Source organism: Streptococcus oralis subsp. dentisani (genome assembly GCF_002096335.1).
Classification (GTDB): domain Bacteria; phylum Bacillota; class Bacilli; order Lactobacillales; family Streptococcaceae; genus Streptococcus; species Streptococcus oralis_Z.
The window spans coordinates 1-57,671 of the sequence record NZ_NCUW01000026.1; the positions used below are offsets into that span (position 1 = coordinate 1).

General features: G+C 42.4%; 56 protein-coding genes and 2 pseudogenes (1 of these 58 running past the window's edge). 5 read left to right on the plus strand and 53 right to left on the minus strand.

Translation table 11 applies throughout. The features are described 5' to 3' along the window. Positions 1-172 precede the first annotated feature (172 nt). From yaaA to B7709_RS01570, 4 genes are all read right to left on the minus strand, one after another. Positions 173-901 carry a peroxide stress protein YaaA gene (yaaA, locus tag B7709_RS01555; RefSeq protein WP_084971123.1) on the minus strand — a complete coding sequence of 243 codons (729 nt, stop codon included), beginning with the start codon at positions 899-901 and terminating at the stop codon, positions 173-175. A 74-nt stretch (positions 902-975) separates the two neighbouring features. Then, positions 976-2,571 (minus strand): hypothetical protein, encoded by a 1,596-nt coding sequence (locus tag B7709_RS01560; protein WP_084971125.1) that lies wholly within the window; start codon positions 2,569-2,571, stop codon positions 976-978. A gap of 11 nt (positions 2,572-2,582) precedes the next feature. Beyond that, positions 2,583-2,993: a peptide deformylase gene (locus tag B7709_RS01565; RefSeq protein WP_084971127.1), complete on the minus strand. Its 411-nt coding sequence runs from the start codon at positions 2,991-2,993 to the stop codon at positions 2,583-2,585. Positions 2,994-3,097: 104 nt separating this feature from the next. Then, positions 3,098-5,794 (minus strand): cation-translocating P-type ATPase, encoded by a 2,697-nt coding sequence (locus B7709_RS01570; protein WP_084971129.1) that lies wholly within the window; start codon positions 5,792-5,794, stop codon positions 3,098-3,100. Between the two features lie 295 nt (positions 5,795-6,089). On the opposite strand from B7709_RS01570, the gene B7709_RS01575 reads away from it, so the two are divergent. Further along, positions 6,090-7,283: a cation diffusion facilitator family transporter gene (locus B7709_RS01575; RefSeq protein ID WP_084971131.1), complete on the plus strand. Its 1,194-nt coding sequence runs from the start codon at positions 6,090-6,092 to the stop codon at positions 7,281-7,283. A 59-nt stretch (positions 7,284-7,342) separates the two neighbouring features. Here the strand turns inward: B7709_RS01575 and B7709_RS01580 are convergent. The 9 genes and pseudogenes from B7709_RS01580 to cdaA all read right to left on the minus strand — a co-directional run bounded on the left by B7709_RS01580 (position 7,343) and on the right by cdaA (position 16,360). After that, positions 7,343-7,947: pseudogene (locus B7709_RS01580) on the minus strand (hypothetical protein). After that, positions 7,944-9,812 carry an ABC-F family ATP-binding cassette domain-containing protein gene (locus B7709_RS01585; RefSeq protein ID WP_084971133.1) on the minus strand — a complete coding sequence of 623 codons (1,869 nt, stop codon included), beginning with the start codon at positions 9,810-9,812 and terminating at the stop codon, positions 7,944-7,946. Before B7709_RS01585 ends, B7709_RS01580 begins: the two are co-directional and overlap by 4 nt. Continuing rightward, entirely contained in the window at positions 9,809-11,008 is a 1,200-nt protein-coding gene (locus tag B7709_RS01590) for a CCA tRNA nucleotidyltransferase (RefSeq protein WP_084971135.1), read from the minus strand. Before B7709_RS01590 ends, B7709_RS01585 begins: the two co-directional genes overlap by 4 nt. Continuing rightward, on the minus strand, positions 11,005-11,772 hold the full coding sequence (gene dapB, locus B7709_RS01595; protein WP_084971137.1) for a 4-hydroxy-tetrahydrodipicolinate reductase: 768 nt from the start codon (positions 11,770-11,772) through the stop codon (positions 11,005-11,007). The genes B7709_RS01590 and dapB overlap by 4 nt, the downstream gene beginning before the upstream one ends. Positions 11,773-12,036: 264 nt before the next feature. After that, complete coding sequence (locus B7709_RS01600) at positions 12,037-12,885, minus strand: DegV family protein (RefSeq protein WP_084971139.1); 849 nt, start codon at positions 12,883-12,885, stop codon at positions 12,037-12,039. A 2-nt stretch (positions 12,886-12,887) separates the two neighbouring features. After that, positions 12,888-13,262, minus strand: a complete 375-nt coding sequence (locus B7709_RS01605) for a DUF1149 family protein (RefSeq protein WP_001050092.1) — start codon at positions 13,260-13,262, stop codon at positions 12,888-12,890. Positions 13,263-13,335: 73 nt separating this feature from the next. Next, positions 13,336-14,688 carry a phosphoglucosamine mutase gene (glmM, locus tag B7709_RS01610; protein ID WP_084971406.1) on the minus strand — a complete coding sequence of 451 codons (1,353 nt, stop codon included), beginning with the start codon at positions 14,686-14,688 and terminating at the stop codon, positions 13,336-13,338. A 30-nt stretch (positions 14,689-14,718) separates the two neighbouring features. Continuing rightward, positions 14,719-15,516, minus strand: coding sequence for a CdaR family protein (locus B7709_RS01615; RefSeq protein ID WP_001230932.1), 798 nt, complete (start codon positions 15,514-15,516; stop codon positions 14,719-14,721). Further along, positions 15,503-16,360 (minus strand): diadenylate cyclase CdaA, encoded by an 858-nt coding sequence (cdaA, locus tag B7709_RS01620; protein WP_084971141.1) that lies wholly within the window; start codon positions 16,358-16,360, stop codon positions 15,503-15,505. The genes B7709_RS01615 and cdaA overlap by 14 nt, the downstream gene beginning before the upstream one ends. 136 nt (positions 16,361-16,496) lie before the next feature. Between cdaA and B7709_RS01630 the strand changes: the two genes are divergently transcribed. Beyond that, positions 16,497-17,465, plus strand: coding sequence for an NAD(P)/FAD-dependent oxidoreductase (locus B7709_RS01630; RefSeq protein WP_084971143.1), 969 nt, complete (start codon positions 16,497-16,499; stop codon positions 17,463-17,465). A gap of 32 nt (positions 17,466-17,497) precedes the next feature. Here B7709_RS01630 and whiA read toward each other — a convergent pair whose 3' ends face one another. The 9 genes from whiA to B7709_RS01680 all read right to left on the minus strand — a co-directional run bounded on the left by whiA (position 17,498) and on the right by B7709_RS01680 (position 24,557). Continuing rightward, the gene (gene whiA / locus B7709_RS01635; protein ID WP_042902710.1) at positions 17,498-18,409 is read right to left on the minus strand and encodes a DNA-binding protein WhiA; all 912 of its coding nucleotides are present in this window, start codon (positions 18,407-18,409) and stop codon (positions 17,498-17,500) included. Then, positions 18,406-19,383 carry a YvcK family protein gene (locus B7709_RS01640; protein ID WP_084971145.1) on the minus strand — a complete coding sequence of 326 codons (978 nt, stop codon included), beginning with the start codon at positions 19,381-19,383 and terminating at the stop codon, positions 18,406-18,408. The genes whiA and B7709_RS01640 overlap by 4 nt, the downstream gene beginning before the upstream one ends. Further along, the gene (gene rapZ / locus B7709_RS01645) at positions 19,380-20,270 is read right to left on the minus strand and encodes an RNase adapter RapZ (RefSeq protein WP_000163039.1); all 891 of its coding nucleotides are present in this window, start codon (positions 20,268-20,270) and stop codon (positions 19,380-19,382) included. The genes B7709_RS01640 and rapZ overlap by 4 nt, the downstream gene beginning before the upstream one ends. A 51-nt stretch (positions 20,271-20,321) precedes the next feature. After that, positions 20,322-20,702, minus strand: a complete 381-nt coding sequence (locus B7709_RS01650; protein ID WP_001140420.1) for a RidA family protein — start codon at positions 20,700-20,702, stop codon at positions 20,322-20,324. Positions 20,703-20,711: 9 nt separating this feature from the next. Continuing rightward, entirely contained in the window at positions 20,712-21,299 is a 588-nt protein-coding gene (yihA, locus tag B7709_RS01655) for a ribosome biogenesis GTP-binding protein YihA/YsxC (RefSeq protein ID WP_000405203.1), read from the minus strand. Positions 21,300-21,307: 8 nt separating this feature from the next. After that, positions 21,308-22,540, minus strand: a complete 1,233-nt coding sequence (gene clpX / locus B7709_RS01660) for an ATP-dependent Clp protease ATP-binding subunit ClpX (RefSeq protein ID WP_002874765.1) — start codon at positions 22,538-22,540, stop codon at positions 21,308-21,310. 201 nt (positions 22,541-22,741) lie between these two features. Beyond that, positions 22,742-23,248, minus strand: coding sequence for a dihydrofolate reductase (locus B7709_RS01670; RefSeq protein WP_084971147.1), 507 nt, complete (start codon positions 23,246-23,248; stop codon positions 22,742-22,744). A 118-nt stretch (positions 23,249-23,366) separates the two neighbouring features. Continuing rightward, a complete protein-coding gene (cmk, locus tag B7709_RS01675; protein ID WP_084971149.1) occupies positions 23,367-24,041 on the minus strand; it encodes a (d)CMP kinase in 675 nt (224 codons plus the stop codon). Positions 24,042-24,050: 9 nt separating this feature from the next. Continuing rightward, positions 24,051-24,557, minus strand: coding sequence for an SAG1386/EF1546 family surface-associated protein (locus tag B7709_RS01680; RefSeq protein ID WP_084971151.1), 507 nt, complete (start codon positions 24,555-24,557; stop codon positions 24,051-24,053). A gap of 45 nt (positions 24,558-24,602) precedes the next feature. On the opposite strand from B7709_RS01680, the gene B7709_RS01685 reads away from it, so the two are divergent. Continuing rightward, positions 24,603-24,806 carry a ferredoxin gene (locus B7709_RS01685; RefSeq protein ID WP_002874767.1) on the plus strand — a complete coding sequence of 68 codons (204 nt, stop codon included), beginning with the start codon at positions 24,603-24,605 and terminating at the stop codon, positions 24,804-24,806. A gap of 91 nt (positions 24,807-24,897) precedes the next feature. Here B7709_RS01685 and B7709_RS01690 read toward each other — a convergent pair whose 3' ends face one another. From B7709_RS01690 to B7709_RS01715, 6 genes are all read right to left on the minus strand, one after another. Beyond that, positions 24,898-25,848, minus strand: coding sequence for a glycosyltransferase family 2 protein (locus B7709_RS01690; protein ID WP_084971153.1), 951 nt, complete (start codon positions 25,846-25,848; stop codon positions 24,898-24,900). A gap of 1 nt (position 25,849) precedes the next feature. Continuing rightward, positions 25,850-26,869 carry a UDP-glucose 4-epimerase GalE gene (gene galE, locus B7709_RS01695; protein WP_084971155.1) on the minus strand — a complete coding sequence of 340 codons (1,020 nt, stop codon included), beginning with the start codon at positions 26,867-26,869 and terminating at the stop codon, positions 25,850-25,852. A 102-nt stretch (positions 26,870-26,971) separates the two neighbouring features. Then, positions 26,972-28,075 carry an NAD(P)/FAD-dependent oxidoreductase gene (locus tag B7709_RS01700; protein WP_084971157.1) on the minus strand — a complete coding sequence of 368 codons (1,104 nt, stop codon included), beginning with the start codon at positions 28,073-28,075 and terminating at the stop codon, positions 26,972-26,974. 16 nt (positions 28,076-28,091) lie between these two features. Next, positions 28,092-28,889 (minus strand): Nif3-like dinuclear metal center hexameric protein, encoded by a 798-nt coding sequence (locus B7709_RS01705; protein ID WP_084971159.1) that lies wholly within the window; start codon positions 28,887-28,889, stop codon positions 28,092-28,094. Beyond that, complete coding sequence (locus B7709_RS01710) at positions 28,876-29,553, minus strand: tRNA (adenine(22)-N(1))-methyltransferase (RefSeq protein WP_084971161.1); 678 nt, start codon at positions 29,551-29,553, stop codon at positions 28,876-28,878. Before B7709_RS01710 ends, B7709_RS01705 begins: the two co-directional genes overlap by 14 nt. A gap of 101 nt (positions 29,554-29,654) precedes the next feature. Then, positions 29,655-31,991 carry a cation-translocating P-type ATPase gene (locus B7709_RS01715; RefSeq protein ID WP_084971408.1) on the minus strand — a complete coding sequence of 779 codons (2,337 nt, stop codon included), beginning with the start codon at positions 31,989-31,991 and terminating at the stop codon, positions 29,655-29,657. 132 nt (positions 31,992-32,123) lie between these two features. On the opposite strand from B7709_RS01715, the gene B7709_RS01720 reads away from it, so the two are divergent. Further along, complete coding sequence (locus tag B7709_RS01720) at positions 32,124-32,873, plus strand: lysophospholipid acyltransferase family protein (protein ID WP_084971163.1); 750 nt, start codon at positions 32,124-32,126, stop codon at positions 32,871-32,873. 42 nt (positions 32,874-32,915) lie between these two features. Here the strand turns inward: B7709_RS01720 and B7709_RS01725 are convergent, their stop codons facing one another. The 10 genes and pseudogenes from B7709_RS01725 to B7709_RS01770 all read right to left on the minus strand — a co-directional run bounded on the left by B7709_RS01725 (position 32,916) and on the right by B7709_RS01770 (position 42,556). Then, on the minus strand, positions 32,916-33,608 hold the full coding sequence (locus B7709_RS01725; protein ID WP_000175776.1) for an alpha/beta hydrolase-fold protein: 693 nt from the start codon (positions 33,606-33,608) through the stop codon (positions 32,916-32,918). Then, on the minus strand, positions 33,589-34,599 hold the full coding sequence (locus B7709_RS01730) for an ABC transporter substrate-binding protein (protein WP_084971165.1): 1,011 nt from the start codon (positions 34,597-34,599) through the stop codon (positions 33,589-33,591). The genes B7709_RS01725 and B7709_RS01730 overlap by 20 nt, the downstream gene beginning before the upstream one ends. Before the next feature lie 19 nt (positions 34,600-34,618). Beyond that, positions 34,619-35,374, minus strand: coding sequence for an ABC transporter ATP-binding protein (locus B7709_RS01735; protein ID WP_000364120.1), 756 nt, complete (start codon positions 35,372-35,374; stop codon positions 34,619-34,621). A 1-nt stretch (position 35,375) separates the two neighbouring features. Beyond that, entirely contained in the window at positions 35,376-36,422 is a 1,047-nt protein-coding gene (locus B7709_RS01740) for a FecCD family ABC transporter permease (protein ID WP_084971167.1), read from the minus strand. A gap of 231 nt (positions 36,423-36,653) precedes the next feature. Continuing rightward, positions 36,654-37,265, minus strand: coding sequence for a CadD family cadmium resistance transporter (locus B7709_RS01745; protein ID WP_000531720.1), 612 nt, complete (start codon positions 37,263-37,265; stop codon positions 36,654-36,656). A gap of 605 nt (positions 37,266-37,870) precedes the next feature. Then, on the minus strand, positions 37,871-38,140 hold the full coding sequence (rpsO, locus tag B7709_RS01750) for a 30S ribosomal protein S15 (RefSeq protein WP_001018251.1): 270 nt from the start codon (positions 38,138-38,140) through the stop codon (positions 37,871-37,873). 144 nt (positions 38,141-38,284) lie between these two features. Continuing rightward, positions 38,285-40,990, minus strand: coding sequence for an ABC transporter permease (locus tag B7709_RS01755; RefSeq protein ID WP_164497052.1), 2,706 nt, complete (start codon positions 40,988-40,990; stop codon positions 38,285-38,287). Continuing rightward, positions 40,986-41,687: an ABC transporter ATP-binding protein gene (locus tag B7709_RS01760; RefSeq protein ID WP_084971171.1), complete on the minus strand. Its 702-nt coding sequence runs from the start codon at positions 41,685-41,687 to the stop codon at positions 40,986-40,988. The genes B7709_RS01755 and B7709_RS01760 overlap by 5 nt, the downstream gene beginning before the upstream one ends. Before the next feature lie 121 nt (positions 41,688-41,808). Then, positions 41,809-42,132, minus strand: a pseudogene (locus B7709_RS01765) (2,3-bisphosphoglycerate-dependent phosphoglycerate mutase); the annotation flags it as partial. 34 nt (positions 42,133-42,166) lie between these two features. Next, positions 42,167-42,556 (minus strand): nuclear transport factor 2 family protein, encoded by a 390-nt coding sequence (locus B7709_RS01770; protein WP_084971173.1) that lies wholly within the window; start codon positions 42,554-42,556, stop codon positions 42,167-42,169. A 145-nt stretch (positions 42,557-42,701) separates the two neighbouring features. On the opposite strand from B7709_RS01770, the gene B7709_RS01775 reads away from it, so the two are divergent. Continuing rightward, positions 42,702-43,031 (plus strand): winged helix-turn-helix transcriptional regulator, encoded by a 330-nt coding sequence (locus B7709_RS01775; RefSeq protein WP_061417179.1) that lies wholly within the window; start codon positions 42,702-42,704, stop codon positions 43,029-43,031. 96 nt (positions 43,032-43,127) lie between these two features. Here B7709_RS01775 and B7709_RS01780 read toward each other — a convergent pair whose 3' ends face one another. From B7709_RS01780 to recR, 15 genes are all read right to left on the minus strand, one after another. Continuing rightward, entirely contained in the window at positions 43,128-43,820 is a 693-nt protein-coding gene (locus tag B7709_RS01780; RefSeq protein ID WP_084971175.1) for a phosphoglycerate mutase, read from the minus strand. Between the two features lie 134 nt (positions 43,821-43,954). Further along, a complete protein-coding gene (locus tag B7709_RS01785) occupies positions 43,955-44,323 on the minus strand; it encodes a hypothetical protein (protein ID WP_061417181.1) in 369 nt (122 codons plus the stop codon). Between the two features lie 102 nt (positions 44,324-44,425). After that, positions 44,426-47,218 carry an isoleucine--tRNA ligase gene (ileS, locus tag B7709_RS01790; RefSeq protein WP_084971178.1) on the minus strand — a complete coding sequence of 931 codons (2,793 nt, stop codon included), beginning with the start codon at positions 47,216-47,218 and terminating at the stop codon, positions 44,426-44,428. Between the two features lie 256 nt (positions 47,219-47,474). Next, the gene (locus B7709_RS01795) at positions 47,475-48,281 is read right to left on the minus strand and encodes a DivIVA domain-containing protein (RefSeq protein WP_084971180.1); all 807 of its coding nucleotides are present in this window, start codon (positions 48,279-48,281) and stop codon (positions 47,475-47,477) included. Between the two features lie 8 nt (positions 48,282-48,289). After that, positions 48,290-49,081, minus strand: coding sequence for a YlmH family RNA-binding protein (locus B7709_RS01800; RefSeq protein WP_084971182.1), 792 nt, complete (start codon positions 49,079-49,081; stop codon positions 48,290-48,292). Beyond that, a complete protein-coding gene (locus tag B7709_RS01805; RefSeq protein WP_061454380.1) occupies positions 49,078-49,338 on the minus strand; it encodes a YggT family protein in 261 nt (86 codons plus the stop codon). The genes B7709_RS01800 and B7709_RS01805 overlap by 4 nt, the downstream gene beginning before the upstream one ends. Then, on the minus strand, positions 49,338-49,871 hold the full coding sequence (locus B7709_RS01810; RefSeq protein ID WP_084971184.1) for a cell division protein SepF: 534 nt from the start codon (positions 49,869-49,871) through the stop codon (positions 49,338-49,340). Before B7709_RS01810 ends, B7709_RS01805 begins: the two co-directional genes overlap by 1 nt. 9 nt (positions 49,872-49,880) lie before the next feature. Next, positions 49,881-50,552: a YggS family pyridoxal phosphate-dependent enzyme gene (locus tag B7709_RS01815; RefSeq protein WP_084971186.1), complete on the minus strand. Its 672-nt coding sequence runs from the start codon at positions 50,550-50,552 to the stop codon at positions 49,881-49,883. Positions 50,553-50,555: 3 nt separating this feature from the next. Further along, positions 50,556-51,812, minus strand: a complete 1,257-nt coding sequence (ftsZ, locus tag B7709_RS01820) for a cell division protein FtsZ (RefSeq protein ID WP_084971188.1) — start codon at positions 51,810-51,812, stop codon at positions 50,556-50,558. Positions 51,813-51,828: 16 nt separating this feature from the next. Then, positions 51,829-53,205, minus strand: a complete 1,377-nt coding sequence (ftsA, locus tag B7709_RS01825) for a cell division protein FtsA (RefSeq protein ID WP_084971190.1) — start codon at positions 53,203-53,205, stop codon at positions 51,829-51,831. Positions 53,206-53,441: 236 nt separating this feature from the next. Further along, positions 53,442-54,146: a YwaF family protein gene (locus B7709_RS01830; RefSeq protein ID WP_084971192.1), complete on the minus strand. Its 705-nt coding sequence runs from the start codon at positions 54,144-54,146 to the stop codon at positions 53,442-53,444. A 196-nt stretch (positions 54,147-54,342) separates the two neighbouring features. Beyond that, positions 54,343-54,954 carry an NUDIX hydrolase N-terminal domain-containing protein gene (locus B7709_RS01835; protein WP_084971194.1) on the minus strand — a complete coding sequence of 204 codons (612 nt, stop codon included), beginning with the start codon at positions 54,952-54,954 and terminating at the stop codon, positions 54,343-54,345. Further along, on the minus strand, positions 54,941-56,314 hold the full coding sequence (locus B7709_RS01840; RefSeq protein ID WP_084971196.1) for a UDP-N-acetylmuramoyl-tripeptide--D-alanyl-D-alanine ligase: 1,374 nt from the start codon (positions 56,312-56,314) through the stop codon (positions 54,941-54,943). Before B7709_RS01840 ends, B7709_RS01835 begins: the two co-directional genes overlap by 14 nt. Before the next feature lie 84 nt (positions 56,315-56,398). Then, complete coding sequence (locus B7709_RS01845) at positions 56,399-57,442, minus strand: D-alanine--D-alanine ligase (RefSeq protein ID WP_038805555.1); 1,044 nt, start codon at positions 57,440-57,442, stop codon at positions 56,399-56,401. A 174-nt stretch (positions 57,443-57,616) separates the two neighbouring features. Beyond that, positions 57,617-57,671, minus strand: partial view of a recombination mediator RecR gene (gene recR, locus B7709_RS01850; RefSeq protein ID WP_000966754.1) — the 3' portion only. The gene runs 542 nt beyond the window's last position; only the last 55 of its 597 coding nucleotides appear in the window; its start codon lies off the right edge, out of view; its stop codon occupies positions 57,617-57,619.

Below are 57,671 nucleotides of genomic sequence, written 5' to 3' on the forward strand. Positions count from 1 at the left end.
TGGACATGTTCATCTTCCTTTATACTGTTTTTCGCAACTCTAGTATATCAGATGAACATGTCTTTTGTGTTGCACTTCATTTTACAACAGAGCGAAAAAATTGCCCCCAAAAGGTCAAACTAAGAGGTTGACTTCTTGGGGACAGCTTATATTATTTTGAATTAAAGATACTTTACACTTGTTTTAAAAAGACGAGTTCTAAGTTACTTGATAAATCAGGTCGGTATTCAAAGTCGGCGAAGCGGAGCTTGCGAGCTTGCTCAACTGTTTGGACTTGGCCTTCTATTAGAGCTGTCAGAAAGGCGCCACGCGCTTTTTTTGAAATGGTTGAGTGGATTTTCAACTGGTCTGCCTTGTTCTCCATAAACTTGAAGGTCACCATTTTTTCTCTGACTTCCTTAGAAAAAACGGTTTCAAACTCTGATGACAAGAGAGAAAATATCAAGTCCTCATCCTGTAGTGCCTCATCATAGGCTGACTTCCAATGACTCTTTAGGGTTTTTCCAGCGACTTTTAACTTCATCAAGAAGTCCAAACGGTGAGGAGCCATGGGAGATAGGGCTGGAACGACGCCATACAAAGCTGATGTAATTAAAACATGATCTTCCAGATAGGCTTGTTCAGCCTCGGTCAATTTATCTCTCTTAATGTGGCGATACATGAGACCGTCAAAGAGTTTCAAGGCTGGATAATGTTTAGCGCTTTGATCTTTTAGAGCTTGAATATGAGCGTACTCTTCTTCTGCTTTCTCGGCAGATACCTTATAAAAAGTCTCTAATTCACTAGCTGAGTAGTGCGCCAGTGAGTCAAGGACTGCCTGACTTTCTTCACTCAAGGGGAGCGCTTCGATACAAGGAAGGTTTGTGTTCATTTCTTTGGCTGTTGGGATTAAAATTTTCATATTGTTAGTGTAGCATATTTTTCAATCGTGACCAAGAATTTCATCTGAAACCTCGGTTTATACCGAGGTTTCTTTTACTTGACTTTAAATGTTTTGAGGTAATTATCTTTTCCAACCTGACCTTCGAAGAATTGACCATTTTCAAGGTAAGGAAGGTCGTCTGACACTAAAGCCTTGACTTTATAAATCTTGCCATCAACTTTAAAGAAGTAGACGGTATCCCCCTTGATGACAGCTGATTTAAGGTCTGAAATCACTCCCTTGATACTTTCTACCGTTTCATTATCCAGATCGAGGTCGTTTTTATTGGCATACTTGCTGAGGAGTTCATCTACCGTAGTTGCTACGATAACGTTTTGGTACTCCACGGCATCGACCAATGCATACTCCTTGACCAAGCCTGCATTGTCCTTTAAGCCCATGATATAAAGAGGCTTGTCATTGAGATTAACAAGGATAGGGAAGGTAGCCTTGTAGGCTTTCTCTTGAACTGCTCCTTCTGCGGAAGCACGGGCAGATTCTTCGGTTGCTGAAGCTAGATTGTACTTGGTGATTTCACCAGTGCGCATGTTTTCAAGGATAAAGCCCAGGTTACTTTCGTCAGCATTTGCTGAAGTCACTCCCGTGTAGAGATAAATGTCATTTCCGATAGAAAGATAGTTATAGCCCTCTGTCGTTTGGGTAACATTTTTCTTAGAAATCAAGGCATTCCAAAAACCGTCTTTATACTTACCGTTGTAGTTGATTTGCTGGATGGTTTCTTCGGCCGGATAAACACGGTCCACCCATTCTGGCACTTCATCCAAGCTATATTCCTTGGTTTCTCCATTAGTAGCATCCAAGATAATAACAGACGAAGGGCGAGGGACTCCTAGACCAAACCGTTTTTGATAAACGGTTGCTACATAGAAAGGATTGCCTTCATCATCCACCTCAAAGGATGGCTTTTTAAAAATCTTGGTTGGGTACTTAATCCGAAGATGACGTTTGACGTCACGGTTAAAATATTCGGAGTCCGAATACTTCATCGGTGTTTTTAAATCCACCAATTCCGCATTTCCTGTCACCATATCAACCTTGATATACTCGCCAATTCCCTTGGCTTGATTGTTGAACCATTTGATCGGGTCGGCATATTCCAAAGGTGTCACCCGATAGGGCTTGCCATCGACCGTCAGCTGGGTATAGGTATCTGCTGCTACGTACTGGGATACCTTATCCGTCAGAGAGCCCAAGTAACGGTCACCAATCTTTTCAGCAGTGCTCCGATCTAGGATTGGAACCTTACTGGTATCACTCTTAGGAAAATCTTTAAAGTCTTTTTCGGTGATAGAGACCACATTAGCATAGTTTTTTGCTTGGAAAAAGCTTGAGGTCACTAAGCTAACCAGACCAGCAAGGGCAAAGATAAGGCCTGCAGCCAGCAACAATCCTCCACCTAATTTATTAAAATGAAGCCCTTCTAGATTGAGTTCGTTGGCAACCTTGCCATGACGTACATGAACTGTCTTGAGGAGATTGGTATCCTTTCGGAAACTAAACAAAATACCCATCACCACCAGATGCCCACAGAGAAAGAAGATGAATTCCCAACTGGTAAGATTGAAGGGTGGTAAAAAGATATACCAAGTCGTTGCGATAAAAACAAGTTCAAAGAGTATGCGTTTCATCTGAGTTCCTCCTAAATAATCCGTCCTTCCAAATGATCCAGTTCATGCTGGCATATCTGAGCTGGAAAACCTGTAAGTGTAATAGTCTGTTCCTGCCACTTATTATCGCGATAGGAAACCGTAATCGTTTCATAGCGAGTTGTTGGTCGCACCCCAGTCAAAGACAAACAACCTTCCTCTGTCTCGTAAGGTTCTTTATAGGAAAGAAGAATCGGGTTAAACATAACCATGGGAACTAGGCCAAGATTAAAGATAATCACGCGCTTCTGCACCCCAATCATATTGGCCGCCAGACCGACACAGGTCTCGCGATTGGCCAGCAGGGTATCCTGTAAATCTCTAGCCAGATAAAGGTCTTCCTGACTTGCAGGTTTCGCGACTTGCGACAAGAATAAGATATCTCGGACAATTTTCTTTTCCATTCTCTTACGCTCCTTGCTACTTTACTTTATTATAGCATAAAAGGGGGCAACTTCTAGTCCTTTCCCTCAAATGCAAAAAAAGTCATCCGAAGATGACTTTCTTTTTAAATCGCGTTCTTATCAAGACCAAGTTTACGTTGAACAAACTTAACGATTTCTACGATGATAATCATTGAGAAGCTTCCAGCTAGAACAATACCCCATTGTGACAAGTCTAGTTTGGTTACGTGGAAGATACCTTCAAGTGGTTCTACGACGATTGTTGCCATGAGAAGGATGAAGGATACCAAGATAGACCAGTTGAAGGTCTTAGACTTGAATGGTCCGACTGTCAAGATGGATTGGTAAACAGACTTAACGTTGTAGGCATGGAAGAGCTGGATCAAACCGAGTGTTGCAAAGGCCATTGTAAGTGCATCTGCGTGAATGGCTTGGTTGTCTCCTACATGGACTGGGTAGGCAAGAGCAAGACCATAGACGGTCAAGACGATTGCCCCTTGGAGTACACCTTGATAGATGATCGAACTCATGACCCCACCTGAGAAGAAGCTTGACTTACGTCCACGTGGTTTGTGGGTCATGACACCTGGCTCAGCAGGTTCAACACCAAGAGCGATAGCTGGGAAGGTATCGGTCACCAAGTTGATCCACAAGAGATGAACTGGCTGTAGAACATCCCAACCAAACAAGGTTGATAGGAAGATGGTCAAAACTTCAGCCGTATTGGCAGAAAGAAGATATTGAATAGTCTTTTGAATGTTTGAGAAGACCTTACGTCCTTCTTCAACTGCGACGATAATAGTCGCAAAGTTATCATCCGCAAGAATCATATCAGAAGCTCCCTTAGAAACCTCTGTACCAGTGATTCCCATACCGATACCGATATCAGCTGTTTTCAGAGCTGGTGCATCATTCACACCGTCACCTGTCATGGCAACGACCTTACCTTGGTTTTGCCAAGCTTTGACGATACGAACCTTGTGTTCTGGAGATACACGCGCGTAAACAGAGTATTGACCAACGACTTTTTCAAATTCTTCATCAGAAAGTTCGTTGAGTTCAGCACCAGTCAAGACATGATCTTCCGAGTCATTTTCATCAATGATTCCCAAACGTTTAGCAATGGCTTCCGCTGTGTCTTGGTGGTCACCAGTGATCATGATTGGACGAATTCCTGCTTCCTTAGCGACACGAACGGCTTCTGCCGCTTCTGCACGCTCAGGGTCAATCATCCCTATCAAACCAGTAAAGATCAAGTTGTTTTCAAGCTCTTCAGAAGTAAGATTTTCTGGAACACTATCGATAATCTTATAAGCACCTGCAAGGACACGCAAGGCTTGGTGAGCCATTTCAGAGTTATTTGTGTGAATTAAGTCATTGACTTGATTATCAATCGGAGCGATATCTCCAGCTTTATCACGAGCAACACAACGTTTCAAGAGTTGATCTGGAGCCCCTTTGACCGCCACTAGAAATTTCCCATCTGGCAATGGATGAACCGTTGACATGAGTTTACGATCTGAGTCAAACGGCAATTCAGCGACTCGAGGATATTTCTCTAAAAATCCTTTGACATCGTAGCCCTTGTCCAAGGCATACTGGATGAAGGCTGTTTCCGTTGGATCCCCGATTAGGTTTCCTTCTGCATCAATCTTAGTATCGTTGGCCAAGACAACAGAACGAAGAAGAGGCATTTCAAGACCTAGTTCAATGTCATCAGCAGAATCATGTAGGACTGCATCATAGAAGACTTTCTCGACTGTCATCTTGTTCATGGTAAGCGTACCAGTCTTATCAGAAGCGATAATCTCAGTTGAACCAAGTGTTTCTACTGCTGGCAACTTACGAACGATAGAGTTTCGTTTAGCCAAAACTTGAGTACCGAGGGCAAGAACGATCGTCACGATAGCTGGGAGTCCTTCTGGGATGGCTGCAACAGCAAGCGCAACAGAGGTCATCAACTCACCAAGTGGATTTTTACCTTGAATGAAGACTCCAACTACAAAAGTAACAAGGGCAATGACCAAAATTGCATAGGTCAAGACCTTAGAAAGGTTATTCAAGTTTTGTTTGAGTGGCGTGTCTGTCTCATCCGCATCTTGGAGCATGCCAGCGATATGACCCACTTCCGTGTACATACCTGTATTGACAACAACACCAAGACCACGACCATAAGTCACATTTGAGTTTTGGAAGGCCATATTGACACGGTCACCAATACCAGCATCTGCAGAGAGCTCGACAGTCAAGTCTTTTTCGACTGGAACAGACTCACCTGTTAGGGCTGCTTCTTCGATTTTAAGGGAATTGGCTTCTAGCAAACGTAGGTCCGCTGGTACCACATCACCTGCTTCAAGGGCAACGATATCACCTGGTACTAATTCTTTTGAATCAATCTCAGCCATGTGCCCATCACGGATAACGCGAGCAGCTGGGCTAGACATAGACTTGAGGGCTTCGATGGCTTCTTCTGCCTTACCTTCTTGGTAAACACCAAAGGCAGCGTTAATGATAACTACGGCTAGGATAATGATGGCATCTGCAATATCTTCCCCACCAGAAGTTATGACAGACAAGATGGCTGCAGCCACCAAAATAATAATCATCAAATCCTTAAACTGTTCGATGAATTTAACCAAGAGAGATTTTTTCTCACCCTCTTCGAGTTCATTACGTCCATATTCAGCTAGGCGTTTCTGTGCTTCGCTTGACGAAAGGCCTTGCTCAGTTGCTTCAACCGATTTCAAGACCTCTTCAGGACTTTGAGTATAAAACGCTTGGCGTTTTTGTTCTTTTGACATGTGTCTCCTCCTTGACTTTGTGTGCAAAACAAGCTCTCTTTTGGTTTTATGACAAACAAAAAGAGACCTGTTAATCATAACAAGTCTCGCTGTTTAAGATAGCGCCGGAAAGCATACTTTGCAGTATACAATTCGGAATGACGACACTATCACAGGTTTCTGCCAGCTACTCCCTTGAGTAGTACTATTATATCAAAATTTGAATAATTTTCAAAGAGTAAAAACTGCCTTATTTGAATTTTCCTTTGAAAACCAGTATAATGGTAGAATATTATACGACTAGAAAGGAAGCCCAATGAACCAATCCATGTCAAATCTTAAGTTAGCTGAGCGTGGGGCCATTATCAGTATTTCGACCTATCTGATTTTGTCTGCGGCAAAATTAGCGACTGGCCACCTCCTTCATTCTTCCAGTTTGGTAGCCGATGGTTTCAACAACGTGTCGGATATCATTGCAAATGTGGCTCTCTTGATTGGGATTCGGATGGCGCGCCAGCCCGCTGACCGTGATCACCGTTTTGGCCACTGGAAGATTGAAGACTTGGCTAGTTTGATCACTTCCATCATCATGTTCTACGTTGGCTTTGATGTTCTGCGGGACACCATTCAAAAGATTCTCAGTCGAGAACAAACACCCATCGATCCTCTGGGAGCGATTCTAGGTGTCTTCTCTGCAGCAATCATGTTTTTCGTTTATCTCTATAATACTCGCCTCAGTAAGAAATCCAAATCCAAGGCTCTGAAGGCTGCCGCCAAGGACAATCTTTCCGATGCTGTTACCTCACTTGGGACTTCCATTGCCATCCTAGCCAGCAGTTTTAATTATCCGATTGTTGATAAACTGGTTGCTATCATCATCACTTTCTTTATCTTAAAGACAGCCTATGATATCTTTATCGAATCTTCCTTCAGTCTTTCAGATGGTTTTGATGACCGTCTGCTGGAGGACTACCAAAAGGCCATTATGGAGATTCCAAAGATTAGTAAGATCAAGTCCCAAAGAGGTCGCACCTACGGTAGCAATATCTACCTTGACATCACGCTGGAGATGAATCCCGATTTATCAGTCTATGAAAGTCATGAAATTGCAGACCAGGTCGAATCTATGCTGGAAGAGCGTTTTGGAGTCTTTGATACCGATGTCCATATCGAACCTGCTCCTATACCTGAAGACGAAATTTTGGATAATGTCTATAAAAAACTACTCATGCGTGAGCAATTGATTGACCAAGGCAATCAACTGGAAGAACTCCTATCTGAAGACTTTATCTATATCCGCCAAGATGGAGAGCAGATGGATAAGGTTTCCTATCAAGCTGAGAAAGAACTTAAAGCTGCGATTACGGACATTCAGATTACCTCCATTAGTCAAAAAACCAAGCTCATTTGCTATGAGTTAGATGGTATCGTCCACACCAGTATCTGGCGTCGCCATGAGACTTGGCAAAATGTCTTCCACCAGGAAACAAAAAAAGAAGACAAACAGTAACCCTATCCAGTGGATAGGGCTTTTTTGATTGATTTTCTTTAAGCTAAACTGGCTTATAGCTATTTGAAAGATTTGCTTTTAGAAGCTTGTTTTGTCTCTTTTCTTGCTTGAAGATTTTGTTCGATACGCCATTCTCTCTCATAGTACTTCATGGTCTCGTATACCCTTTCAGGAAGACCTACATCTAGTAGAATGATAGGGATGATCAAATCTGCTGACTGATGAAAAGGAAAACACCTTCTCTTCAGTAGGGCTAGAAGTGATTGGGATCTCACATTGTCCTTGTTTTTAAAATAAACTTCAATCCGATAGGAATTCCTATACCTCCCTCCAAACCGAGAGAAGGAAAATTCCTCTACATCAGCCCAAGCATAGAAACGACTGACTTTCTTTGGATTCGGTTTGTAGTAAAATCCCTCAACAGTAAATCTCAAATATTTCTTATCCGAACTTAAAAGTCTGTAAGTCAGATAAACTACTACTCCAGCAAAAAAAGTAAAACCAGCATAAACAAAAGACTTACCGTATGAAGTCTGGTCCCCTTTTGCGAATACGAATGGAGATAAAAAAGAGTTAACAAGAAGAAAAGCACCGAAGCTAGGACAAACAAGGCATTCCAAATAATTTTCTTTGGACTACGTTTAATGACTTTTCCTTCCATCATGCTAACTCACTTAAATATTCATAGCGTTCATATTTTTCAAGGAGTTCTTCGTTTTTTTCATCGAGCTCTTTCTGAAGTGTCGCAAGTTTACCAAAATCAGAACCATTGGCCTGCATCTCCTCTTCAATAGCAGCGATACGTTTTTCTAAGGCCTCAATATCTGCTTCAATGCTTGCCCACTCCTGCTTTTCTTGGTAGGTCATGCGTTTCTTATCTTCTCTGACCTTGACCACTTTTTCCTTTTCGGCCTTTTGAACTTGATTGACCATATCTGTTTCAAAAGCTTTTTCGTCAAGGTAGTCTGTGTAATGACCAAAGAAAGTACGGATGCTTCCATTCTCAAAGGCCAGAATCTTAGTCGCTACCTTATCCAAGAAATAGCGATCGTGGCTAACTGTCAAGACAGGCCCAGCAAAACCTTGCAAGAAATTCTCTAAAACTGTCAAGGTCGCAATGTCTAGGTCATTTGTCGGCTCGTCCAAGAGAAGTACATTGGGTTTTTCAAGGAGAAGTTTAAGGAGATAGAGGCGTTTTTTCTCACCACCAGACAACTTCTCAATCAAGGTTCCATGGGTCGAACGTGGGAAAAGGAATTGCTCTAGCAACTCAGCGATGGAAGTTGTAGAACCACCGCTAGTCTTGACTTCTTCCGCTACTTCCTGCAGGTAATTGATGACTCGTTTGCTTTCATCCAATCCTTCGATTTGTTGAGAGAAATAGGCGATACGGACTGTTTCACCGATGATGACTTGACCTGCTGTCGGCTCAAGACTTCCTGCAATCAGATTAAGCAGGGTGGATTTTCCCACACCGTTGTCCCCAACGATACCGATACGGTCTTTGGCCTGCACCAAGAGGTTAAAATCTTGTAAAATCGGCTTGTTCTCATAAGCGAAGGAAACATCTTTAAACTCGATGACCTTCTTACCAATCCGACTGGTCTCAAAGTTCATGGTTAAGTCTGTCTCAGTAGGATTATCTGAAACTTCCTTTTTCAAGTCATGGAAACGATTGATACGAGCCTGCTGCTTGGTCGCACGCGCTTGCGGTTGTCTGCGCATCCAGGCTAATTCTTGCTTATAGAGTTGTTCTTTTTTGTGGAGCATAGCTGCGTCACGCTCATCCTGCTCTGCTTTGAGGCGAACATAGTCCTGATAATTTCCCTGATATTCCGTCAAACTAGCTTGGTCTAACTCGAAAATTCGTGTTGATAGTGCGTCTAGGAAATAGCGATCATGGGTGATAAAGAGAACCGTCTTCTTGGAATTTTTCAAAAAGAGGGTCAGCCACTCGATGGTCGCAATGTCCAAATGGTTGGTCGGCTCATCCAGTAACAAGAGATCGTGGTTTCCTAGGAGAACTTGTGCCAACTGGACTCGTCTTCTCAGACCACCTGACAATTCACCAACTAGGGTCGACAAATCCTGAATACCCAACTTGCTGAGAACGGTCTTGACCTGACTTTCGATTTCCCAGGCTTGAAGGGAATCCATCTCAGCCATGACCCGTTCCAAACGCGCCTGCTTGTCCTCACTATAGTTGAGCATGAGGAGTTCATATTCACGAATGAGCTGGATTTCCTTGAGGTCGCTGGATAGAACCGTATCCAAGACCGTCTTGCTATCATCAAACTCTGGATCCTGAGTCAGGTAGCCAATCTTGTAATCACTCTTAGCTGAAAAGGGACTGACATCCCCATCAAAGCCAGAAACACCAGAAAGGACATCTAAAAGGGTGGTCTTACCCGTTCCATTGACACCAATCAGACCGATTCTATCCAAATCATGGATAATAAAGGAAATATCCTTAAAAACAGTCTTGTCACCGACGGATTTACTTAGTTTTTCAACAATAAAATCACTCATTTTTTCTCCCTCAGGTAAGCATGGATAGCTTGACGATCATTTTCCAACTCTCCATCGACAATGGCAAACTCAATCTCTGTTAAAATATCTCCCAAATCTGGACCTGGCTGGTAACCATATTCCTTGATTAAAACACCACCATTAATCTGAATTTCTTTCTTGTCATGAATGGTCAAACTATGGTAAGTTTCTTTGATGGTTTGTGGGTTGACTGCTTTTCCTTGGGCCTGACGAAGACTTTCAGCTTGTAGAAGGGAATCCAAGTCAAAACGGTAACAATCACGCTTGCTCAACTCTCCTTCTTCTCGTAGAGCCAAAATAGTCAGCAAATCCTGAACCTGCTTGGCAAATTGACGTGAGGTTTTCCAATGCTTCAAAAATGGCTGAGCATCCTCAATTTCCAGTACCCACAAGAGAGCCGCCCAGGCTTGTTCGGAAGACTCAAAAGTGAAATCAGTCTCCAAATCAAACAGTTTGTTGAGCTTGTCCTGGCTCCCTGCCATATCTGGAAGATAGTCATAAACTCGACTCTCAATCATGGAAGACAGACCAACTCGCCAAAAAGGTGCCAGCAATAGTTTATCAAACTCAACGAAGGTGCGCTCCACAGAGATTTTCTCCAAGAGCGGAGTCAAGGATTTCATGGCTTCAAATGTTTCTCGCTCAAGTTCAAAACCAAGACTGGCCTGAAAACGAAAACCACGCATAATGCGCAAAGCATCTTCATTGAAACGCTCACTAGCCACTCCAACTGCTCGCAAGACTTGATTTTCCAGATCTTTGAGACCATGGAACAAATCAATAATTTCGCCTGTCTCATCCAAGGCAAAGGCATTAACTGTGAAATCACGACGTTTGAGGTCCTCTTTTAGCGAACGCACAAAGGAAACCGCACTGGGTCTGCGATAGTCTACATAGACATCCTCTGTCCGAAAGGTGGTTACCTCATACTCCTCGTCACCATCTAAAACCAAGACAGTTCCGTGCTCGATTCCGATATCAGCTGTTCGCGGAAAAATCTGCTTGGTCTCTTCTGGATAGGATGAAGTCGCAATATCCACATCGTGGATAGGACGATTGAGGAGGGCATCTCTGACGGAGCCCCCAACAAAATAGGCTTCAAATCCTGCTTCTTTAATTTTTTCTAATACTGGTAAAGCCTTCTGAAATTCAGAAGGCATTTGCGTTAATCTCATAATAAGTGTTCTAATCCATAGACAAGCTCATGACGCTTGACAACTTCTTTGATTCCCAAATTGACCCCTGTCATGAAGGAGCTGCGATCATAGGAGTCATGACGAAGGGTCAATCCTTCTCCCTGATTGCCAAAGATAACTTCTTGATGAGCTACTAAGCCTGGCAAACGAACTGAGTGGATCCGCATGCCATCAAAGTCAGCACCACGGGCACCTGCAATCAATTCTTCCTCATCAGGCGCACCTTGTTGGATAGACTCTCGAACTTCTGCCATCAACTCAGCTGTTTTAATGGCTGTTCCACTCGGAGCATCTTTTTTCTTGTCATGATGGAGCTCGATAATCTCCACATTTGGGAAATATTTGGCAGCCTGGGACGCAAATTGCATAAGCAAGACAGCGCCCAAGGCAAAGTTAGGGGCGATCAAGCCACCCAAATCTTGTTCACGGGAAAATGCTTTTAGTTCTGTAATTTCTTCACTAGTGAATCCTGTTGTTCCAACTACTGGAGCAAAGCCATTTTCAAGAGCAAAGCGTGTATTTTCGTAGGCAACGGCTGGTGTAGTAAAATCCACCCAGACATCCGCTTCAACACCAGCCAAGTCAGCCTTATCATTGAAGACAGGAATTCCCTGCCATTCTGACTCAGACTCAAAAGGATCCAAAACTGCGACCAAGTCCAAGTCTGGATCAGCCAAGACCATCTGACAAGCAGCTTGACCCATCTTCCCCTTAAAACCGGCAATAATTACTCGAATACTCATCTCTACTCCTGTCTAAGATACAAAGCCTGTAAGAACACAAAGTGAAAATAGGAGTTCTAATCAAGGAGTGTCTACTCCTTGGAAGAACTATCTTTTTCACACAGGGTTCCAGGCGTGTTCAATTATCAAGATACAAAGGACGTTAGCTGCCCATGAAAAATAGGGAATGGCACTGACTTTCCATGAAAGGTAAGACAGGCATCTTTTTTCAAGAGGCAGGTAGGCCGTGTTCAATTGCTAAGATACAAAGCCTGTAAGAACAATTTAGACGATTGGTGTATAGCTCAAGGCGATACTACCTTCTCCAAGGTGGGTCCCAATGACACTACCAAAGGTTTCAATTGGAATTTCAGCAGTCACACCACTCTCCATCAAAAGCTGACGTAAATCCGCTGCCTTTTGAGGAGCGTTCCCATGAATGACTGTTATACGATAGTCCCCATCTTTTGTCAACTCTTTGATGATTTCCACCAAACGTTTGGTTGCCTTCTTTTCCGTACGGACTTTTTCATAAACCTCAATCACCCCTTGGTCATTAAAGAAGAGGATAGGCTTGATACTGAGAAGATTTCCTAGGATGGCCGCCCCATTTGACAAACGTCCTCCTTTAACCAAGTGATCGAGGTCATCTACTATGATAAAGGCTGAATTATCAGCAATTTGAAGAGCTAATTTCTCCTGAATCTGAGCAAAATCATCGCCTTGTTCGGCCCATTCAAAGGCACTCTCTACCATAAATCCTAGAGGGGAACTTGTGATATGGGTATCTGGAAAGGCAATGGTCAAACCTTCATACTCGTCTAACATATATTGGATATTCTGATAAAAGCCTGAAATTCCTGACGAAAGAAAGAGGCCCAAGACATGAGTATAGCCTTCATCTTTCAAGGAACTTAGAATCTCATCCAATTTGGCAATACTTGGTTGACTAGTTTTAGGCAATTCTGCAGACTGAGCCATTTTTTGATAAAATTCCTCAGCAGTCAGATTGACACCTTCCACATACTCCTCCCCATCGATATTGACAGGAATATCCAAGATAAAAAGATTCTCTCTTTGCAGCGTCTTCTCCTCTAAATAGGCTGAAGAATCTGTAATGACAGCTAATTTCATGGCTAAAACTCCAAATTGATTCCTGGAAGATCCAAGGCGATTTCTGTTACTTCATACGTCAAACGGTTGAGCATGTTCAAGCATGGACGTGCCAAGGTTTCGACTTCTTCTTGGTTAAATTCGCTTGGTTCGTTAACAATACGACCTTCCACATGGTTCACTTGAGAAATCGTTCCACTGATGACAAATTTGTCAAAGACAATCATGAAGCTCAAGATAACGACTAAAGAAGTTACTTGATTTTCTTGGTCATGCTGGAGTAACTGAAAGTTCACGTCTACCTTGGTTTCAGGAGCCCCATTTTCATTTTCCCATTCAAAGTTACGAGCATCAAAGTGATACTGGCTAACAAATTCTTGTTCTCGTTTAAGATTCATTTTTCTCTCCCATTGCTACAATTTACTATGCAATTGTACCACATTTTTATCATTTCATCTAGTTTTCTAGGCTTTAGTCAATTCCGATTTCATCTTTAACCACAGCAGCAATCGTATCTACGTAGTAGTTAACTTCTTCTGTTGTAGGAGCTTCTGCCATGACACGCAAGAGGGGTTCTGTTCCACTTGGGCGGACAAGGATACGACCGTTCCCTGCCATCTCTTCTTCCATCTTTTCGATGATTGTCTTGATGGCTGGTACTTCCATGGCATTTTCTTTCATGGCATTTTCCACTCGGATATTGACCAGTTTTTGTGGGTAAATCGTCACTTCTGATGCTAGTTGAGACAAGCTTTTGCCTGTTTCTTTCATGATTTTAGTCAATTGGACAGCTGATAATTGACCATCACCAGTTGTATTGTAGTCCATCAAGATAACGTGACCTGATTGTTCACCACCAAGGTTGTAGCCTGATTTTCTCATTTCTTCAACGACATAGCGGTCACCAACAGCAGTCACTGCCTTGTTAATGCCAGCACTCTCCAAGGCCTTATGGAAGCCAAGGTTAGACATAACCGTTGTCACGATGGTGTTTTGAGCCAACTGTCCTTTTTCAGAAAGATATTTCCCGATGATGTACATGATCTTATCACCATCGACAATGTCGCCATTTTCATCAACAGCAATCAAACGGTCACTGTCTCCGTCAAAGGCCAAACCAATGGCTGACTGGCTTTCTTTGACCACTTCTTGAAGAGCTTCTGGATGTGTAGAACCCACATTCAAGTTGATATTAAGACCATCTGGTGTCTCACCGATAACAGTTATTTGAGCTCCAAGGTCTGCAAAGATTTGACGAGCACTCGTAGACGCTGCACCGTTAGCTGTATCCAAGGCCACTTTCATTCCCTCAAGAGGAGTTCCAGTTGAAACAAGGTAGCCTTCATACTTACGTAAACCTTCTGGATAGTCCACTAAGGTTCCCAAGCCTTCGGCACTTGGACGAGGAAGGGTGTCTTCTGTAGCATCTAGCAAGGCTTCGATTTCTGCTTCTTTTTCATCATCTAGTTTGAAGCCATCCCCACCAAAGAATTTAATTCCATTATCAAGGGCTGGGTTGTGACTAGCGGAAATCATGACACCTGCACTGGCTCCCTCAGTTTTAACCAAGTAAGCTACTGCTGGTGTTGCAAGGACACCGAGTTTGTAGACGTGAATCCCTACAGAGAGAAGACCTGCCACTAAGGCTGATTCTAACATTTCTCCTGAGATACGTGTATCACGTCCTACAAAGACTTTAGGGGCTTCCGTTTCATGTTGACTAAGAACATAACCACCAAAACGTCCCAATTTAAAGGCCAATTCTGGCGTCAGTTCTACGTTTGCTTCTCCACGGACTCCATCGGTCCCAAAATATTTACCCATTTTATTTATCATCCTTTTCTACTATTTTATTTAGTCCTGTTTAGACGAGTCTGGTTTCGTTTCTGAACTCGTTGAAGACGAGCTGCTGGTTGAAGAGCCCGTTGACGAGGTCGTTGACGAAGAACTCGAGCTAGACGATACTGTTTTGGTTGTAATTTTCATTGTAGTGTCAAATGGCATAATGACGCTTGGTAGGACATTCCCATTTTTATCAACTGCTTGTAGTGGAACAGAGGCTGAATAGTTACCTGTTATCCGTTCACTCGTTGGCAAGATGGCAATGACACGATCTACTCTAGAGAGAGTTTCCTCGTCACTAATAACTGTTACTTTTTCATCTGACACAGTGACTGTATCAATTTTCACACGAGAATCAATCTGACTAGGATCAATCTCCGGCACAACGATTACATTGTCTCGTTTTGCTTTTTTTCCGACTTTGACTGTTATCTTTTGCGGTGTCGCAACAGCCGTCAAACCGCTCGGTAAATTTTCAATAGTAAGAGGAACTTCAATGGTTCCTACACTGGCATTGGTTAAGTCAGCTTTGACCTTGAATTTCCGAGTGCTTTCCTGCATCTCACTCGCCAAAGCAACTCTGTTTGACCCTGTCAAAAAGACGGTCACTTCAGATGTAAAACCACTGATAAAATACTGATCGCTGTCATACTGAATATCGATTGGGACATTAAGGACTGTATTGGTATAGGTTTCTGTCCTCACCTGTCTAGCACTATTGCTATTCTGATAGTTTGTTGAAGTCGCATAGATAAAGAGGATGCAGGCGAAAAAGAAGGAAGAAATAATATAAAGACTATTTTTTCTCATGTTTCAATCCTCCTAGCAAACGCTCTTTCAGACCCTGTTTTTTCTCGGATATTGGAAGCAAGATTCTTCTTAACTCCGATTCAAACTCTTCCAAGGTCAAATCATGCTTAAAGACTCCATTATAGGTGATTGAGATTCCGCCTGTTTCCTCTGAAACCACAAAGGTAAGAGCATCTGATACTTCCGACAAACCAATTGCCGCCCTGTGACGTGTTCCAAACTCCTTGGAAATTCCTGTATTTTCAGTCAGAGGTAGGTAGGCTGAAGTTACGGCAATCCGGTCTTCTCTGACAATGACCGCACCATCGTGTAAGGGTGTATTGGGGATAAAGATATTAATCAATAACTCAGAGGAAATCTTAGCATCTAGAGGAATCCCAGTTGAGATGTACTCCTGCAAGGTTCTCACTCGCTGAACTGCTACCAGAGCACCAATCTTACGAGGACTCATGTACTCGACTGATTTAACAAAGGCACGAACCATTTGCTCTTCCGCACTAATAGGGGCATTGTAGAAGAAATCAGTAGCTCGACCCAATCGTTCCAAACCAGTCCGAATCTCTGGTGAAAAGATAACTACTGCTGCGATAACCCCGTAGGTGATAATCTGATTGATCAACCAGGAAATGGTCGTTAAGCCAATCATATTGGACAGAATCTGGGCTAGAATAAAGACCAAAACTCCCCGAACCAAGATCATGATTTTAGTCCCTGCAATCGCTTTGGTAAAATGGTACAAAATATAAGTCACAATCAAAATATCAATCAGATTGATGACTATAGTCCAAGGACTTGAAAACAAACTTGTCCAGTATTGCCAATTGGATAATTGTTGAAAATTCATCCCTGGCCTCCTCCCTGTCAAAACACTTTCTGTACCATTATACCATTTTCTGCTCATTTTTTCCCTATCCTACCTCATTTTAAATTAAGCAAAAATATGATAAAATAAACTGATTAGAAAAAACGAAGGAGAAATCATGTCTCAACTCTATGATATTACTATTGTAGGTGGCGGTCCTGTTGGGCTCTTTGCTGCCTTTTACGCCCACCTACGCCAAGCCAAAGTCCAAATCATCGACTCTCTTCCCCAGCTCGGTGGTCAGCCTGCCATCCTATACCCTGAAAAGCAAATCCTTGATGTGCCAGGTTTCCCAAACTTAACTGGAGAAGAGTTAACCAAGCGTTTGCTTGAGCAGCTAGATGGCTTTGAAACACCTGTTCACCTCAACGAAACTGTTCTTGAAATTGAAAAACAAGATCAAGGTTTTACCATCACAACCAACAAGGGAAGCCACCTGACCAAAACAGTCATCATTGCCATGGGTGGTGGTGCCTTTAAACCGCGTCCGCTCGAATTAGATGACGTCGAAAACTATGAAAATATCCACTACCACGTTGCCAATATCCAGCAATACGCTGGTAAGAAAGTGACCATCCTTGGTGGAGGGGACTCAGCAGTTGACTGGGCATTGGCTTTTGAAAAAATCGCCCCAACTACTCTCGTTCACCGTCGAGATAACTTCCGCGCCTTGGAACACAGTGTGCAAGCTCTACAAGAATCATCTGTAACCATCAAAACACCATTCGTTCCTAGCCAACTTCTCGGAGATGGAAAAACCCTAGACAAACTAGAAATCACCAAAGTCAAATCGGATGAAACCGAAACTATCGAAGTAGACCATCTCTTTGTCAACTATGGTTTCAAATCATCTGTCGGCAACCTTAAAAATTGGGGTCTGGACCTCAACCGCCATAAGATTATCGTCAATAGCAAGCAAGAATCCAGCCAAGCGGGTATTTACGCTATCGGAGACTGCTGCTACTATGAAGGAAAGATTGACTTGATTGCGACAGGACTGGGAGAAGCACCTACTGCCGTCAACAATGCTATCAACTACATCGACCCTGACCAAAAAGTACAACCCAAACACTCAACAAGTTTATAAGAAAAGACCCACGGATTAACTAATCCGTGGTTTTATAATTCATCGGCAATCTTGTTTATTTTTCTGAGTCTGTGGTTGACACCACTCTTGGTCAGGGGATTGCTCAGGCTATCTGCCAACTGCTGGATAGAGTAGTCTGGATGCTGGATTCGCAACTGAGCCACCTCTTGCAAATCCACGGGTAGATTTTCCAAGCCCATTCTATCTTTAATTTTACTGATATTATTGATGGTCTTCATACTGGCAGAAACTGTCCGAGCGATATTGGCTGTTTCAGCGTTATTGGCTCGATTGAGATCGTTACGAGTTTCACGCAAAATCTTGACGCGCTCAAAATTATCACGCGCCTGCATGGCCCCAATCACGATCAAGAAATCCATGATGTCTTCTGCACGCTGGAGATAGGTAACTGCACCTTTCTTGCGCTCAATGACCTTAGCGTCCAGCAAAAACTGCTGAAGAAGAGAGGCCAGTCCTTGGGCATGGTCCAGATAAACGGAACTGATTTCCAACTGGTATTTGCCAGACTCAGGATCTCGAATGCTACCATTTGCCAGAAAGGCCCCACATAAGTAAGCACGACCAGCCTCCTCATCTGCTAAAATATCGGGATCAATACCCGTCTCCAAACCAAAGAAGGAATCCGCAAGCCGCAAATCAGCTAAAAGCTCCTGCACCCTCTCATCAGTATAGACCGTGTAGACACGATTCTTGCGAAGATTGCTTCTCTGATGGTGACGAATTTCTGACTTGATTTCATAAAAATGGAGAAAGGACTCATAGAGATGCCGAGCTAACTTAGCATTTTCAGTCACGACGGACAAGGTCAAGCCCGAAGTCGAGAGACCAATACTACCAGACATCTTGATGATGGCTGATAATTCATGACGACTGAGATGGTGTTGACCAAGAATTTCTTCTTTTACTGCAACTGTAAAACTCATTTTCTCACCTGTATGATGCGCATCAATTCGTCTACAATCAAATCGCCATCATGGAAGGCTCCTCCATTTTCCAAACGAAGGAAGTTGGATGAAATCACACGAGGAACCTGCTTGCAAAGACCAGCAAAGTCATGCTCTACCTGAACCAAATATTCATCAAAACGGTTGGTATCCATGTATTCTCTAGGAACCTTTTCAATATTGACCAAGACTGTATCAATAAAAGGCCGACCTAGATGGCGATGGAGGACTTCCACATGGTCACTGTCTGAAAAGTGCTCTGTTTCCCCACGCTGGGTCATGATATTGCAGACATAGGCTATCTCTGCCTTAGTCTCCAAGAGTGCTTGTCCAATCTCTTCGATCACGATATTGGGTAAAATCGATGTAAAGAGGGAACCAGGCCCCAAGACGATCATATCACTCTCGAGAATAGTATTGACTACTCGACGGCTGGCTTGGGGTATTTCATCATCCAAGGTATTAGTCACATAAACATGGTCGATCATACCTGGATGATCTGCAATGTGGCTCTCACCTGCAACCTCAGTACCGTCTCTAAAGACTGCATGCAGTGTCAAAGGCTGATCGCTTGAGGGGTAGATTTTTCCTGTTGTGTGGAAAAAGAGACTTAGCAGCTGCATGGCATTATAAGTGGACCCTTGCATTTCAGAGAGGCCTGCTATGATAATATTCCCCAGTGGATGACCCGCAAAAGCTCCAGCCTCTTCTGAGAAACGGTACTGAAAAACCTTCTCATAAAACTTAGGCATATCCGACATGGCTACCAGGACATTGCGAAGATCACCTGGTGGTGTCAGCTGTTGGATATTCTTTCTTAGCTCACCAGAAGATCCACCATCATCAGCTACCGTTACGATAGCAGCGATCTCAACATCCTTTTCCCGCAAACTTTTCAAAATGACAGGGATACCAGTTCCTCCACCAATCACCGTTATTTTAGGTTTTCTCATGAACGGTTTACCGTTTCCTTTCTTCGATCTTTGTCACGATGGCTTTCATTTACAGGCCAGTTTTTAGCAAGGTCCTCAGCAATTCGTTTGGCAAAGGCAACACTACGGTGCTGCCCACCTGTACATCCTACTGCAATGGTTAAAACAGACTTGCCTTCTTTTTTGTAACTTGGCAAAATGGGTTCAATCAAGGCGAGTAAGTGCTGATAGAAACTTTCAGACTCTTCATGATTCATCACATAGTCATAAACTGCTTGATCCTCACCTGTCTGATTACGGAGTTCAGGGAGGTAGTATGGGTTTGGTAAGAAACGGACATCAAAGACCAAGTCTGCATCTATTGGGATACCATACTTGAATCCAAAAGACATGACTTCGATACGAAAAGACTGGGCTTGTTCTTGGTCTGAAAATTGCTCTGCAATGGTTTTACGAAGTTCACGAGGAGTGAGTTCTGTCGTATCCACCACATTTTGACTCATGTTTTTCAAAGGTGCTAGGAGTTCACGTTCCAGCTTGATGCCATCTAAAATCCGACCATCAGCAGCTAGAGGGTGACTTCTTCTAGTTTCCTTATAGCGTGCCACCAATTCCTTATCTGCTGCGTCTAAAAAGAGAATTTTGAAGTCCAAATCGTCTTGGTTTTCCAATTCATCCAAAACAGCCTGAATCTCTGAAAAGAAGGAACGGCTCCGCATATCGACTACTAGGGCTAACTTATGGTCATCATCCTTGGTCTCTACCAACTGCAAAAACTTTGGCAAGAGGGCTGGTGGCATATTGTCAATAGTGAAATATCCCAAATCCTCGAAGGACTGAATGGCTACCGTTTTCCCTGCACCACTCATCCCTGTCACAATTACCAGGTGAAGTTGTTTCTTTGTCATCTATCTCTCCTTATATCAAAAAAAGTTTGGCAGAGCCAAACTTCAACTAGCTTATCCAATCTCTGCGATCACTTCAATTTCGACTTTTACATCACGAGGAAGACGTGCAACCTCTACAGCTGAACGAGCTGGAAATTCCTCTTTAAAGGCAGTCTGGTAAACCTCGTTAAAAGGAACAAAGTCATTCATATCGCTCAAGAAGCAAGTTGTTTTGACAACATGGTCAAAGTCTGTTCCTGCTTCAGCCAAAATAGCACCGATATTTTTCAAAACTTGTTCTGTCTGTTCTTGGATCGTTTCTCCTACAATTTCTCCAGTTTCAGGAGATAGGGGAACTTGACCGCTAGCAAACAAAAGATTACCAACGATTTTTCCTTGAACATAAGGTCCGATTGCTTTTGGAGCCTTGTCTGTATGAATTGTTTTTGCCATTTCTTTCCCTCACAATTTTTCTAATATTGCGTCCCAAGCCTGATCCATCCCTGCCTTGCTGACAGATGAAAAGAGGATGAAGTCGTCACTTGGGTCAAAGTTTAATTTCTTTTTGATTGCTGATTCGTGCTTGTTCCACTTACCACGAGGAATCTTGTCCGCCTTGGTCGCAACGATGATAACCGGAATCTCATAATACTTGAGAAATTCGTACATCTGCACATCATCTGCTGACGGGTCGTGGCGGAGATCCACCAAACTAACAACTGCACGGAGATTTTCCCGAGTCGTTAGGTACTCCTCAATCATGCGCCCCCACTTTTCACGTTCCTTTTTGGAAACGCGGGCATAGCCATAACCTGGTACATCCACAAAACGCATCTTGTCATCAATGTTGAAGAAGTTGAGTAACTGGGTCTTCCCAGGTTTTCCTGATGTACGAGCAAGATTTTTGCGGTTCAACATGGTGTTGATAAAGCTAGACTTACCGACATTTGAACGGCCTGCAAGGGCGATCTCTGGCAGTTCATCCTGCGGATAGTGGGACTTGTTTGCCGCACTGAGCAGGATTTCAGCATTGTGTGTATTGATTTCCATAGTCACCTCTAGGCTGTTTCTAGGATTGGTTTTTCCGTTCCATCGACAGCTTCTTTGGTGATGCGGACCAATTTCACATTTTCTTGACTTGGCACTTCAAACATAACGTCTAGCATGGTTTCTTCGATGATTGAGCGAAGACCACGCGCACCAGTTTTGCGTTCAATAGCCTTATTGGCGATTTCCTGAAGAGCTTCGTCGTCAAATTCCAACTCAACATCATCATAAGAAAGCAAGGTTTGGTATTGTTTCACCAAGGCATTTCTTGGCTCTTTCAAGATGCGAACCAAGTCATCGACCGTCAATTGCTCAAGAGCAGCAAAGACAGGCAAGCGCCCAATCAACTCAGGGATAATCCCAAATTTTTGAATGTCTTCTGCGATGATTTCTTGCATGTAGGAGCTGTTTTCGTCAATTGCCTTGTTATTTTGGCCGAAACCGATAACTTTTTCACCTAAACGTTGTTTAACGATTTCTTCGATGCCATCAAAAGCACCACCTACGATAAAGAGGATATTTTTAGTATCCACCTGAATCATCTCTTGTTGTGGATGTTTGCGTCCACCTTGAGGCGGCACGCTAGCAACGGTTCCCTCGATAATCTTGAGAAGGGCTTGTTGCACACCTTCACCAGAAACGTCACGTGTGATAGACACATTCTCGCTCTTCTTGGCAATCTTGTCAATTTCATCCACGTAGATAATCCCACGCTCTGCACGTTCGATGTTAAAGTCAGCAGCCTGCAAGAGTTTGAGGAGGATATTTTCCACGTCCTCACCCACATACCCAGCCTCAGTCAGAGCTGTCGCATCTGCAATAGCAAAAGGCACGTTCAAGCTCTTAGCCAAAGTCTGAGCCAAGAAAGTTTTCCCTGAACCAGTTGGACCAATCATCAGGATATTTGACTTCTGCAAATCCACATCTTCTGACTCTTCACGCGTATCGTGGAAATTGATGCGTTTATAGTGATTGTATACAGCCACTGCCAAGGCACGTTTGGCACGATCTTGACCAATCACATAGTGATTTAGGATATTGAGGAGTTCGATTGGTTTTGGTACTTCAGACAAGTCTGCCAAAACTTCCTCAGCCAACTCCTCCCGAATGATTTCCTGGGCCAACTCCACACATTCATTACAGATAAAGGCGTTGTTCCCAGCGATTATTTTCTTTACTTCTTCTTGGCTTTTGCCACAAAATGAGCAATAAACCATCATATCATTTTTCCTATTTGTAGGCATGATTTCCTTCCATTCTAATTTATCATTCTATCTAAAATAAGGTCATATAAAAAGCGTGGACACTGTTTACCAGATTGGTAAAAGCATTCAACCAGAGTAAGGCAGACAGTCCATAGCGCTTCTTACGAAAAGCCTGTGCTCCAGTCAAAATACAGATCACACACAAAAAAGCTGTAAAAAATCCAAATATACTGCGCTCCATTAGACTTCCTTTCTATCTCGGTATTCGATGGTAAAATCATAGTCGTTTTTCTCATCTCGGGTGTAAGATCTGCTTGCTACTGTCTCAAAACGAGACAAGTCAAACTCCTCAGGGAAATAGGTATCTCCCTCCACCTGAGCATGAATCTGTGTCACGATGATTTCATCTAAATAAGGCTCAAAAGCCTGAAAAATCTGCTTTCCGCCAATGATATAGAGATTTTTTTCCTGACTCTTATACCACGCTAAAACAGACTCCACATCTTGAAATACGAGCGCCCCATCTATGATTTCTTCGCTATTGCGCGTTAAAATCAGGGTTTGCCGTTTTGGAAGCAGACGACGTCCCATACCATCAAAGGTCACTCGTCCCATCAGTATAGCATGATTTAAAGTTGTTTCCTTAAAATGTTGCAACTCTGCTGGCAAATGCCAAGGGAGACGATTTTCTTTCCCAATCACACCTTTTTCATCTTGGGCCCAAATGGCTATGATTTTCTTTGTCATGCTTCCGTCCTTTTTATTGATACTACTATTTTATCAAAATTCTCCCAAAAAGGCTGTTTTGAAACGCGCGCAAAAGAGAGAAAAGGAGCAGGCTTCATTTAGCCTGCTCCTCTCGTCCCTAGGACAAATATTTTTTTGCTTCTGATTCGATTTTTTCGACCACTTCTTGGATACTTAGTCCAGTTGTGTCAAGGTAAACTGCATCCTCAGCCTGTTTGAGAGGTGAGGTTTCTCGATGACTATCCTTGTAGTCACGCGCAGCAATCTCTTCCTTCAGCGTTTCAAGGTCTGTTTCAATCCCTTTGGCAATATTTTCCTTGTAACGACGCTCTGCTCTTTCTTCAACAGAAGCCACTAAGAAAATCTTTAGTTCAGCTTGTGGTAAAACAACTGTCCCGATATCACGCCCATCCATGACGATACCACCTTGCTGAGCAATCTCTTGCTGGAGCGAAACAAGTTTCTCACGCACCTCAGGAATGGCAGCAATACTTGAAACCTTGTTGGTCACTTCATTTTCACGAATCGGATGCGTAATATCAACATCTCCTACAAAAACAAGTTGCTCACCAGTTTCTGAACGTCCAAAACTAATGGGATGTTGGTTAAGAAGCTCGAGAAGTTGATCTACATTTCCTGCATTCAACTGGTGTTTGAGCGCTATATAAGTCGCAGCACGGTACATAGCACCTGTATCGAGATAAGTATAACCAAAATCCTTAGCGACAATCTTTGCGACCGTACTCTTACCACTCGAAGCTGGACCATCGATAGCAATTTGAATTGTCTTCATGACCGACTCCTATCTTGTCTTAATCACATCACCTGGGTTGGCAAACCAAGATCCAGATGACATGTGAGAAGGATTTAGGGCTTCTAGCTGGGCAATGGAAATCCCTGCACGTTGAGCAAGAGCTGCTTCTCCCTCTCCAGGTTGTACTGTAAGTGTTCCTTCACCCTCTGCATGTTCTTCCGAACTGCTCTCTGAAGGTGTTGATTCAGAAGAAGCTGTTTCCTCTACCTTGCTACTTGAAGATGATGATTCTTCAACTTTAGAACTTGAACTTGTAGAAGGAGACGATGCATCATAGAAGTCCTTCAAAGATGAAGTACGATTGCTTCCACCGGTTGATAGGTAAATCAATACAACTACCATCGCTACAACAATTACAAAGAAGAGGCTAGCTAGAACTGTCAAGACACGATTGGCAACTACGCCTTTCCCTTTTTGTTTCCGGTGTCGACGCTCTGATCTTGTTTCTTCCTCATTGTTTTCGTAAATATCTTCTTGCCACGGTTCTTTTTCCATACCTTACTCCTTGTTTTTTTTACATTTTCTTATTACAATATAAATATGAAAGTCACACTTATACCTGAACGGTGCATCGCCTGCGGGCTTTGCCAAACCTATTCTGAACTCTTTGATTACCATGATAATGGAATCGTTCGATTTTACGATGATCCAGTCGAATTGCAAAGAGAAATCGCTGAGACCAGCGATGTTCTGGAGGCCATCAAAAATTGTCCTACACGTGCACTTCTAAAAGATCCATCGTAGGAAGCAGGGAATGAATGTTATTGATTTTTTCTCATTTTTCCCACACTTACTAGTTTAGCATATTTCTAGGTAAAATTATAGTCTTTTTTGGTTATTTTTTTCCTTCAACAATAGAAAGGTCACTTTTTTCTTTGACCAGATAGAGTGGTCTTTTTTTGGTCTCTAGATAGATCTTACTGATATACTTACCTAGAATCCCAATAGTCAGGAGTTGAATCCCTCCAAGAAAGAGAATCACAGCCATCAGAGAGGTCCAGCCAGATGTCGGATTCCCCAAGATAAGGGTCCGAAACACCACAAAAACAGTCATCATAAAAGAAATAAAACAAGATAGGAGTCCCGCTACAAAGGCTATACTCAAGGGAAAATCTGAAAAGTTGAGAATCCCTTCAATCGAGTAGAAAAAGAGCTGCCTAAAACTCCAACTGGTCTTGCCAGCCTGTCTTTCGACATTTGGATAGTCCAGATAGTGCGTTCGAAAACCAACCCAGGCAAAGAGTCCCTTAGAAAAACGATTGGACTCGGTCAAGGCTAAAATAGCATCCACCACAGATCTTCTCATCATCCGAAAATCACGGACACCCGAGGGCAAAGCTACTGGGCTAATTTTTTGCATGAGGCGGTAAAAGAGGTCGGCACAGAAACTGCGGAAAAATGGTTCTCCCTCCCGACTAATTCTCCGTATCCCAACACAGTCCAAGTCTGCATTTTGATCTAGTAAGACTTTCATCTCAAGTAGCATACTAGGAGGATCCTGGAGGTCTGCATCCATCACGACCACCAAATCTCCAGTTGCATGCTGCAAGCCTGCATACAGGGCTGCTTCTTTCCCAAAATTTCGCGAGAAAGAAATATAACGCACCGCAGGATTTTGCACCCGATAGGCTTTCAAAAGCTCCAAGGTTCCATCGCTTGAGCCATCATCCACAAAAACATACTCAATCTCTGCTCCCAATTCTGGAAGCAGTGCTTCAACAGACTGATAAAAAAGAGGAAGTACTTCCTCTTCGTTTAAACAAGGGACAATGATCGAAATCATCATCTTAGTCTTCAAATCCATTTGGATGCTTGCTTTGCCAACGCCATGCGTCTTCACACATTTGAGTGATGTCGAGTTCAGCTTCCCAGCCCAGTTCTGCCTTGGCTTTTGCAGGGTCTGAGTAGCAGGCAGCGATATCACCTGGGCGACGATCTACGATACGGTAAGGAATGGGACGGCCTACCGCTTTTTCCATGTTTTGGATAATTTCAAGAACTGAATATCCTTTACCTGTTCCAAGGTTGTAAATGTTGAGTCCTGAACCTTTTTGGATTTTTTGTAGAGCCGCTACGTGTCCTTTGGCTAGGTCCACAACGTGGATATAGTCACGAACACCAGTTCCATCTTCCGTATCGTAATCATCTCCAAACACTTGCACTTGCTCTAGTTTGCCCACTGCTACTTGTGAAACATAAGGCAAGAGATTGTTTGGAATGCCGTTTGGATTTTCTCCCAAATCTCCACTTTCATGCGCTCCGATTGGGTTAAAGTAACGAAGCAAGACTACATTCCATTCTGAGTCTGCCTTGTAGATATCGGTCAAAATTTCCTCTAGCATGAGCTTGGTACGACCGTATGGATTGGTCACTGAAAGCGGGAAATCTTCTAAGATTGGAACTGTATGAGGATCTCCGTAAACTGTCGCAGAAGAACTGAAGATGATGTTCTTACAATTATTTTCTTCCATAGCTTTCAAAAGGCTGACAGTTCCTGCGATATTGTTATCATAGTAGGCAAGAGGGATACGGGTTGATTCGCCAACAGCCTTCAAACCAGCAAAGTGAATCACACCAGTCGGTTCTTCCTGCTTGAAAATATCTCTGAGAGTATCAGTATCACGGATATCTGCCTCATAAAAAGGAATCTCAACTCCTGTGATTCTTTCAACAACTTCTAAACTTTTACGATTGCTATTGACAAGATTATCCACCACAACCACTTGATGACCTGCTTGGATCAACTCAATAACAGTGTGGGTTCCGATAAATCCAGCACCACCAGTTACCAAAATCTTTTCTTGCATCTTTTTTCCTCGATTCTCGGATTATTTTTTCTTATTTTATCATTTTTGATAGGGAATGTCATTTGACATCCTAAACTACCTGCTAAAATTTCAGTAAAATACTTATTCGCTTTTTACTCGTTTGACATAGTTTGCAATTGGATAGTTTACTGGGTCCAAGGTCAACTCCTTGTCTTGGACCAGCTGGGCTAGATGGTAACCGATAATCGGACCAGTTGTGAGGCCTGATGAACCTAGTCCACTAGCCGCATAGACACCTGCCAATCCTGGTACCTGCCCAAAGAAAGGGGAGAAATCACTGGTATAGGCACGAATTCCCACACGCTCACCCGATGATTTCGCTTCTGCCAAGGCTGGATAGTGAGGCAAGGCCGCCTCCTCCATTTGTTGGAGCAAGGTTTCATCTACCGTCAAATCAAATCCCATATCATTTTCATGAGTAGCGCCTAAGGACAATTTCCCACCTGCTAAAGGGATCAAATCCCACTCCCCCTCTGGCATGACAACAGGGTAAGATTCCATGTCTTGGATAAGTTGATAATCTCGGAGTTGCCCTTTCTGAGGACGAACATCCACATCATAACCCAAGGGTTCTAATATGTACCCCAGCCAAGCTCCCGTCGCCAAAATAACCTGATCAAACACCTCTTCATCAATCTGGTAACCTGATGCTAATGGTGTCAGAGTCACTTTTTCTTTGACTAGCTTGACTTGACTAGCTTCCAGCAAACGATTCACTAATAGTTGACCATCTACTCTCGCTCCACCAGAAGCATAGAGTAGACGATTAAATCCCTGCAAACCAGGGAATAATTCATTAGCTGAGGCTTGATCCAGAATGGCTAACTGGCCTATTAAAGGAGATTCTTCCCTACGCTGGAGGGCTAGTTCATAGAGTTCTTCCAACTTGGATTCATTCTTTTTCAAGAGAAAGACTCCCGAACGCTGGTAAAAGTCGATTTCCTGACCAGACTTTTCTAAATCAGCCAACAAATCCACATAAAAGTCAGCCCCCAAGCGTGCCATCTTGTACCAGGCTTTATTTCGGCGTTTTGAAAACCAAGGACTGATAATTCCCGCTGCGGCCTTGGTAGCTTGCCCCTTTCCATGGTCAAAAACGGTCACCTCTAAATCTGCTTCTTTGGAGAGGTAGTAGGCAGCGGTTGCCCCCACAATCCCTGCTCCGATAATGGCAACTTTTTTCATTGTCTTCACCTTCTAACTAAATATGGTGGAAAGGATTGGTTGATGCTTGACTAGGCAAAATATCAATGCCCCAGCCCTTATCTGCCTTCCATTGAGTAAGGAGTGAAGCGGTTTTTTCCACAAAAAGCACTTCGATATAATGTCCTGGATCCAATGCCAGTAGGCCATCAGAAAGCATATCCTGAGCTGTATGATAGTAGATATCCCCAGTGATGTAGACATCTGCTCCCTTAGCTAAAGCATCCTTATAGAAAGACTGCCCGCTACCACCACAGATGGCTACTCTTGAAATAGGCTTCTGCAAATCACTCTCTTGATAATGCACCAATCGAAGACTATCTAAACCAAAGACTTGCTTGACATGTTGGGCCAATTCCCCAAATGTCTGAGGCTGAATATTCCCAATACGACCAATCCCACGTCCTGGACCTGTCTCCTGTAGATAAGTGGTCTCCTTGATTCCTAGCATCTGGCAGAACCAGTCATTTAGCCCATTATCAACGATGTCAATATTGGTATGGCTGACATAAACTGCGATGTCATGCTTGATCAGGTCGATGTAAATCTGATTTTGCGGACGGCTAGCTACCAGATCCTTGATCGGACGAAAGATTGGCGCGTGCTTGACGATAATCAAATCCACACCCTTTTCAATGACTTCAGCCACCGTCTCTTCACGAATGTCGAGGGCAACCATAACCCTTTGGATCTCCTTGTCCAAAGTGCCGATTTGCAGGCCACGACTGTCTCCCTCCATGGAAAATTCCTGAGGACAAAAGTCTTCATAACGTTTAATCACTTCACTTGCTAACATGGAGCACCTCCTTGATGGCTTGAATCTTATGAGCTAGAACTTGACGTTCTTCTCGATTTTTCTCTGGGATTTGGTCAAGAGCAAACTCTAACTTAGCTGCTTCTTTTTGCCACTTTTGAACGAAGACTGGGCTGACTTCTTTGGACAAGAAGGGGCCAAAGCGAACATCTCTAGCTGATAGCTTCATTTGTCCAGCTTCCACCACTAGAATTTCATAAAACTTGCTAGCCTCTTCTAAGATGCTTTCTGCTACAATCTGGAAACCGTGCTCTTGTAGCCAGATGCGCAAGTCGTCTTCACGATTATTGGGTTGGAGGATTAAACGTTCTACACTCGCAAGTTTATCCAATCCTTCTTCCAATATGGTAGCAATCAAACGGCCACCCATACCAGCAATGGTGATAACAGAGACTTGGTCTACCTCTTCAAAGGCTGCCAAGCCATTGGCTAAACGAACTTGGATTCTCTCCTTTAGATTGTGACTTTCAACATTTTTCACCGCTGACTGGTAGGGGCCTTCCACCACCTCCCCTGCAATGGCGCTTTTGATTTGGCCTCTCTCGACCAACTCGATAGGCAGATAAGCATGGTCACTCCCCACATCAAGTAACACAGCACCTTGGGGCACAAAGGACGCTACCAATTCTAATCTCTTTGAAATCATCTTCTCTCACTTTCCAAAACTCTGTTACCTCTTATTATACCATATTTCAGCTAGCAATCTTGCACCTAAAAAGACCGCAATACACAGATTGCAGTCTTTCTTTATTTTCTGGATTGGTAACGACTTGTTAAGATAAATATCACAGTAAAGACAGCCATCATGACAAGGTAAACAGGGAATGTTTGTCCAGTTAAGGTTGAAATTTCAAGCAACTTTTGGATCATTGGGAAAAGAGCTGTGGCTAGGAAGCCTCCTACTGACCAGACAATCAAGAGGACACGCCAGAGGGTAAATGGCATGCAGGCTCTAAATACGGATAAGAAACCAATTGACCCCAAGAGATAATAGAGTAGGGTTGAGATTTCTAACTCAGACCAGCCTTGGCTAGCCCCAAATATTTTGACAAAAAGAACGCTGCAGACGACCATAAGGGCACTTGGTAGGGCACGTAGCATGGATCTTCTGAGGAAATTTGGCTCAACAGGCTTGATATTTCGCTCAAAAGTCAGAACGAATGGTGGGAAACCTTCCACGAACTGGTCAATCATGGTAATCTGAATCGGAATGAAAGGAAAAATCAAAATCCACTCAGACCGTCCTAGAAGAACACTGGCGATACAGATGACTGCGAGCAAGAAGGAATAGATGGTCTTAATCAAGAAAATCGGAGCGATGTGGGCAATGTTATTGACCACGCGACGACCTTCAAAGAGAATCTCAGGAACATCATTAAAGTCTGAGTTCAAGAGAACCAAATTGGCAATTTGACGCGTCGCAGGATCTCCCTCAGCCATCACGATAGAGCAATCTGCTTCACGAAGGGCCAGAATATCATTGACACCGTCCCCTGTCATAGCTGTTGTATGACCCGCTTTTTTCAGGGTTTGGATCAGTAGTTTCTTTTGGTGAGGAGAAACACGTCCGAAAATCGCAGTCTCCTCCGCCATGGCAATCAATTCCTCATCCGTGATTTTTGAGCAATCTACATAGCTGTGATAGTCTGCAAAACCAGCCTTCTGAGCAATGCTGGACACAGTGACCGGATTGTCACCAGAGATAATCTTGAGTCCTACTTCCTGAGAACGGAGATAGTCCAGCGTCTCAGCTGCTCCTTCTCGAATGGGATCCAAGATTTCCAGTAAGGCCAAAGCCTGAATATCAGATGGTTTCTGTGGTTTGTGATGATCTAGTTTTTCCTGACTGAGAGCCAAGACCAAGACACGTGATCCTCTCTCCAAGGCCTCTCTAGCTTCAGGGACTTCATTTTCCAGCAACATCTCAGGTGCACCTAAGAAAATCGTTCCCAAACCTTCCAACTCCATAGCTCCCCACTTGCGGTCGCTGGAGAAAGGAAGATTAGAAAGCATAGGGTAGGCAACCTCTCCTTGGAAACGCTGGCGAATGGCTTGGGCTGTTGGATTTTTATCCTCACTATGGGCCATATAGCTGGTCAGAATGCTGGCAATAGTCTCTTCACCATACGTTTCCGTCAGAGGAAGAACCGCCTCCACCTGCATCTTTCCTTGAGTGATAGTTCCCGTCTTGTCCAGACAGAGCATATCCACGCGCGCCAAGGCCTCAACAGAGTACATCTCCTGCACTAAAACCTTTTTCAAGCCCAGCTTGATCACCGCAGTCAAGAGCGAAGTAATGGTCAAAAGGGCGATTCCCTTGGGCAACATTCCCAAAAGGGCTGTTGACGAATTTACAACGGATGACTTGAGGGGCAAGCCTTTTAACATCAAGGCTTCTAGCAGGAGAGCTAGACCAAAGGGAATGATGATCTTCCCAGTAAAACCAGCTAGCTTGTCCAGCGATTTCATGATACGGGAGTTGATCGGTTTCACTGTCTTAGCTTCCAGCATGAGTTTAGAAGCATAGTTTTCTGCCCCGACATGGTGAACTTGAGCCAAAACTGCGCCACTGGCTAGGAAACTCCCTGATAAAAGCAGAGCATCCACTTCCTTTTGCACCAAATCACTCTCACCCGTCAACATGGCTTCATTGACTTCCGCAAAGCCTTCTAAAACCCGCGCATCACTAGGTATCTGCTCCCCAGCCGACAGACGAATCACATCTCCTAGAACCAATTCTTCTGGATTGATGGCAATTTCCTGACCCTCACGGATGGTTTTGACCTTTTCCTTGGTCATGAGATTGAGCTTGTCCACCATGTGTTTGGCCCGTAGCTCGGTCACAATTCCAGAAAAAGCGTTAAAGCAGATAACGGCAAAGAAGACCAGATTGCTCCAAGCCTGCACAAAAGCTAGCGCCAAAGCAATGGCAAAGTTTAAAGCGTTAAAAAGTGTAAAAACATTTCGTTTGATGATTTGCCAAGTACTGGTACTGGCTGATGCGGTAAAGTCATTGACCAAACCTTGAGCCTGTCTTTCCTTGACTTCTCTTTGGGTTAATCCCATTATCTTATTTTTATCCATAAATTCTATCATATCATTTTTTTTTAAAGAATTCTAATCCCATCTAAAACTGTTGGCTGATAACTGAAAAAGTTTGCCAGTAATCTTTTGATAAGGTATAATAATAAAAGCAATACAATCGAAGGAGATCTCATGTTTTATACTTATTTGCGTGGACTAGTCATGCTGATCTTGTGGTCCATCAATGGCAATGCCCACTACCACAATACTGATAAAATCCCTAGTCAAGATGAAAACTATATCCTCGTCGCACCTCATCGTACCTGGTGGGATCCTGTTTACATGGCCTTTGCGACCAAGCCAAAACAGTTCATCTTTATGGCCAAAAAAGAGCTATTTAACAACCGTATCTTTGGCTGGTGGATCCGTATGTGTGGCGCCTTTCCTATCGACCGGGAAAAACCTAACGCCTCTGCCATCAAGTACCCTATCAATGTCCTCAAAAAAAGCGACCGTTCTCTCATCATGTTTCCAAGTGGGAGCCGTCACTCAAATGATGTCAAGGGTGGAGTTGCTCTGATTGCCAAAATGGCCAAGGTCCGTATCATGCCGGTTACCTACACAGGTCCCATGACCTTGAAAGGCTTAGTCAGCCGTGAACGTGTCGATATGAACTTTGGAAATCCTATCGATATCTCAGACATCAAGAAAATGAATGATGAAGGGATTGAAATGGTTGCAGACCGTATCCAAGCAGAATTCCAACGTTTGGATGAAGAAACCAAACAATGGCACAACGATCAAAAACCAAATCCACTCTGGTGGTTTGTCCGCATCCCTGCCCTTATTCTTGCAGTGCTTGTTGGTATCCTAACGATTATCTTTACCTTCATCGCAAGCTTTATCTGGAATCCAGATAAGAAGAGAGAGTCTCTTGGTTAAAAAATACAATTATCCCTTGGCTTTTACCAAGGGATATTTCTTTTATGCAATTTTCCATTTTTGGGCCAACCAGCTGGAAAAGACTAGAAATCGTTCAGCTACTTGCTCATGATGCCCATAGGGATCAAAGACAAACTGACTCGTCGGATAGTGTTTCTGAAGACTGGTATGAATCTGCTCAGCATAGACTGGTGCTTGAGCCAAGCGATTGGTATGATGGGCTCCTTCTGTTTGACCATTCTGTAAATACAGCAAGCAGTCCAGATTTTCCAGCTTTTCTTCCTTACAGAAAGAAACAAAATCAGGATACCAAAAAGAACCGCAGATGGAGAAGACACAGGATACCTTGGCAAAGCTGAAAAGACTGTAGACGGCCGCCAAACCACCTAGTGAGTATCCTCCATAAGCAAGGCGAGCTTCGTCCAGGCGATAAAGCGACTGCAACTTGTCTAAAAGACCTCCAAATAAATGACCATGATAGGCATTTGCCTGACCGCCAAAATCTTGAGCTCCATCTCTCAGAGCAGATGCCTTCCATGGAGTGTAGGCGTCTAGGCGATTTTTAGAGGTTAAGCCTACTAAAATCACAGATTCTGAAAGGGAAGATAGAAAATCCAAGTTTCCATCATTCAAGAGAATCGCTGGATAGGTTTGATTGGGATCATAGGTCGAAGGAAGGCTGACCTTGACTTGGATCCCTTCCCAATCAAACTCATTATTTATTGATAAAGTCATTGATTTTCTCAAGGGAATCAATCACTGCTGGACCATAGTCCATCAACTCATCGTAAGAGATGGTCATGATTTTTTGATTCTTAATAGCAGGAACATTTTCCAAAACTTCATTTGCCTTCATCAACTCTACTGCGTTGGCATCCAATTTTTTATTGCGGTCGCTGGTTACATAGATAATCAACTCAGGATCCATTGACACAAGATTTTCCAAGGTCAAGCCTGATGTTCCCGTTGCAACGTTGGTATAACCAAGTTGATTCAACAAGCTTTCTTGCAAAGCAGACTTGTAAGCACCAAAGGTTTCGTCATTATAAGCAACCATAATCAAAGCCTTTTTCTTTTCACCTTGGCTTGTCGGGTTTGCTTTCTTAACAGCGTCAATTTTAGCTTGTAATTGGGTTGCGTATTCATTGGCCTTGTCCTGAACATTAAAAATCATTCCAAGATTTTTGACATCTTCTACGATATTTCCCAAATCTTGCTGAATCGTTGAGAGAGAAGCTTTTTGCGTATAGACTGGGATTTTGTTTTCATTCCAAGTGCTAACTGTTCCCAAGGATTTTTCTGAAAACATCATGTTTCGACCCATCACCGCATCTGGCTCATAAGAAAGGACTGTCTCTTGAGAGACTGTTTTTTTATCACCGATTTGAGGAATGGTCGCAATCGCGTCCTTGTATTTGTCTGTTACAGCATTGTCAGGGTTGAGCATGCCAGCAATTTTATCCTTCAAGCCTAACTCCAATAAGATTTCAGTTGTTGAAAGATTGTTGGTGATAACTTTTTCAGGTGCCTTGTCAAAGACTTGTTCGACTTCATTTCCCTTAACATCATAGGTTTTGACCGTGAGTGGATAAGTCGTCTCTGTGCTGGCCTTTTGACTTGTTTCTGTGCTAGACTGTGTGGTAGTTTTTTCTGTAGTAGTATTGCCACAAGCTGCCATGGTTAGGGTAGCTACTGTTACGAGTAAAATGCTTAGTGTTTTTTTCATCTTGTTTTCCTTTTCATTCTTATAAATAGTGAATCATAGCTTGCTGATCCTCGGTCCAAGTAACCTGACTTTGAACTCCATATACAGTTTGCAATGACTCTGGGGTGATGGTCTCCTTTGGAGTCCCTTGGTAAAGGATTTCTCCCTCTTTCATCAGATAGAGATAATCCGAATAGCGACAAGCAAGTTGAATATCATGTAGGACAGCTAAAACATTGACCTTGAGATTCTTCACAATGGCCAACAAGTCTAACTGGTACTTGATATCCAGGTGATTGGTTGGTTCGTCCAGGAGCAAGAGAGTCGGTTCTTGCGCCAAGGCGCGGGCTAATAAGACTCGTTGTTTCTCCCCCCCTGACAGAGACGAATAGAGACGAGTTTTCTTCTCAAGCATATCCACCTTGACGAGAGCATCTTGAACGAGGGCATAATCCCTTTCCTTTTCCTTCTGTAAAAAAGAGAGGTGGGGAGTCCTTCCCAGCAAGACGATTTCCTCAACTGTACAATCAAACTGCAATTGATTAAACTGGGTAACAACTGCCATTTGCTTGGCTGTTTCTTTGAGTGACCAATGCTCCAGTGGCTTTCCATCTAGGCTTATCAAGCCTTTGTCTGCCTTTTCCTGACGATAGAGGAGTTTAAGCAGGCTAGTTTTTCCACTTCCATTTGGTCCTAGTATCGTGTGAAATTGATGCCCCTCAACCTTAAGAGAAACTCCTTTGAGGATTTTTTTCTCTCCTAGTCCAAAGTGAACATCCTGACAAATCAAGTCCATATCAGGCCCTCACCTCCCTTCGCCTTCCTCCAACAATGTAGATAAAGAAGGGAGCACCTACTAAGGCTGTGAAAATACCAATCGGCAACTCAGCATTTGGAATGATGACACGAGAGAGTACATCTGCCCAGACGACAAAGAGGGCACCAAGTAAGGTCGCAATGGGAAAAAGCCTCTTGTAATTCGTTCCTACTAACCCTCGAGCTAAGTGAGGAGTAATCAGACCAACAAATCCAATAATCCCACAAGTTGCCACCAAGACTGCTGTCAGCACAGCCACCATGGTCACATAAAGATACCAATAAAAGCGTAAGGGAATCCCCAAAGTTAAAGCAGCCTCATCTCCCATCATCATCGCATTAAAAACACGATACTGGGTAGCGAAAAATAGAAAGGCCAATCCTACTACTATAGTTGGCAGGACTAAGTCAGACCAAGTAGTCCCTGCAAGCGAACCCATGGTCCAAAACTTAATGGTCATCACACTGTCCGCATTAGCGCCAACTGAGATAATAAAGTTGGAAAATGCCAGAAAGAGAGCATTGACCACCGTTCCTGATAAGATCAGACTAGAAGTCGTCATCCTGCCCTGCATAGAGGCAATGATGAGGACAGCGATTGTTGCCAAAATAGCTCCAAGGAAAGCTCCAAGGCTAATCACCAATTTTAAACCAAGAATGATGCTCAAGGTTGCCCCTAGAGTTGCACCCGCAGAAATTCCTAAGACATAGGGCTCTGCGATGGGATTGTTCACTGTAGACTGCATCACGCTACCACACATAGAAAGACCAGCCCCTACTATCAGACCTAACAATACTCGGGGGAATCTCATGTTCCATACAATGGCAAGAGTGGACTTGGAAACCTCTCCTATCTCAAGAGGAAATCCCAATCTGCTCAAAATGATCCGATAGGTATCTCCTAGATCAATCGCTACGGACCCCATAGAAACAGCTAGAAAAAGTGAAATTCCTAAAACACTTAGCAAAATACCCAAAAACAACACAAATTGCAAATCTTGTCGGCTTCCAGAAAATTTGGAAAGCATGAAAACCTCCTTAGACAAAATTAAAAATTTAGAAAATTCTCATGAAAAGTATACCATATTTTCAACAATGGAACAAGATGAGAAAAATAAATATAGTTGGTCTTACAGTGCTAATAATCGTAACCGAAGATTATACTTGGGTATATCGAGGTAAAGTGACAACATAAAAAGCCCTCTAAAATTAGAGAGCTGATTTGAGCCCGGGCTAAAATCCTAGTGAAACAAAAAAATCTACACGATCAGAAAAGTCTCTATCGTGCCATTTTCATACATGATATATAGTCCAAGTAGAATGAATACTATGGGCACAATGATTCGCTCGTATTTTTCAATTGTCTCGAATATTAACGGAATAGAGGATAACATCCGACTAATCTCGCAAAAGATAATTATGCCGATTACAAACACAAGCAACGCCACGAGGGTCTGTGACCAATCTAACGAAGCAAAATAAGGTATATAGATACCTAAATTATCTCCGCCAGACGCAATTGTCAGCAATGTAACTGTCCAAAACAGTTGATTTGCCTTGCTTTGTTCTAATCTTTCAATAATTTCTTCCTCTTCTTCCTCACCTTCTCCAACAATTGCAAAGCGAATCCCTAAATAGATAGGGATTAAACCAAGCAATCCAACCATCCATGCTTCAGGCACGAAATTAACGACATAAGCAGCAACTAAACTCGCCCCTACAAGTAAGCCTGTTCCTAGATATTGCCCCGCATAAATATGCCATTTCTGTTTATTCTGTGATAGCTGTGCAAATAAAATAATTAAAATAATTAAATAATCGATACTGGTGGAAATATAAACACCAATAGCAGATATGATTGTCTGTCCCATAAAAGCCTCCTGTATTAGTCAGTAATAAATCAGCAGATTTTAGGAGAGCACAGACACATTAATTTAGCTATCGCTAGTGGGTAATGTCGAACGTAGGAAAGCATTTTACTCCTCCTCAAAACGTAGTTACAAAGTAATTTCTAACTGGAATTCGGTGACTACTTCCATGTAAAGTATAACATACTATACTTTACTTCGTAAAGTGTGGGCTCTCCGAGGGGGCTTGCAGACAGCTACTCGGCTTGAAAAGCCGAGTAACTGCGCACCTTCATGGTGTCATTAGCTGATACCATTTGAGGTTTTTGTAGTCTCCAAAATTGTGACCGATAAAACCTCAATAAAAAAGCCCTCTGAAGTCCGAGAGCTAATTTGAGATTGAGATAAAATCCATATAAAAAAGCTACCCAATTTAGAGTAGCTTCATTATCAAGATATACTTAATTGAACACGGCTAAGCAAGCGGATAAAAACAAAAAGCCCTCTGAAATTAGAGAGCTTTATTCTTGCTGGATAAAACGTTTATAGACTAGGCGACAAGCTGAAGATTGTACTGATGGTACATCGAGGCGATGGCAACGAAGTATAGAAACGTTTTAGACGCAAGATTAACGACGAAGTCCTAGAGAGTTGATTAACTCACGGTAACGGTTAACGTCATTTTTACGCAAGTATGCAAGCAAGTTACGACGGCGACCGATTTTCTTCATCAATCCACGGTAAGTAGCGTGGTCTTTTTTGTGTTGTTTGATGTGTTCGTTAAGGTGGTTGATTTCCCAAGTAAGGACAGCAACTTGAACCTCTACTGAACCTGTATCACCTTCGTGACGTGCATATTGTGCGATGATTTCATTTTTTTTCTCTTTTGAGATTGCCATGATGTTTCTCCTTTTTATTTGGCTTCATCCGAGTGACAGGTTGGCATGCCTGTAACCAAGAAGAAGTTATTTGTCTTTACGACAGTTCTTATTCTACCAAGAAGCATAGACTTTGTCAACTGATTTACTGTTTAAAACCGTGAATTACTCTACTGATTTCAGGGCTTCGAGCATATCCACTTTTCTTAAGTGGTGATTGACAAAGACGCCCAGTAAAGCCAAAATCACAGTCACTGCTACGATTGGAAGAGCATAGACTTCCCAGCTAACTTGTGGATAAAAAAGTATGGTGGCTGGTGAAATCATTTGAATCAAAAATTGATGTAAATAGTGGCCAGCTACCAAACCGAGAGCAATTCCCACAAGGGACAGCACCATAGGCTCACGGTAGATATAGAGGGTCACTTCTTTATTATGGAAACCGAGAACCTTGATAGTGGAAAGTTCACGGATACGTTCTGCCACATTAATATTGGTGAGATTGTAAAGAATGACAATGGCTAGTAAAACGGAAACAAGGACAAGGATGGCCATGGTTTTATTGAGCGAACTAGCCACGGATTCAAAGAGATGGATGGCCGTTGCATTTTGGACGACCCCAGAAACAGCTGCTTTTTCCATAAAGATAGCAGCTTCTTGCTCCGTATTGGAAGGTGTTAGATCTTTTAATTTTACTAGGTAGGTATTGTCTTGAGGACGGGTACCGTAGACTTGTTCGTATGTCGCTCGGTTGAGATAAACAAAGTGTCCAACATAGTTTTCAGAAATAGCCGCGACCTTGATTTCCTTCCCATCAAGCTCCAGCTCGTCCCCAACCTTAACATTTGCTAGTTGAGCTAGTTTTTGACTCACGACCGCTCCAGCAGTAATCTCCACCTCTTGGCCATTTTCCTCTAATGCGATAAAGGGCTTGAAGTCCTCTCCACTAGTAACCATCATGGTGATGGTTTGAAGTCCTGCTTTTCCTTTAAAATCTTTTTCAATGGATTTAGAATAAATCTTTTGGTAAGCATGGATAGATTCAGCCTGCAAGGCACTTTCCAGATCTGCTTTTTCTTGCTCCGTCGCACTGCTCTTTTCCGCTACAATCATCTGGTATTGCTGGATTTGTTCAAATTGACGCTCAACAACTCCTCCTACAGAAGACTGAATGCCAAGACCTGCAAATAAGAGAGCCACCGAACCTGCAACTCCAAAAATGGTCATCAACATTCGTTGCTTATATCGGAAAATATTTCGCGCCGTAACCTTATGAGTAAAACTCAAACGACTCCAAATAAAGCTCAGGCGCTCCAGCAAAATCTTTGATCCCTTAACGGGAGGTTTGGGAAGCAAGAGTTGGGCTGCTTCATCGTGTAGTTCCCTTCGCGCCACCAGATAAGCTGGCAAGACACTGGATACCCAACTCAAGGCTAGGGCAAGGAGGCTATAAGACCAGTAAAAATACTCCTGGCTTTTCCCAACGACCATTCCTGCTGTTATAACATCCGAAATCACGCCTGCAAGGAGATAATGTCCAAGAAGCATTCCTATAAGGGTTCCCATAGTTCCTGCAAGAAAACCATAGAGGACAAACTTGGCAATTATATCTTGATTCCGGTAACCTAGGGCCTTGAAAATACCGGCATTGGTACGTTCTTCATCCACAAAGCGAGTCATCGTTGTAAAGGTCACCATTGCAGCGACCATATAAAGCACAACGGGGAAGATATTCCCGACAGAACGAATGCTTGCTGAAGCATTACTGTACATGAGATAGCCTTGACCACCTGGCATAGTTTGGCGGTTGTATACATGGTATTTCGGCTCTGCCAGTTCATCAAGCTCTTTCTGACGCTGTTCAAGCTTCTCTTTTTCCTTGGCTAGATTACTCTCTGTCTGAGCCAGTTTTTCTTTTTGAGTCGCCAGTTCTTCCTTTGCTTTTATCAGCTGTCCCTCGATTTGACTCTTTTGCGGTTCTGGTAAAGCGGTCGCTTGTTCTTCTTGGGTTTTCAAGCGACTTTCAGCCCGCTCTAACTGACTCTTGCCATTTTGAAGGTTGCTTTCAGCAGTTTGGAGCTGTTCTGTCCCCTCTTCCAAACTCTTTTGCCCATTTGCTTTGATACCTGCCAATCTTTTTTGACCATTATCTGCTAGCAAATCTTGCAACTCTTCCTGATGTTGGGCTCGTTTGGTCTTATAGTCTAATGAAAAAGTATCCAGATTTTTTAAATCGTCATAGCGCACACGCGCAATACTATAAACATCTGAGTCAAACTGACTGGGTAAAATTACTCCATAGCCAGTCAGGTTGCCATTTCCACTACTAGCCCCTCCCAAGTCTTCTTGAGAAAGCATCTCACCCGACTGAACAAATCCAGTAATTGTAAAAGTTTGGGATTTTACGATGGACTTTTCTTCTTTCTTAGTAAAGGTAATGATCTGCCCAATCTGATAGCGGTCTTTCCAGAAGTCGGCTAGGGCAATTTCCTCATCAGCTTCTGGCAGTCGCCCTTCTGTCACTTGAAAGGTTGAAATGCTCTCTGGTTTGGAATAAAGTCGAACTGCTTCCTCACCATTTTCAATGGTTAGGTCTGCCATATAGCCAAACTCAACACTTGCTCCTTGAAGGGTCTTTAGTTCGTCCTGATCTTCTTTGTCCAAGCCATAATCAGCTATTACGGCCATATCCAGGGTATTGGCTTTACGGAGATAATCCCCTGCCGTGCGTTCCATGTTTGGGCTAGTCACTTTGAGTCCTACTAGGGCTAAAGAACCCAGCATCATCAAGGTCAAGATAGAAACAAAGCGTCCCTTTGAAGTCGTCACTGACTGAAATAGGTCTTTCCGATATGTTTTTTTCATGCTAATACTCCAATATATCGATATCCTGCGGATGCTCATTAATCGTCACACTCTTAACCGTGGCATCACGCATATGAATCACGCGATCTGCAATAGGGGCTAGCGCGCCATTGTGGGTCACGATAATCACCGTCGTTCCTTTTTGACGAGACATGTCTTGGAGAATTTTCAAGACTTGCTTCCCTGTCTGGTAATCCAAGGCACCTGTCGGTTCATCACAAAGGAGAATTTTAGGATTCTTAGCTACAGCGCGTGCAATGGAGACTCGCTGTTGCTCCCCTCCAGAAAGCTGGGCTGGAAAGTTATTGAGGCGATGAGCCAAACCTACATCAGTCAAGACCTGCTCAGGTTCTAAGGCACCTGTCACGATTTCTGAGGCCAGTTCCACATTTTCCTTGGCTGTCAGATTGGAGACTAGATTGTAAAACTGAAAAACAAAGCCCACATCATCTCGACGATAGTTTGTTCGTTGGTGGGAACTATAGTTAGAGATATTCGCACCATCGATCCAAATCTCCCCCTCATCATTGGTATCCATACCTCCTAGGAGATTGAGAATGGTTGATTTTCCAGCACCTGAAGCACCAAGGATAATGACCAACTCCCCCTTTTCAATTTCAAAATTCACATCACGATTAGCCACAATCTCCGTATCTCCAACCTGGTAACGCTTGTAGCTGTGTTTCATTTCAATATAAGCCATCGTCTTTCTCTCTTTCTTACAATTAAGTGATTCTTTACTATCATTATAACGCTTTTTCAACTAGTTGGAAACTAGAAGCAAAAACAAAAAAGCCTAGTAATCCTAGGCTTCTGTTTATTGATTATTTTCCAAGGTAGTATTCAGAAACTACGTTCAATTTTTCATCGAATTCGAATACCAATGGTGGGAAGTTAGGGATTTCCACGTCCATAATTTCGTCGTCTGACAAGCGTTTGATGTGTTTTACAAGGGCACGGATTGAGTTACCGTGAGCTCCTACGAATACGTTTTTACCATCTTTAAGTGCTGGAGCGATTTTGTCTTCCCAGAATGGAAGGGCACGTTCCAAAGTCACTTTCAAGTTTTCAGCATCTGGGATAACTGAGTCGTCAAGTGAAGCGTAACGACGGTCAGTGTGAGCTGAGTGCTCATCATCACGATCCATAAATCAAATTTCAGATTCTAGATTAATTTACTGTCTAACCCCAGAAAGCATCTTCTACTGCTTGATCTGATGAAAAGAGCCAAACTTCCTTGATTTTTCCTTCTTCCATGCGGAAAAGATCAATACCGTTCATGTTGAGTTCCTCGCCGTCTGGGCGAGTTCCGACAAAGGTCACATTGGCTGCTACAAGGTCAATATTTTCAGACACCCAGTTAGTCAATACTTTGAAGGTACCGTTTGTTTTTTCTGAAAATTGAGCCAAGTGTGCTCCAAGTGCTTCTTTTCCAACAACTGTACCGGAATTACTATGCTGACCTGGCTGGTGCCAGATGATATCATCTGCCATAGTCTCAAAAACAGCTGGAAAATCACCTGTTATAAGACCATTGTTATATGCATTAAAAATTTCTAAATTTACTGACATGAGTTACTCCTCGTTTCTTTTATTTATGATATAATTTTATCACTTACTAAAAAAAAGACAAGTAGGCACTTTATTGTTATCTAGTATCAAATACGATACTATTATTGTCAAATAAGAGAATAATTTTAAAAAATTTGGAGGAATTATGGTAACCAAAGTCAGTGAATACGGAATTTGTCCTTTTGCCACGACACAGCGTGTACTAACAGGCAAATGGGCTCTAGTCATCATCTATCAACTCAGTACGGGAACTAAGCGGTTTAATGAACTACAACGGCTGATTCCTGGCATTACCCAAACCATTCTAACACGACACCTCAGACAGCTCGAAAAGGATAAAATCGTGGAGCGTAAAGTCTATGCTGAAGTTCCCCCACGGGTCGAATACAGTCTAACTGAAATGGGTAGAAAATTTCAAGGTGTCCTAGATGCCATTGAAAGTTGGGGACTGGAGTATATCGAAATTCTAAACTAATTATCTCCTCGGTTCATCTCACCTTACAAAGTGAGACGAACCAAGAATCACTTCTCAAAAAAAGGCGGAATAAATCCCGCCTTTTATCTTTTATAATTATTTTCCAAGGTAGTATTCAGCAACTACGTTCAATTTTTCATCAAATTCGAATACCAATGGTGGGAAGTTAGGGATTTCCACGTCCATGATTTCGTCATCTGACAATCGTTTGATGTGTTTTACGAGGGCACGGATTGAGTTACCGTGAGCTCCTACGAATACGTTTTTACCATCTTTAAGTGCTGGAGCGATTTTGTCTTCCCAGAATGGAAGGGCACGTTCCAAAGTCACTTTCAAGTTTTCAGCATCTGGAATGACTGAGTCGTCAAGTGAAGCGTAACGACGGTCAGTATGAGCTGAGTATTCATCATCACGAGGCATTGCAGGAGGCAATACATCGTATGAACGACGCCAGATGTGAACTTGCTCATCACCAAATTGTTCAGCAGCTTCAGCTTTGTTTTTACCAGTCAAACCACCGTAGTGACGTTCGTTCAAGCGCCATGATTTTTCAACTGGAACCCACAATTGGTCAGCAGCTTCAAGAGCCAAATTTGTTGTTTTGATCGCACGTTTCAATACTGAAGTGTAAGCTTGGTCAAATTCGATACCAGCTTCTTTGATCAATTTACCAGCGTCAATCGCTTGTTGTGTACCTTTTTCAGACAAATCAACATCAGCCCAACCAGTGAAAAGGTTAGCTTTGTTCCATTCAGACTCACCGTGGCGAGCAAAAACCAATTTTACCATTAGATGGATTCTCCTTTAATTTTTCGAGGTTGCCCTCGTTTATCTATTCTATTTTACACAATTTTTCACAAAAAAGCTAGTTAAAATCAACGAAAAAGAGAAGGGCTCTCTGACTCTTCCTCCTAAAATATCTCTTATCCTTCAATTTTGAACTGTTTCAAACTTGACAGGTACAAAGCTCCTCCGATGACAAGGACGATTCCACCAATCCATCCAAGCAAAGGAATCAAGCCAACTACAGATCCAACAATAAATAGAATGGATGGCGCTAATGAAATACGATTATCGTCCTTATAATAGACAAGCGAGAGGATTCCAAGAATAAGGGTTGCAATTTTCACTAAAGAAAACACAATGAAAATAACGCCTAATACAAATCCTACAACATCTTCATCTCGAGAAATAGTTATAAGAACAAGCATAAAAATAGGTGATAAAGCTAAAAAAGCTCCTGCAATAACACCAATAAAGCCATCTACTTGCGCTAGTGTTTTTGTCTTCATAAATATCTCCTTTTATGTTAATAAGGTATATTATACCATATTTTTACCAAAGTTTTTTATTTTTTAAAAAAATACAGGAGAACCTCCTGTATTTTTGGTAAATTATTTCGCTTCAAATCCTTCGGCAACTGCATCCGCAAAGTTTTCTTCTACGATGCTTGCACAGTGGTCACAGATAACTGCGTGGTAACTGCGTTCTGCCGTTGTTGGATCGATACGACGGCAACGGTCACATACTTCACCTGCTGCACGTTCAACTGTAAAGGCAACATCCTCAAAGCTAACTGCACTCTCTGGAGCTGCACCTTCTGCGATGGTTAATTCTGACACGATCAAAAGTTGGGCTACATTGCTGTTTACTGCTTCGAGCAGAGTTTTCACCACTTCATTTGGATAAACTGTCAAGTGTGCTTCAAGTGATTTACCGATTACTTTTGCATTACGAGCTTCTTCTAAGGCTTTTTGAGCTTGTCCACGGAAGTCCATGAAGGCAGCCCATGTATCCAAGATTTCTTCTTGGTTCGTAAAAGTTTCCGCTTCTGGTAATTCTGACAATTGAACGAAGTCTTCAGCTTCAAACTCAAGATATGACCAGATTTCTTCCGCTGTGTGAGGAAGGATTGGTGTCAAGAGTTTCGTGATTTTCACAAGGATGTCATAAAAAACAGTCTGCATTTGACGACGTTCCAGTGATTTAGCACCCTCGATATAGACAACATCTTTGGCAAAATCAAGGTAGAAGGCTGACAAGTCAACGTTGATAAAGTTCACCAATGCCTTGTAGATTGTCAAGAATTCAAAGTTAGCATAAGCGTCACGAATCGTCTTAACAAGCTGGTTAAAGCGAATAGTCATGTACTTATCAACAGAACGAAGTTCTTCGTAAGCGACTGCATCCTCAGCTGGGTTAAAGTCAGATGTGTTAGCAATCAAGAAACGAAGAGTGTTACGGATCTTACGGTAAGTTTCAGAGACTTGGCTCAAGATGTCCATAGAGATACGCACGTCGTTGCTTGAGTCTACACTGGTTACCCAGAGACGCAAGATTTCCGCACCAAATTGTTTTTCAACATCGCTTGGCGCAATCGTATTTCCAAGAGATTTAGACATCTTCTCACCTTTACCGTCAAGGGCAAAACCTTGTGACAAGATTTGTTTGTAAGGAGCCACGCCATGGTTGGCAACAGATGTGATAAGAGATGAGTTGAACCAACCACGGTACTGGTCAGAACCTTCCAGATAGAGGTCAGCTGGATATTTGAGTTCTGGACGGTTTACTACAACTCCATTCCATGAAGAACCGGAGTCGAACCATACGTCCATGATATCTGTTTCTTTCTTGAATTCGCCATTTGGTGAACCTGGATGGGTAAATCCTTCTGGCAAGAGGTCTTTAGCATTACGTTCCCACCATACAATAGAACCGTGCTCTTCAAAGAGTTGAGCCACATGCTCGATAGTTTCAGCTGTCATAATTGGTGTTCCGTCTTCAGCGTAGAAGATAGGAAGAGGAACTCCCCAAGCACGTTGACGAGAGATAACCCAGTCACCACGGTCACGGATCATGTTGTAAAGACGCACTTTACCCCATTCTGAATGGAACTTCACTTTTTCAATTTCATCCAAGATTTCTTGGCGGAATTTTGATACAGAAGCAAACCATTGTGGCACTGCACGCCAGATGATTGGTTTCTTGGTACGCCAGTCAAATGGATATGAGTGAGAGATTTCTTCTTGAGCAAGGAGAAGATTACCAAGTTTTTCGATAACAGTTGGAACTACCTTGTCATAGAATTGACCCGCAAAATCAGGACCAGCATTTTCCATCATGATCCCGCGTTCATCAACCGTTACAGCAACTTCAAGACCGTTGGCAACACCGACATTGTAGTCGTCCTCACCAAAACCAGGGGCTGTATGGACGATACCAGTACCTGAGTCAGTCGTAACGTGGTCACCAAGGATTACCAGCTCATCTATAGCTGTATCCCACGGGTGCTTTGTCACAATGTGGTTCAATTCTTGTCCACGGTAAGTCGCCAAGACTTGAACATCAGCCCAGCCAAATTTCTCAGACAAACTAGTCAACAATTCTGCAGCAACTACAAACTTACGAGCTTCACCAGCAGGTTGTACCAATACATAATCAATATCCGCTCCAACTGTCAAACCACGAGAAGCAGTGATGGTGAATGGAGTTGTTGTCCAAACAACGATGTAGGTATCTGTATCTAGCACACCTTTTCCGTCTTTGACGCGGTTAGCATAGTAAAGGGAAGTTGAAAGTAAGTCATGATATTCAATTTCCGCTTCTGCAAGGGCTGACTCAGATGACCATGACCAGTAAACTGGCTTGGCACCACGGTAGATATAGCCTTTCTTAGCCATTTCACCAAAGACACGGATTTGAGCCGCTTCATAGTCTGGAGTCAAGGTCACATAAGGATTTTCCCAGTCACCAGAAACACCTAAACGTTTAAAGTCTTCCCGTTGCTTATCTACTTGAGAAAGAGCATAGTCACGGCAAAGTTTCAAGTACTCAACCAAGTCCATTTCTTTGCGTTTGACACCTTGTTTCGCCAAAACTTGTTCGATTGGCAGACCATGTGTATCCCAACCTGGAATATAAGGCGCATAAAAACCTGACATAGACTTAGAACGAACAATAATATCTTTGGAAATCTTGTTCATGGCATGTCCAACATGGATATTTCCATTTGCATATGGAGGTCCATCATGCAAGGTGAAATGTGGTTTCCCTTGGTTCAATTCTTGACGACGTTGGTAAAGTTTTGCTTCGTCCCACTCTTTTTGCCATAGTGGCTCTTTAGTAGGAAGTCCAGCACGCATAGGAAAGTCTGTTTTTCCTAGATTGAGAGTTTCTTTAAGTTTCATTGTTACTCCTTTAATTTAAATTGACAAAATAAAAACCACGACTCGCTAAAAAGGACGAAAATCGTGGTACCACCTTTGTTCGAAAAAAGACCTAGTCTCTTTTCCTCTTTTCCCGTAACGTGGGAAACGTCAAATCTTACTTTCTTCAGATTTGATACAGAGAGAGGATAATCTAACCACTAGGGATTGCAGGACTCACACCATCTCCCGCTCGCTGAAAATATAGTTGGTTCGATCTTGTTCTCACATTTTAAACTTATAAAATCGAAATAGATTCTTTTTTTGATTTTTTTTCTTTAGAATTTGACTTGGCTTCAACAATTGCCTCTATAGAGTCTTCTATAGAAGATGTGCTAACATCCACATCTTCTTTTTGTTCTTCCTCTAATCCAGCTAATTCTTTACTGCTCGCTTCAATACGTGCCTGCAATTCCGCCATTTCCTCAGGAGAAAATTGACGTGTCACATCAATTGGGTCTTCTTCAGGTTGAGAAGGAAGCTTTTCGCCTAAAACTTCGCTCACAACTTCTTTGAAAGCTTCATCACTTGTTTGAAGGTAAGTTGCCGTAGGCTTCAAAATATCTTCCCAATCCGGTGATTCAACAATTGCCAACTGACTTTCAATTGTTGATTTGAGACGTTGATGGAAGACACGACTCTTGTTTTTCAATTCTTCTGTCTCTACAGCTACTTTTTTAGCATTATCTGCTGCTTGGCGTAAAATTTCATTAGCTCTATACTTAGCCTCATCTAAAAGACGCTCTGCATCTTGTTCAGCTTGTTTAATAATATTATTTGAACGTTCCTGAGCTGCCTGTTTTACCCTTTCAGCTGTATCTTGAGCAATCAAAACAGATTGACTCAAAGAATTTTTCATCTCATCAAAGTAAGATAAGCGTTCTTCTAAACTTTTAATCTGTCTTTCCTTATCATGATTGCTACGAACTAACTCCTCATAATCACGTACAACAATATCAAGGAATTCATTAACTTCTTCTGGATCTAAACCTCTAAATTTTGTACCAAAGGTTTTATCTTTAATTTCTAACGATGTAATTGGCATACTTTTCCTCACTTACTTAATAATAATTGAATGCTTAATTTTATCTTGTCTTTTTTTGTCTGTCCATTGTCTTTGACAATTTTTAGACGACCAAACTTTCTCACACTGATCAAATCCCCAACTGCAACCTGGTAGTCACTTTTTTCAACCAGATGATAGTTTACCTGGACAGATTTTTTTTCTATAAGCTGACTAGCTTGCTTTCTAGATAATTTCAAAGCACTTGATAAGAGGGCATCCAGTCGAAAGCTTGAAATCAGAATCTCTTGTTCTTTATAATTGATTTCAGAATTTATTCTATCGATGAGAGGACTCTCCTCCAGCGATACAGGAAGTCTGCCAATCTTTTTTATCCCATCCTGAAAAAGGGGAATAAAGTCACGATTGACAAAAATCTGTGCTCTCTTTTCATCTACCAAGATATCACCAAAAAGTTTACGATCAATTCCCAGTCTATTGATAATTGTTCCCAAAATTTTTGCGTGAGACAACTGTTCAAACTTACTCGGATAAGAAATAGTCAATAAGGCTATCTCAAAATCTGCTATCTCAGGTTTAAAATAGTCTGGATACAAGAGGACACGAACATATTCTGTTTGGACAAATTGTCCACTACTCATACAATTTAAACTATATGTTCCAGTCAAAACGTGAAGTATCCACTCCTGATGCGGATTAATAAAGGGAGTGAGAAAAGGAGCATAAGTATCTTCCACTCTCTTGATCCACTCCAACCCCTTATCAATAAAGGGAATATCGTCCTGTGAAAAATGCTGATAAAAAACTCGGTCTTCTGTCATAGAAAAAATACTAACCGTGTTAGGATAGTTCCTATAAATTGAATCAGAACAAGAGCCACCCATACAGTAAAATCGAGGCCACCAAATTGTAAATTTAATTTACGAAGTGGCTCAATAACTGGACGAACAAGGCTAATGATTAAACGACCTAAGGAACTATCGTAGGCATTGGGAAACCAAGAAAGTAAAGCAAAAGCTAGTAGAATGAAGGAATAGATATTCACAGCATTCTGGATTAAGCGGATTAAAAAAATCATTATCTTGCTCTATTTCGCTTGATATCAAAACCAAATTCAGTATTTTGAGAATCATCTGGTAATTTAATATCTTCGATATTTACGACGACATTGACAGGTGTCAACAAATACATCGTACTCGCAACCTTTTTCATATTACCAGCTAAAACGTGACGGGCACCGTCAAGGTAGTCTAAGCAACGACGTGCTTGAACTTCTGTCATATACTGAAAATCAATCAAAATGCTTTCGTTTCCAGTCAATAAGTCTACAATGACTGTTGCATCCTCATACTTTCTAGGATAACGAACATCAATGATTACTTTTCCGTCTTTACGGTGATTTTGCATGGCTAGTTCCTTTTGGCGTTCATGCAAGCGAGTGATATTGGCATCTTTTGATGTGCTTGCTTGGGGTTGTACTGGCAATTCCTTGGAAGTTGAAATTGGTGAAGCAACTACTTCCTCTTGTTGAGATTCATAGTAAGGTGTTGTTTCTTCTCCATCTTCTGTAAAATAATCTATAAATTTATCAAATTTATCTTTTAAAGACATGAGTCTCTCCTATTTAAAAAAAGCTGTACCAATTCGAACAAAAGTCGAGCCGAACTGAATCGCCTCTTCATAATCGCGACTCATTCCCATACTCAACTCTGTCATAGGCATGTTGGGGATTTGTTTTTCTCTAATTTCTGCTTGCAGTTCTTGCGTTTTTTTGAAAATCGTTCTTAATTCATCAGTATCTGCCTCGAAAGGAGCCATTGTCATTAGACCAACATATTCAATTTGATCTAACTGAGCTAAGTCAGCCAACTGCTCCAGCAAGGCTTCTTTGGAAAAACCGTGTTTGGATTCCTCACCAGAAATATTGACCTGTAGGAAACATTTGATAACATGATCCGTTCTTTTTTGAATTTCCTGAGCAAGCTTTAGAGAATCTAGAGCATGGAAATAGTCAACAAAAGAGATGACATCCTTCACCTTACGTCTCTGGAGCGTTCCGATCAAATGCCAGATAACAGGTCGATCTTTCAGAGCCTGATATTTTTCTAAAAATTTATCAACACGATTTTCACCAATATGATGAACACCAAGCGGAAGCAATGCTTCCGCCGTTTCTACATCTACATATTTTGTTACAGCAATCACTGAAACTGAATCCAAATCACGATTTGCTTTTTGACTAGCCTCCGCAATCTGCTGAAAAATTAATTCCGTATTGTTTTTTAAATTCATTTTTTAACGATTTTTGAAAAATGGAGGTGTATCCAACTCATCTTCGTCTTGAGAAACAGGTGCTTCAAATCGTTCTACAGGAGATACAACTGAATCACTTTGACGAACAATCGATTCACGACGCAAGTCCCAATCACCAAAAGCAGAAGATTGACTTGTTTCAAAGCGTCGTTGGCTTTGCTTTGGTAATTCTGCTGTATCTTCTAGGTCAAAGTGACGATCAAATGTGTGTGAATGCGGAGCTCTAGAAGCTTCTCTACGAGCTGCTTGCTTAACTGGAGAACCAACAACTTTTTCTACACGTTCTTGGCGAACACCTGTTGCTACAACAGTAACACGGATTTCATCTTTCATGTTTTCATCGATTGATGTCCCAAGCCAGATGTTCACTCCCTGACCAGCTGCTTGGTTGACGATTTCTGAAGCTTCTTCTGCTTCGATCAATGTCAAGTCAAGACCACCCGTAACGTTAACGATGACATCTTCAGCACCGTCAATGGTTGTTTCAAGAAGTGGTGAGTAAATCGCTTTACGAGCCGCCTCAACGACACGCTCTTCTCCACTTCCAATACCAATACCCATAAGGGCATTTCCTTTGTTTGCCATGACAGTTTTTACGTCAGCAAAGTCAAGGTTGATCAACCCCGGGTTAGTGATCAAGTCTGTAATTCCTTGAACACCTTGGCGAAGAACGTTATCTGCTTCACTAAGTGCTTCAAGAAGTGGTGTTTTCTTGTCAACAATCTCTAGCAAGTTGTTGTTTGAGATAATCAATAGAGTATCAACATGCTCGCGAAGTTCGTTGATTCCTTCTACAGCGTACTGACCACGTTTGCTTCCTTCAAATCCGAAAGGACGTGTCACAACACCTACTGTAAGAGCACCAAGATCTTTAGCGATACGTGCAATCACTGGGGCAGCACCTGTTCCAGATCCTCCACCCATACCAGCAGTGATGAAAACCATATCTGCACCGCTGATTGCTTCAGTCAAAGCTTCTTCGCTTTCTTCTGCAGCCTTACGTCCAACTTCTGGACGACCTCCAGCACCCAAACCACGAGTCAATTTTGGACCAAGTTGGATAACTGTTTCTGCTTTCGTACTGCTAAGGGCTTGTACATCCGTGTTGGCTGCGATGAATTCAACACCTGCAACACCTTCGTCGATCATACGGTTAATGGCGTTACCACCACCTCCACCGACACCAATTACTTTAATGACTGCACCTTGAGCAGCTGCTGTATCAAATGAAAATGTCATAATTTCTTTTCCTCTTTTATTCGTCAAACATGCTTCCGATTAAGCTACGGAAACGCTCTGTCAATTTCGGTTTATTTTGAGAATTAACTTGGAACTCATCTTTAGGAGTAGCTGTACTTTCCTGAGCATTTTCAGCTACTGTTGTAGTCGGTTGCGCAGGAGTGGGTTGTGAAATCGGAGCCACATTCTGAGTAGGCATTCCAAAACTAATTGGTTTTTGGCGAAGGAATTCATCTCCTTTAACTGCTTTTTGGGCAAGACGATTTACCTCTGTCAATTTACCTGCAAATTCAGACAAGCTAATCACATGTGCAAAAGCAGGATTACGAATACCAACTTGATTCGGCACATAGAGTTTCACTCGTACCCCAAATACTTCTTGGGCCAATTCAACAATACCTGGCAAGATGGCATTACCACCAATCAAAACAATTCCACCAGGCAACTCCAACAGATGGCGTCTATCCAGTTCTTGTTTTATTTGATCGAAGATATGCTTAATGCGTGCTGAAATAATTTCTGCTAGGTAGCTTTCTGTCACCTCAACAGGCTCGACTTCACCGATTACTTCAACTTGGAAAGTCTCATTCCCTGCCAATGGTACATAAGCTTCACCATAGTTTAATTTGAGGCTTTCCGCAATCCGTTGTGAAGTTTTTAAGACCTTAGAGATATCTTTTGTAACATAATCTCCGCCTTCTTGGTAGATATTCGTAAATTGTAATTCCTGATTGCGGATAGTTGCTACTGTAGTTTGCCCACCACCCATATCAATCACTGTCGCACCAAATTCACGTTCACCTTCATTGAGAACTGAGTTCACAATTGCTAGTGGAGAAATGATGACATTTTCTACCTGAACTCCTACACGTTCAACCGTTTTACGAAGGTTGTGAAGAATGGTGCGAGGTCCTGTGTATAACAAACCACGCATTTCCAAACGGACTCCCATCATTCCACGAGGATCACGAATACCTTGGAAACCATCTACGATAAATTCTTCTGGAATAAAAGTAATGACCTCACGATCAGGCGTCATGCTCTTTGTCAAAGCTGATTTGACAACATTCTCTACGTCTTGATCTGTAATTTCTTTTGTATCTGATGTTACAGGAATCATTCCTTGTGTTGGTTCAACCTGCAAGAGATTTGCTGGAAGCCCAACATTAACAGACTTAATAGAAATACCGGCTTTCTCTTCAGCTTGGGAAATTGCTGATTTAATTGCTGAAGCAGCAGCTTCAATATCAACAATAATTCCGTCTTTGACTCCTTTACTTTTGGCATTGCTAACACCAATTACATTTACTTCACCATCTCTAAGTTCAGCAACTAGTACTTTGATGGAGCTAGTTCCAATATCTAAACCTGTAAAAAAACCATCTCTAGTCATTACATCGCGTCCTCTCTGTCTTCCAAGTTTCTCACTTCTATTTTAATAACTATGTTTGGGCATAGCTATTCACAGAATATTATAACACAAAAAATCCAATCGTGCTTAGTTTTTCATAAATTTCCTCAAGGTTTTTTGTAAAAATCCTTTTTACTATTTTCCTAGAATTCACTTCTCGACCTCGCTATTAACAAGAGAGTGATTCTCTGTAGTTGATTAAAAAAGAGAAGGCCTTCTTAAGCTTTCTCTTGAATCATTTTTTCTGCTCTTTGTTGCAAAAAGATCTCCACTACTTTTGCAGTCAAGCTGATAGCAGCTACCAACACACTGGACACGATGATGTAATTCGCCAATAGTCCATGATTCCCCACTAGTGGTGGTTTCGTTAAAAATCCATAATCTCCACCTACAACCAAGTTAACAACACCTATCAAGGCATTTAGAGAAAATGTAATCACTGTCACATTTTTCAAATTGAGCAGGGAAGCTTCATAATTCTTAAACAAGTATAGGAGCGCATTCCCCAAAAGTGCCACGTGCCCGATGATAAAGGACAGGATGGTCACGTGCGGAAACGGATAGGGGTCAAAGAGTGGGTAAGCCAGAGCTGCAGTTGCTCCAAAGGTTCCTAGAAGGGCAAAGTATTGCTTATACTTGGAAGTACCTGGAATCAAGAGCATGACAAACATGGCGATACGGCAATGATAAAAGGGCAAACTTTCTGACAGGGGCATTTGGTTCCCCCAATACCAGCTATACAGAACAATCAGTTGAACAGACTGAAGAATCTGAATAAAACGCTGGTAAGCCACTTTATCGCGAAAACGATAAGAAGCATAGAAAGTAAGTGCCAATAAACATAACAAACCAATGTACCAGTGAAGTTCAAACTGGGGCGGTTCTGATATCTGTGTGGTAAATAATTGTTCCCACAAATTCATATTCTATTCCTCGTTCATCTAGCTAGAGGCGGTAAAAAATTCACTTTCTCCAGCTTTTAAATTTTTTGAAAAAACTTGATTCTATACTAAGCATAGAATACTTGCGTCTTAAATTTGCAATCTATTATATCATTTGTACCGCAGAAATGCACTTTACAGACACCCTTTTTTGATTTGCCAACTTCTCTAGCACAAACTAATCGACATATTGCTCTCTTTGTCCCTGATAAACCTGCCAAAGAATCTCCATCTGCTCCTTGGTGATGCGTTTTTCAGATAAGACTGGCAATTGGTCAATGGCAAAAAATTGAAGTTCAGAAATCTCTTGATTCTCTTGAAATTGTCCATCAAGAAGCTTACATTCAAAGACAAACTTTGCATATTGTTTGCTCTGTAGTTGGAAACGATTGGTATCAAAAACTGCAAGTAACCTTTCAACTTTTGCTGTAAAACCGGTTTCTTCTTCAATTTCCTTAAGAATATTTTCGGTTGGAGAATATCCGACTTCACCAAATCCACCTGGCAAGGCCCAACTATCCTCTCCTTTTCCTCTAACTAAACAGACTTTTTCATCCTCAACAATCCAAGCACGGACATCCATTAGAGGAGTTGAATAAGTGGAAGTCGGTTTCATAACTTCTGCCACTTCTTCTGCATCTATGTCTAATCCCTGATTCAACATTTCAGATAACAGGCTTCGCAAGTCCTCGTAGCGCTCGCGGTCAAAAGGATCTTTTGTAAAGGTTAATCCAGTATCCGTAATGGCTAGCATTCTTTGCAGATACTTGGTAAAATCACTTGCATTCATTTTCTAAACTTTCTACCAACTTGGCTAGATTCATGGAGTTAGAGCCTTTGAGCAAAATTTGGTCATTGGCACCGAGGCTTTCCTTAACCTGCTTGACTAGGTCTTCAAATTGATCCTTGTCAGCTGTTTTCTTAAAGTAGAAAACGTGACCGATTGGAAACATTTGACTAGCAAGTTGGGCCAATTCAGCGATGTCTTCTCCATAGAAGATAACGGTATCCAGTACATCTGGGAAAAGGCTCAAAATCATCTGGTTATGGAGTTGAACAGATTGGTCACCAAGTTCTTTCATATCTGCTAGTACAGCAATTTTCTTGCCACCTTCATTGGCTGGAATAGCCGAAAAAGTCTCCAAAATCAACTTCATCGCTGTTGGATTGGCATTGTATACATCTGACAGGATGTCTGCTCCATTAGCAGCTTTCTTCCACTCGGTACGGTTACGAGTCAATTCAAGATCTTGGAAAGCCTGACGGATCTGCTCCTCTGAAACTCCTTCCTGGAGAGCCACGTAAGCAGCTATCATGGCATTGGTGGCATTGTACTTACCAGTTACTGGCAAATCAAGGGCTTGATCCAAAAAATTGGCCTTGAAGGTCAGACTGTCCTTGCGCTCAACTAAGTCTGTAATTTCCAACTCTGCTCCTTGACCAAAACGAACTACCTTTTTATCAGTAGGCAAGTAGTCCTCTACAATCGGATCTGCTGGTGCCAAAAGCAAGGAACCAGACGCCATGCCATCAGCAATTTGCATTTTTCCTTTAGCAATTTCAGAACGGTCTTTGAAAAAGGCCAAATGGGCTTCGCCAACCAAGGTCACGATGGCTGTCTTTGGGTGAGCTAATTCAGACAAAAGATGGATATCACCCAAGTGATCCTGCCCCATCTCCAAGACCAACTTTTCTGTTCCTTCAGGCATATGGAGAACTGTATAGGGAAGACCAATCTCATTATTGTAGTTTCCTTGTGTCTTGTAGGTTTTGTAGGTTGTTGACAGTAAATGCGCCAGCATATCCTTGGTCGTTGTCTTGCCGTTTGAACCTGTAACAGCAAAGACATCAACTCCCATTTTTTCAAGATAGTAAGCAGCCAGGGTTTGAAAGGCAGTCAAGACATCGTCTACTAGAATGTAGGGATGGTTTGCAATTTCTTTCTCAGACAGGGTTACAGCAGCGCCATTTTCAAAGGCTGTTTCGATAAAGTCATGACCATCACGCGCCCCTTTGAGGGGCACAAATAAATCCCCTGTCGCAATTAAGCGACTATCAAACTCGGCCTTTTCTAACTTGGTATCCTCAAAAATGCTGATATCATTTTTAGCTCCGACAACTTGAGCCACTTCATAGATTGTTAATTTCATTTCTACTCCTTTAAAAAGGGTTGAAGTCCGAGAACTCTAGTCACCTTGCGGTGATGGTTCTGGCTCCTACCCTCTCTTTCATTTTTATAGCAAATGCGCTTCGCGCTTGTCAAAACTTTCTTTAGCAAGATCAACCAAACGCTCGATTAGTTCTGGGTAGCTGATTCCCATATTGTCCCACAGTAGTGGATACATAGACCACTGGGTGAAACCTGGCATGGTATTGAGCTCGTTTAGGAAAATCTCGCCCTTATCCGTATAGAAGAAATCGCAACGAGAGAGACCGAGGCCACCAATCGCACGGAAGGCTGTTTCAGCATTTTGACGCATAACAGCAACCACGTCATCACTGATTTTAGCTGGAATGTCCATGGTAATCTTGTTGTCGATATACTTGGCATCATAGTCATAGAAGGCAACATCCTTGACCACTTCACCAGGAAGCGTGCTCTTGACATCGTAGTTACCCAAGAGACCAACCTCAATTTCACGCGCATTCACTCCTTGTTCTACCAAGACACGGCTGTCATATCGGAAAGCAAGTTCTAGAGCTTGACGGAGTTCCTCTTGGTTTTCAGATTTAGAAATACCGACACTGGAACCCATGTTTGATGGTTTAGTGAAGACTGGATAAGTCAACTTTTCTTCAACTTCAGCGATTTTAGAAGTTACATCATCCCCTTCGACAATGGCCACATAAGGAACTTGGGTAATCCCAGCAGACTCCAAAACACGCTTAGTAGTGATTTTATCCATAGCAAGACTTGATGACAAGATATCACAACCAACGTATGGCATTTTCAAAACTTCCAAAAACCCTTGAACAGAGCCATCTTCTCCCATCGGACCATGAAGGACTGGAAAGACCACAGCGCCTTCTTCGTAGATGGCACTTGGTGCGATTTTCTTGTCCCAATCAACGGTTGCATTGGTCATAAGACGATCCTCTTGACCTGGAGTCTGGCTAAATTCTTGCGTTTTGATAAAATCACCTGACTGGCTGATAAAGAAAGTCTTGACTGTGAAACGATCGTAGTTGACCGCACGCATGACACTCTCAGCTGAAAGGACAGAGACTTCACGCTCTGCACTACGCCCGCCGTATAAAAGAATAATCGTTTGTTTCATATTGCTTGTCCTAATTCTAATAGAATACTCGTTCTTTAGTATATCATATTTACGTCTTTTTTGAAACTTGAACATGGTACTAGAATTCAAGAAACATAAAAAGAGACCGTTAACATCAAATTCGGTCTCCTTGGTTTTTTACTAAATGAATTGAATTCGTAAATTTGTCCAAACTTACAACTCTGTCCGATTTTCAATGGCTCGTAAGAGTGTGACTTCGTCCGCATAC

What these genes read in the sequence shown, in the direction of transcription:
- yaaA (WP_084971123.1), bottom strand. Translation starts at nt 901, where the DNA reads ATGAAAATTTTAATCCCAACAGCCAAAGAAATGAACACAAACCTTCCT.
- B7709_RS01560 (WP_084971125.1), bottom strand. Translation starts at nt 2,571, where the DNA reads ATGAAACGCATACTCTTTGAACTTGTTTTTATCGCAACGACTTGGTAT.
- B7709_RS01565 (WP_084971127.1), bottom strand. Translation starts at nt 2,993, where the DNA reads ATGGAAAAGAAAATTGTCCGAGATATCTTATTCTTGTCGCAAGTCGCG.
- B7709_RS01570 (WP_084971129.1), bottom strand. Translation starts at nt 5,794, where the DNA reads ATGTCAAAAGAACAAAAACGCCAAGCGTTTTATACTCAAAGTCCTGAA.
- B7709_RS01575 (WP_084971131.1), top strand. Translation starts at nt 6,090, where the DNA reads ATGAACCAATCCATGTCAAATCTTAAGTTAGCTGAGCGTGGGGCCATT.
- B7709_RS01585 (WP_084971133.1), bottom strand. Translation starts at nt 9,812, where the DNA reads ATGAGTGATTTTATTGTTGAAAAACTAAGTAAATCCGTCGGTGACAAG.
- B7709_RS01590 (WP_084971135.1), bottom strand. Translation starts at nt 11,008, where the DNA reads ATGAGATTAACGCAAATGCCTTCTGAATTTCAGAAGGCTTTACCAGTA.
- dapB (WP_084971137.1), bottom strand. Translation starts at nt 11,772, where the DNA reads ATGAGTATTCGAGTAATTATTGCCGGTTTTAAGGGGAAGATGGGTCAA.
- B7709_RS01600 (WP_084971139.1), bottom strand. Translation starts at nt 12,885, where the DNA reads ATGAAATTAGCTGTCATTACAGATTCTTCAGCCTATTTAGAGGAGAAG.
- B7709_RS01605 (WP_001050092.1), bottom strand. Translation starts at nt 13,262, where the DNA reads ATGAATCTTAAACGAGAACAAGAATTTGTTAGCCAGTATCACTTTGAT.
- glmM (WP_084971406.1), bottom strand. Translation starts at nt 14,688, where the DNA reads ATGGGTAAATATTTTGGGACCGATGGAGTCCGTGGAGAAGCAAACGTA.
- B7709_RS01615 (WP_001230932.1), bottom strand. Translation starts at nt 15,516, where the DNA reads ATGAGAAAAAATAGTCTTTATATTATTTCTTCCTTCTTTTTCGCCTGC.
- cdaA (WP_084971141.1), bottom strand. Translation starts at nt 16,360, where the DNA reads ATGAATTTTCAACAATTATCCAATTGGCAATACTGGACAAGTTTGTTT.
- B7709_RS01630 (WP_084971143.1), top strand. Translation starts at nt 16,497, where the DNA reads ATGTCTCAACTCTATGATATTACTATTGTAGGTGGCGGTCCTGTTGGG.
- whiA (WP_042902710.1), bottom strand. Translation starts at nt 18,409, where the DNA reads ATGAGTTTTACAGTTGCAGTAAAAGAAGAAATTCTTGGTCAACACCAT.
- B7709_RS01640 (WP_084971145.1), bottom strand. Translation starts at nt 19,383, where the DNA reads ATGAGAAAACCTAAAATAACGGTGATTGGTGGAGGAACTGGTATCCCT.
- rapZ (WP_000163039.1), bottom strand. Translation starts at nt 20,270, where the DNA reads ATGACAAAGAAACAACTTCACCTGGTAATTGTGACAGGGATGAGTGGT.
- B7709_RS01650 (WP_001140420.1), bottom strand. Translation starts at nt 20,702, where the DNA reads ATGGCAAAAACAATTCATACAGACAAGGCTCCAAAAGCAATCGGACCT.
- yihA (WP_000405203.1), bottom strand. Translation starts at nt 21,299, where the DNA reads ATGGAAATCAATACACACAATGCTGAAATCCTGCTCAGTGCGGCAAAC.
- clpX (WP_002874765.1), bottom strand. Translation starts at nt 22,540, where the DNA reads ATGCCTACAAATAGGAAAAATGATATGATGGTTTATTGCTCATTTTGT.
- B7709_RS01670 (WP_084971147.1), bottom strand. Translation starts at nt 23,248, where the DNA reads ATGACAAAGAAAATCATAGCCATTTGGGCCCAAGATGAAAAAGGTGTG.
- cmk (WP_084971149.1), bottom strand. Translation starts at nt 24,041, where the DNA reads ATGAAGACAATTCAAATTGCTATCGATGGTCCAGCTTCGAGTGGTAAG.
- B7709_RS01680 (WP_084971151.1), bottom strand. Translation starts at nt 24,557, where the DNA reads ATGGAAAAAGAACCGTGGCAAGAAGATATTTACGAAAACAATGAGGAA.
- B7709_RS01685 (WP_002874767.1), top strand. Translation starts at nt 24,603, where the DNA reads ATGAAAGTCACACTTATACCTGAACGGTGCATCGCCTGCGGGCTTTGC.
- B7709_RS01690 (WP_084971153.1), bottom strand. Translation starts at nt 25,848, where the DNA reads ATGATGATTTCGATCATTGTCCCTTGTTTAAACGAAGAGGAAGTACTT.
- galE (WP_084971155.1), bottom strand. Translation starts at nt 26,869, where the DNA reads ATGCAAGAAAAGATTTTGGTAACTGGTGGTGCTGGATTTATCGGAACC.
- B7709_RS01700 (WP_084971157.1), bottom strand. Translation starts at nt 28,075, where the DNA reads ATGAAAAAAGTTGCCATTATCGGAGCAGGGATTGTGGGGGCAACCGCT.
- B7709_RS01705 (WP_084971159.1), bottom strand. Translation starts at nt 28,889, where the DNA reads ATGTTAGCAAGTGAAGTGATTAAACGTTATGAAGACTTTTGTCCTCAG.
- B7709_RS01710 (WP_084971161.1), bottom strand. Translation starts at nt 29,553, where the DNA reads ATGATTTCAAAGAGATTAGAATTGGTAGCGTCCTTTGTGCCCCAAGGT.
- B7709_RS01715 (WP_084971408.1), bottom strand. Translation starts at nt 31,991, where the DNA reads ATGGATAAAAATAAGATAATGGGATTAACCCAAAGAGAAGTCAAGGAA.
- B7709_RS01720 (WP_084971163.1), top strand. Translation starts at nt 32,124, where the DNA reads ATGTTTTATACTTATTTGCGTGGACTAGTCATGCTGATCTTGTGGTCC.
- B7709_RS01725 (WP_000175776.1), bottom strand. Translation starts at nt 33,608, where the DNA reads ATGACTTTATCAATAAATAATGAGTTTGATTGGGAAGGGATCCAAGTC.
- B7709_RS01730 (WP_084971165.1), bottom strand. Translation starts at nt 34,599, where the DNA reads ATGAAAAAAACACTAAGCATTTTACTCGTAACAGTAGCTACCCTAACC.
- B7709_RS01735 (WP_000364120.1), bottom strand. Translation starts at nt 35,374, where the DNA reads ATGGACTTGATTTGTCAGGATGTTCACTTTGGACTAGGAGAGAAAAAA.
- B7709_RS01740 (WP_084971167.1), bottom strand. Translation starts at nt 36,422, where the DNA reads ATGCTTTCCAAATTTTCTGGAAGCCGACAAGATTTGCAATTTGTGTTG.
- B7709_RS01745 (WP_000531720.1), bottom strand. Translation starts at nt 37,265, where the DNA reads ATGGGACAGACAATCATATCTGCTATTGGTGTTTATATTTCCACCAGT.
- rpsO (WP_001018251.1), bottom strand. Translation starts at nt 38,140, where the DNA reads ATGGCAATCTCAAAAGAGAAAAAAAATGAAATCATCGCACAATATGCA.
- B7709_RS01760 (WP_084971171.1), bottom strand. Translation starts at nt 41,687, where the DNA reads ATGGCTTATATTGAAATGAAACACAGCTACAAGCGTTACCAGGTTGGA.
- B7709_RS01770 (WP_084971173.1), bottom strand. Translation starts at nt 42,556, where the DNA reads ATGTCAGTAAATTTAGAAATTTTTAATGCATATAACAATGGTCTTATA.
- B7709_RS01775 (WP_061417179.1), top strand. Translation starts at nt 42,702, where the DNA reads ATGGTAACCAAAGTCAGTGAATACGGAATTTGTCCTTTTGCCACGACA.
- B7709_RS01780 (WP_084971175.1), bottom strand. Translation starts at nt 43,820, where the DNA reads ATGGTAAAATTGGTTTTTGCTCGCCACGGTGAGTCTGAATGGAACAAA.
- B7709_RS01785 (WP_061417181.1), bottom strand. Translation starts at nt 44,323, where the DNA reads ATGAAGACAAAAACACTAGCGCAAGTAGATGGCTTTATTGGTGTTATT.
- ileS (WP_084971178.1), bottom strand. Translation starts at nt 47,218, where the DNA reads ATGAAACTTAAAGAAACTCTCAATCTAGGAAAAACAGACTTTCCTATG.
- B7709_RS01795 (WP_084971180.1), bottom strand. Translation starts at nt 48,281, where the DNA reads ATGCCAATTACATCGTTAGAAATTAAAGATAAAACCTTTGGTACAAAA.
- B7709_RS01800 (WP_084971182.1), bottom strand. Translation starts at nt 49,081, where the DNA reads ATGACAGAAGACCGAGTTTTTTATCAGCATTTTTCACAGGACGATATT.
- B7709_RS01805 (WP_061454380.1), bottom strand. Translation starts at nt 49,338, where the DNA reads ATGATTTTTTTAATCCGCTTAATCCAGAATGCTGTGAATATCTATTCC.
- B7709_RS01810 (WP_084971184.1), bottom strand. Translation starts at nt 49,871, where the DNA reads ATGTCTTTAAAAGATAAATTTGATAAATTTATAGATTATTTTACAGAA.
- B7709_RS01815 (WP_084971186.1), bottom strand. Translation starts at nt 50,552, where the DNA reads ATGAATTTAAAAAACAATACGGAATTAATTTTTCAGCAGATTGCGGAG.
- ftsZ (WP_084971188.1), bottom strand. Translation starts at nt 51,812, where the DNA reads ATGACATTTTCATTTGATACAGCAGCTGCTCAAGGTGCAGTCATTAAA.
- ftsA (WP_084971190.1), bottom strand. Translation starts at nt 53,205, where the DNA reads ATGACTAGAGATGGTTTTTTTACAGGTTTAGATATTGGAACTAGCTCC.
- B7709_RS01830 (WP_084971192.1), bottom strand. Translation starts at nt 54,146, where the DNA reads ATGAATTTGTGGGAACAATTATTTACCACACAGATATCAGAACCGCCC.
- B7709_RS01835 (WP_084971194.1), bottom strand. Translation starts at nt 54,954, where the DNA reads ATGAATGCAAGTGATTTTACCAAGTATCTGCAAAGAATGCTAGCCATT.
- B7709_RS01840 (WP_084971196.1), bottom strand. Translation starts at nt 56,314, where the DNA reads ATGAAATTAACAATCTATGAAGTGGCTCAAGTTGTCGGAGCTAAAAAT.
- B7709_RS01845 (WP_038805555.1), bottom strand. Translation starts at nt 57,442, where the DNA reads ATGAAACAAACGATTATTCTTTTATACGGCGGGCGTAGTGCAGAGCGT.